Genomic DNA, 57,671 nt, shown 5'->3' with positions numbered 1-57,671 from the left:
TGTGGTCCTGGCCCAGACGCGTTTGCTGCAATTGACGGGCGAACAGATTGATAACACTAGTGGTACGTTGCCGCGTTATCAGCGTTTGCCTGCGGACCCGGCAGTACTGGAACAAAATGTCGGGCAGCATCCGGAAGTGATTGAAGCGGCACGCGAGGCCGATGTTGCCAAAGCGCGTTCAGCGCAATCCGCTGTGGCGGCGAAACCGAACGTCGGTGTTGAGGTTTTCTATGCTCATCGTGCGGATGATTACGATGATATGGCTGGTGTGATGTTTACCGTCGATTTACCCATGTTTAAATCGCAACGTCAGGATAAAGACCTGGCGGCAGATATGTCCCGAACCATGGAAGCTAACGACCAGTTGGCATTGTCAAATCGCGAACGTATAGCCCTGGTGCGCACACTGGTAGCGCAGTATCAGGCTGCCCAAACACTCTGGCTGCGCCAGCAAGATGAAATATTACCTCTGCAACGCCAGCGCCTCTCACTGGTTGAAGCACAATACCGTTCCGGGCAATCGACCCTCTCCGACTTACTCAATGCTCGCCGTACTCTGCTTGATACAGAACTGGCCGCGCATAGCGCAGAAAAAAATGTGGCTGAAACCTGGGCCGCCATTCGCTACCTGACGCCACAGGAAAATAACCAATAATGAACACCATAACGAGAATTTCATTGTTAGCGCTCACTATCGCGGCGTCACTTGGCGCCGGGTATTACGTGGGTAAACAAAGCGACTCCACCTCAACGACACAATCTGTTCAGCCTGAACGAAAAGTTCTTTATTGGTATGACCCGATGACACCGGGGCAGCGCTTTGATAAGCCGGGTAAATCGCCGTTTATGGATATGGATTTAGTCCCACGTTATGCCGATGAAACTACCGAAGATGGTGGTGTGACGGTGAGTGCTCGCCAACAACAAAATCTGGGAATCAAAACTGCGTTGGTTGAGAAGAAAGTGCTGGAATATCAATTTGATGCTTTTGCTACAGTGTCTACGGACGAACGCAGCGTGCAGATTATTCCGGCCAGTGCTAATGGCGTCGTTGAGAAGTTGTTTGTTAATGCGCCGCAGCAATTTGTGAAAGCGGGTGAACCACTTGCACAGCTGTGGATACCTGAATGGACGGCGGCACAGCAAGAGTATCTGGCGGTGCGTCGTTTGGGAGACAGCGCATTAAGTGCCGCCGCACGAGAACGTCTACAACTCCAGTTCATGCCAGCGGAAATTATTCGCCAGGTGGAGAAAACCGTGAAACCGCAAACGCGTGTGACGGTGCGTGCTAAACAAGATGGCTACATTAACAAGCTCGATACTCGCGAGGGCGCGCAGGTTGCGGCAACAGCGCCTTTGTTTGAAATTGCCAGCCTCGAATCTGTGTGGATTGTGATTGATTACCCGCAAACTCAGGCCCAGGTACTGCAAGTGGGGAGTGAGATTCAGGCAGCAAGTGATAGCTGGCCTGGTGAGGTTTTCCATGGGCGTGTGAGTGAGTTGTTACCCAATATGGAAACGACTACCCGAACGCTGAAAGCGCGCATCGTGTTGGATAACCCGCAAATGAAGCTCAAGCCTGGGATGTACCTTAATGTGAAACTGGCGAAGCAGCCTAATCTCCCGCCAGTGCTGGCTATTCCTGAAGAAGCGATGATTGAAACGGGGAGCAATAGCCGGGTATTAGTCGCGCAGGACAATGGCCATTTCAACCCGGTGAACGTAGTGGTTGGGACGGCGCAAAATGGCTGGGTTGAGATTAAACAAGGATTGAAAGAGGGCGATAAAGTTGTGACCTCCGGGCAGTTCCTGATTGATTCCGAAGCAAGCCTTCGTAGCGCATTGCCACAGGAGAACGCAGCCATTACTGCAACCCCTGAATATCAGGGCGAGGCGGTGGTGAAAGAGATTACTGATGATGCTGTTACCCTTTCGCACAAACCCATTGCTGCATTGAAATGGGGAGCGATGACTATGGATTTTGCACTGAAATCGGCCGCTGACGCGCAGGGTGTGAAGGTTGGGGATAGCGTGATGTTCAGTTTCACAATGGATGACGAACATGGCGCGGTGATCACTCATCTGATGCCGATGGCGGGGGTAATGAAATGATTGCCGCCGTTATTCGCTGGTCACTTAAAAATCGGCTGCTGGTGTTGCTTGCGGCGATCATGATGGCGGTGTGGGGAATTTGGTCGCTGCAACGCGCACCGTTGGATGCGCTGCCAGATCTCTCCGACGTACAGGTGATCATTCGTATCAATTACCCAGGCAAAGCGCCTCAAGTGGTTGAAGATCAGGTCACTTATCCGCTGACCACTACCATGCTTTCGGTACCAGGCGCGAAAACTGTGCGCGGTTTTTCGATGTTTGGTGACTCATATGTCTACATTTTGTTTGAAGATGGCACCGATCCGTACTGGGCGCGCTCGCGGGTTCTGGAGTATTTAAGCCAGGTTCAGTCACAGTTACCTCCTGAAGCCAAAGCCTCGTTAGGGCCGGATGCGACGGGAGTGGGTTGGGTTTATGAATATGCGCTGGTGGATAGAACTGGCAAACACAGCCTCGCAGATTTACGCGCCCTTCAAGACTGGACGCTTAAATTTGAGCTCAAAACTGTGCCGAATGTTTCTGAAGTGGCAAGCGTAGGCGGCATGGTTCGACAATACCAAATTGTTCTCGATCCGCAGCGTATGCGGGCGCTGAACATTACACACGAACAAGTTATTAGTGCGGTGCAAAGTGCTAACCAGGAAGGTGGCGGTTCGGTTATCGAAATGGGCGAAGCCGAATACATGGTGCGCACCGCAGGTTACCTGAAGAATCTGAATGATTTTAAACAGGTAGTGATCACCACGCGTGAAGGCGTGCCAGTGCTGTTGAGCGATGTAGCAACGTTGCGTATGGGGCCTGAAATTCGTCGTGGCGTGGCGGAATTTAATGGTGAAGGTGAGGTTGCGGGCGGCATTATTGTCATGCGCTATGGCAAGAATGCGCTGGACACAATTAATGGGGTAAAAGCGAAGCTACAGCAAATTCAGAAGAGTTTGCCTGTGGGTGTCGAAATCATTCCGGTGTATGACCGTTCTCATCTGATTGAAAATGCTATTGAAACGCTCTCTCACAAGTTGCTGGAAGAGTTTATCGTAGTGGCGATTATCTGTGCACTCTTCTTGTTCCATTTCCGTTCTGCACTTGTGGCGATGATAACCTTGCCATTGGGGATTCTGGGCGCGTTTATTGTCATGCACTACCAGGGAGTGAACGCCAACATTATGTCGTTGGGTGGAATAGCGATTGCTATTGGGGCAATGGTTGATGCTGCGATCGTAATGATTGAAAACATGCACAAAGTGCTGGAGCAGTGGCGGCACGACAATCCTGATAAGCAGCCTTCTGGTGCTGATTATTGGCGGATCTCTGAGCAAGCCGCGGTAGAAGTGGGGCCAGCATTATTCTGCAGTTTACTGATCATCACACTCTCCTTTATTCCGGTGTTTTCCCTTGAAGCACAAGAAGGGCGCATGTTCTCGCCGCTGGCGTTTACCAAAACCTACGCGATGGCTGTGGCTGCGGGGCTGGGCATCACGCTGGTACCCGTGCTTATGGGCTATTTCATTCGTGGAAAAATTCCTGATGAGAAGGCTAACCCAATCAACCGTTGGCTGATTGCCGCCTATGAACCACTATTGGATAAAGTGCTGGCGCGCCCGAAAACTACGCTGCTGGTGGCAGGGTTAGTATTACTGGCGACGTTATGGCCGTTGAGCCGACTTGGAAGTGAGTTTATGCCGCCGCTTGATGAAGGTGATTTGCTGTACATGCCATCAACGCTACCGGGTATTTCCGCACGTGAAGCAGGACGTTTACTGCAACAGACAGACCGCTTAATCAAAACCGTGCCTGAAGTGGCGACGGTATTTGGTAAAGCCGGGCGCGCAGATACTGCAACCGATCCTGCACCGCTGACCATGATCGAGACCACTATTCGTTTTAAACCGCGCGATCAATGGCGGCCAGGAATGACGATGGATAAGCTGGTTAGCGAACTCGATAACGTGGTGAAAGTTCCGGGTATTGCTAACGTTTGGGTGCCACCTATCCGTAACCGCCTGGATATGTTGGCGACAGGTATCAAAAGCCCGGTAGGCATTAAAGTCAATGGCAATAATATTGCTGCCATTGAGCAGGTGGCTGAGCAAATCGAACGAGTGGTGAAGCAAGTTCCCGGTGTTACATCAGCTCTTGCGGAACGACTCGGTGGCGGGCGCTATGTTGATATTAATATCGACAGGCTGAAAGCGGCGCGCTACGGGGTATCAGTCAAAGAGCTACAGTCATTGGTTGCAACGGTGATTGGTGGACAGAATATCGGTGAAACGATTGAAGGACGTGAACGCTATCCCATCAATATTCGCTACCCACGCGAAATACGTGACAACGTCCAGAAATTACAAAATTTGCCGGTAATTACCGCAAATGGCAGCCAGATTGCACTTTCTGAATTGGCTGACATCAGTATTACTGATGGCCCACCAATGTTGAAGAGTGAAAATGCCCGTTTATCTAATTGGGTTTATGTAGACTTACGCGGACGCGATTTAAAATCGGCAGTGGAAGATATGCAACGTGCTGTTTCCCAACAGGTGAAATTACCTGATGGTGTTTCATTATCCTGGTCTGGTCAATTTGAATATTTAGAACGCGCAAGCGCCAAATTAAAAATAGTCTTACCTTTCACCCTGATTATTATTTTTGTCTTGCTTTATGTAACATTCTCGCGTGTAAGTGATGCACTGTTAATAATGGGGACTTTACCATTCTCACTCATTGGCGGTGTCTGGTTACTCTATTTGCTGGGATATAATTTATCCGTTGCGGGGGCTGTGGGCTTTATTGCATTGGCAGGAGTAGCAGCTGAATTTGGCGTAATAATGGTGCTTTATTTAAATCAAGCGATTGCAAGGCATAAAATGCTAGATCCACAAGGAGGAAAACCCATGTTAATGCGTGCCCTTCATGAGGGCGCTGTGCTGCGTGTCAGGCCAAAAGTGATGACGGTAGCGACGATAATGGCGGGTTTGTTGCCGATTATGTGGGGTGATGGCACTGGATCAGAAGTGATGCGTCGTATAGCGGCCCCGATGATTGGCGGCATGATTACTGCCCCATTGCTATCGATGTTGGTCATCCCTGCAATGTATGTATTACTAAAAAAGCATAAATAATAGTTGGTTACCCCTATTGTTTTAGATTAAGGAAACAATAGGGGTTGATGGTTAAATAGGCGTTAATGGCTGTTTTTAGGAATTAGCCACAGACTTATTTAGCTTTTGTTAATATATAATTTGTTAGGCTGTATATTGAATTTTGATGTGGAAATCAATGTGACTCTAACAAATAAAATCATCTTTTCTTTTATTATTTTTGTATCACCATTAATGGTGTTGCCTGCTGCAATGGCGAGCCAAAATAGTGTATTAGGTGACGCCTGGAATACTTTGTCTGATAATGTTTCACAAACCTGGAATGAACCGCAACATTATGATTTGTATGTGCCTGCAATAACCTGGCATGCACGTTTTGCATACGATAAAGAAAAAACAGATCGCTATAACGAACGTCCCTGGGGTATTGGGTTTGGGCAAATACGTTGGGATGAAAGTGGCAACTGGCATGGTTTGTATCTGATGGCGTTCAAGGATTCCTTTAACAAATGGGAACCAATTGGTGGCTATGGATGGGAGAAGATCTGGCGTCCGTTGACGGATGATAACTTCCGTCTTGGTTTGGGCTATACGCTGGGGGCAACAGCGCGTGATAACTGGAACTATATTCCCATTCCTGTGATTTTACCTTTGGCATCCGTAGGTTATGGACCGGCAACGTTCCAGATGACTTATATTCCCGGAACGTACAACAACGGTAACGTTTACTTTGCCTGGTTACGCTTCCAATTCTGAAGGGCCGTAGCAGTCTGAAATGATTCAAATGGGTAGTCTGGAATCATACAAATGGCGTATTTGGGCTGACTGGTATTCAAAAATACGGACTGCCGCACAGTTTTTAAAAGAGGTAGTAATTTTTATCACTTTTTAGCAATTCTGGGCTGGACAAAATCCATCACAATTGGTGTACTGATGTCCGACACAGCATTTGTGTCGTTTTTCATGTAAAGGTAATTTAGATGTCTAAGATTAAAGGTAACGTTAAGTGGTTTAACGAGTCAAAAGGCTTTGGCTTCATTACTCCGGAAGATGGTAGCAAAGACGTGTTCGTACACTTCTCTGCAATCCAGAGCAATGGTTTCAAAACCTTGGCTGAAGGTCAGCGCGTTGAGTTTGAAATCACTAACGGTGCCAAAGGCCCATCTGCTGCAAACGTAATGCCTATCTAAGGCTTTACCAGCAGAATATAAAAACCCGCCAAGGCGGGTTTTTTTTGCTTTAAATTCAGGAAAAAAGATAAATTTTCACAAAGCACACCACAATAAGCGTGCTAATCAGCACCGCTGTCCATCCAGCAACACGTTCTTTCATCAGTTTGCCTCACCCTTATTTTTATCCAGAGTGGCAGACAAAAATTAAGCTAACCTTAACGTGGCTTGAATCAATGACTGTAGGCTAAAGAAACTAACCAAAATGCGATGGCCGTCATGGTGAGCGAACCTGCGAGATTAAGCAGCATATTCAATCCAGCCCAGGCCAGACGCCCATCCTGTAGTAAGAAAACAACTTCTGCCGAGAAAGTCGAAAACGTGGTAAGGCCTCCGCAAAAACCTGTGGTGATTAAAAGTTTCCAGACAGGGTCAAGGTGAGTCATTCTGGTAAACACAGCCAGCCCCAGTCCGATGATAAACGCGCCGACAAGGTTTGCTGTCAACGTCCCGACGGGAATCGCCGCATGTGCCGGGTTGAGCTTCATACTCAATAACCAGCGCACAACACTTCCCGTTCCTCCGCCAATAAACACGGCTAAAAGCATCTGCAACACGATAGTTTCCTGTTCGTTCTTATTTTTAAAGTGTTTGAGTGTAACGTCAGCACGGGAAGTTTCACACCCGGTATACTGAAATTATTCGCAGCCTTTTGAGAGATGACAATGAAAGTTGCAGTAGGGCAGTTTGCGGTGAGTAAAGTGTGGCAGGAAAACGTACAAACCTGTCTGGCGTTGATGGCGCAAGCGCGAGCTACAGGGGCTCAATTACTGGTATTACCCGAAGCAGTCCTGGCACGAGATGATAGCGACCCCGATTTATCAGTGAAATCAGCGCAAACCATGAACGATGAGTTTATCGATAGGCTTTGCGAGCAGAGTCGTAATGATAATCTGACAACCATACTGACATTGCATATCAAAACCACGGTGGGTCGTGCGGCAAATACTTTGCTGGCAATTCGTGGCGGCAAGGTGATAGCTCGTTATCAGAAACTTCATCTCTATGATGCGTTTAATGTACAAGAATCGCGCCTGGTTGATGCAGGTGATGTATTACCACCATTAATTGAGGTCGCGGGTTTTAAAGTGGGATTAATGACATGCTACGATCTGCGATTTCCAGAGATGGCTTTGAGTCTGGCTTTAGCGGGCGCTGATGTTTTAGTCTTACCTGCAGCGTGGTTACGTGGTCCAAATAAAGAGATGCATTGGTCAACGCTACTGGCTGCTCGTGCGCTTGATACCACATGTTATGTTGTGGCATCAGGTGAATGTGGTAATAAAAATATTGGTCATAGTCGAGTGGTGGATCCACTCGGTGTTGTCATTGCGGCGGCAAATCAGCGACCGGCTTTGATTTATGCTGAGTTGGAGGGCGAGTACTTAACTGAAGTAAGAGCGATGCTACCCGTCTTGAAAAACCGCCGGTTTGGCGTACCCAGGTTGTTATGATGGTTTTTAACTCGATCTTGATTCAACTTGTTACAGGTTTCTATTGTATCGCACGCGAAAATGACCGTTAATTGTCTCAGTGTATTGTTCGCCGTATCCACGGCACGCATGATTAAAGAAGGTTGTTATGGGTGAGATTAGTATTACAAAGTTGTTGGTGGTCGGTGCGCTGATTGTTTTGTTATTTGGCACCAAGAAGTTGCGCACCCTGGGTGGCGATCTGGGCGCGGCAATCAAGGGCTTCAAGAAAGCCATGAATGAAGATGAGACCAGCGCTAAGTCTGCCAGCAATACGGATACAACAGCTGACCGTATTACTCACAAAGACTGATCATAAAGCAGCTTTCGACCAGATATAAAAAAACCGGCATTGTTTTGGCCGGTTTTTTTATGCACGTAGCAAATTAAAGGTAACGATTTGTTACATCGTTATTTAACTTCCATACCTTTAGCTTGTAAGTCTGCATGGTATGAAGAGCGAACAAATGGGCCGCAAGCTGCATGGGTAAAGCCCATAGCCAGCGCTTCTGCTTTCATCTCTTCAAACTCGTCAGGGCTCACATAACGTTGCACTGGTAAGTGATGGCGGCTTGGCTGTAAATATTGGCCCAGCGTTAACATTGTGACACCGTGGCGACGTAGGTCACGCATTACTTCCACAATCTCTGCATTCGTTTCGCCTAAACCTACCATCAACCCTGATTTGGTTGGGATATCAGGATGCGCTTCTTTAAAACGCTCCAGCAGTTTCAGCGACCAGTTGTAGTCAGCACCAGGACGTACTTTGCGATAAATACGCGGCACGTTTTCCAGGTTATGGTTGAACACATCTGGCGGCGTTGCGGTGAGGATTTCTAGCGCTTTGTCCATTCGGCCACGGAAATCTGGCACTAATGTTTCGATTTTGATGGTCGGATTTTTTTCGCGAATTGCGCTTATGCAATCAGCAAAATGTTGAGCTCCACCGTCGCGCAGGTCATCACGGTCAACAGACGTGATAACGACATAACGTAATGCCATGTCAGCGATAGTTTGCGCTAGTTTGCCTGGCTCATTGGCGTCAGGTGCAACCGGGCGACCATGAGCCACATCGCAGAATGGGCAGCGGCGAGTGCAAATCGCACCCAGGATCATAAAGGTTGCTGTTCCGTGGTTGAAACATTCCGCCAGGTTAGGGCAGGAAGCTTCTTCACACACAGAGTGCAGACCATTTTTACGCATTGCCGCTTTGATACCCTGAATGCGGGTCGAATCAGATGGAAGTTTGATCTTCATCCATTCTGGTTTTCTTAACAGCTCCTGGCGCTCCGTCACCACGTTTTTAACCGGGATCAGAGCCATTTTATCGGCGTCGCGGTACTTGACGCCGCGTTCCATTACAATAGGTTTACTCATATCGTACGTGTTCCAGTTGCTGAAAAAAATCAGGCTAATCGAATGTTTTATTTATCAACTATTTTTTAATAGCGACCGAAGTATATCATCACTGAAAGGAATAAATTAGCCTGACAGAGCAGTAAATGGGGAAAGAATTGTAAATGAGTTGTTGGATTGTGCGCTTTGCAAGGTTAACAATTAGCAAATCGACCTCATAGTAACCGCCGGGAGGTCGATGTGACTACGCACCCAGGAATTCGTAAAGGATGCAGTTATCAGAACAATAAATATTAAGCAGGTATGTATTTAACTGGCGGATTATTCAGTAGCTCGATGAATTTATTGATGAGCAATGGTTGAACATCTTCAAGTGCCGTACCAGCGCGTAATGAACTGACCTGCGTCATCTCAAGACCTGCATATCCGCAAGGGTTGATTCGCAGAAAAGGGCTGAGATCCATATCAATATTCAATGCCAGCCCGTGGAATGAACAACCCTTACGTATACGTAAACCCAGCGAGCAAATCTTACGTCCATCAACATAGACACCTGGAGCATCCGCGCGTGGATAAGCTTCTATCTGTAATTCTGCAAGGGTATTGACCACGGTTTGCTCAAGAATGGTGACCAGTTCCCGAACGCCGAGCTTACGACGCTTAAGATTAAGCAACACGTACATCACTTGCTGGCCTGGTCCATGATAAGTGACCTGGCCGCCGCGGTCGCTTTGAATCACGGGAATATCACCAGGAACGAGCACGTGTTCCGCTTTACCTGCCTGGCCTTGCGTAAAGACACGCTCGTGTTCTACCAGCCAAATTTCATCGGCAGTCGTTTCATCACGGGTATCGGTAAAATCATGCATCGCCTGAGAAATGGGTTCGTAGGGTTGCAGGCCTAGTTGGCGAATTTGAATAGTATCTTGAGACAAAACATCGTCTCCGGCAGGTTAGAAAGATGAGGGAGTATATATCACTGGGACAAAAAGCAGTACCCGGCCTGTTGGCCGGGCAGGTTACAAATTACAGCACCATACGAACGATTTCGATCTTGCCAAGCTCTTCGTACAGGGTCTCAACTTGCTCAATGTGAGTCGCTTTGATAGTGACCGATACAGAATGGTAATTACCTTTGCTGCTCGGTTTAACCTGTGGGGTGTAGTCACCAGGTGCGTGGCGCTGCACCACCTCAATGACCAAATCAACCAGCTCGGGTTTCGCCAAACCCATCACTTTGTAAGTAAAGGGAGTCGGGAATTCGAGCAATTCTTTCAGATTGGTTTTCATGGTAGCTCCAGCGTTACGGCATTAAAAATGATAACTCCCGCCAACAGGGGCAGGAGTTGCTTTGATTCATAGTATATGGGGACGACTTCTATTCTTTCAAGTGTTCAATAATTAACCAAACCAATGGTGGAATGTCAGTTTGATGTAATCAATGATACGACTGAAGAAATTACCTTCTGGCATTTCCTGAAGAACAACCAGCGGGCGTTGCTCAATAGTTTTTCCATCGAGTTGGAAATTGATGGTACCAACAACCTGGTTTTTCTGCAGCGGTGCATGCAGTTCCGTGGTGTTAAGTACATAGCTCGCTTTCAGATCTTTCATGCGCCCACGAGGGATTGTCAGATAAACGTCTTTATCAACCCCGAGTGATGCACGATCGTTATCACCAAACCAGGCTGGTTCTGAGGCAAATTCTTTACCGGCTTTCAGTGGCGAGACAGTTTCAAAGAAACGGAAGCCCCAGGTCAGCAGTTTTTTGCTTTCGGTTTCACGGCCTTTGTACGTACGTCCACCAAGCACTGCAGAAATCAGACGCATCTGACCTTCAGTTGCAGAGGCCACCAGGTTGTAACCTGCAGCATCGGTATGACCTGTTTTGATGCCATCAACTTGCAGGCTGGTATCCCACAGCAAGCCGTTACGGTTTGTCTGGCGGATATTGTTGAAGGTGAACTCTTTCTCTTTGTAGATAGCGTATTCGTTCGGCACATCGCGAATCAACGCCTGGCCAATCAACGCCATATCACGCGCTGAGCTGAATTGGCCTTCGGCATCGAGACCGTGTACGGTCCCGAAATGGGTATTTTTCAGGCCCAGAGCGGAAACATAGCTATTCATCAGGCCAACAAATGCATCCTGGCTTCCGGCCACAAAATCGGCCATTGCAACACATGCATCGTTACCTGATTGCAGGTTAATACCGCGAATCAGTTGTGATACCGGCACCTGCATGCCTGGTTTCAGGAACATCAAAGATGAACCTTTAAATACCGGGTTGCCGGTCGCCCATGCATCCTGGCCAACAGTCACAATCGAGCTTTCGTTAAATTTACCGGCTTTCATCGCTTGACCGATGACGTAGCTGGTCATCATTTTGGTCAGGCTCGCAGGATCACGACGAGTATCAGCATTAGACTCAGCCAGTACTTTACCGGAGTTGTAATCGATCAGGATGTACGCTTCCGCATCAATCTGCGGGACGCCTGGGATCATGGTTTTAATGTTCAGGTCGTCAGCGTGTGCGACAGCCATCCCCGAAAGAGTGAGGGCCGTAGTGAGCGCCAGGCGTTTAACAAAACGAAAAGAAGGGGCTGTATTCATGATTAGAACAACGACATCCATGATGGGAATAAAAAAAGTGCCTTACTATAGCAAAAGCGATTTTTGCTGGCATCCGTCTTTGCGCATCAATTGTTAATGGAATTTACATTAATTGACGCACGACGAATGCCAGACACAACCACTTACATAGCGGGTGCGTTAGTGATGAAAGATTGTTGCTGGGCTTCGCTCATTAGACGTTGCTGCATAGCGGCCGCTTCGTTCCGAGTGCTAAATGGCCCAAGCTGTACACGGAACATAGCACCATTACTGGAAACCTTGCCCGGCACGCCAAATTGCTGGCTAAGTTTTTGCTGCCACTGAGTTGCACGAGTCTGATCGCTGACTGCTCCCACCTGAACGACATAACGCCCGGAAGCTGTAGCGACTGGAGCAGCTGTCTGCACGCTACCCTGAACCGAACCAGGTGCTGTAACTGGTGCATTTTGTTGCACAGGTGCTGCAGTTTGAACTGGTGTTGCTGCTACTGCAGGAGCCGCGGCAACTTCTGGCTGGTCATTTTCAATCACGCCGGGGGCCAGGGGAGTTGCAGCACCTAAGAAACCACTGCTATTAACCGGAGCTCCGGTAGTGTCTTCACTTTTCAGCGAGGAGTTGCTAATAGCGCGTACCTCACCTTGCGGAGCTTCCACTGGCATTCCAGAAGAGGCACTGCCCATTCCACCGCTTAAATCAGGACGAGGGGGGAGGATGTAGGTCTGTTTGGCAACAGTCGTACACACAGTACCAGGCCCGGACATGGAACCATCCTGGGCAACAATAATTGGATCGATACGTACTTTGGTGTTGTTTGAGTTGTTCAAACGGTCGGCTGCGGCGCGTGATAACGAAATGACACGATCATTACCATAAGGACCACGATCGTTAATACGCACGACAATCATGCGCCCATTTGCGAGGTTCGTGATACGCGCATAGCTTGGAATAGGAAGTGTTGGATGGGCAGCAGTCAGAGCAGTCGCATCAAATGGCTCGCCCGATGCAGTCAGGTTGCTACCGGGTTCCGCATCATAAATAGCGGCAAAACCTGCCTGGCTAAAGTTTGCCGGATTCTGCACGATTTTATAGCGTTTACCGTTATTTTCGTAATCCTGATTAGCCGAAGGACTCAACGGTTCAAAGCGCGGTTCCGCGCCGCTTATCTCAACCGTCGGGCCATTACACACCGCCGGTTGCGGTTGCTGGTTTACCTGTTGTTGATCACCATCATCAGACGAGCAGCCAGCCAGTATTGCAGCAACGACACAGATCCCAAGCCAACGCTTAACCATTACGCACCTCATCCACTTACACGCTTTTTGATAACATTTTTCTGTGGGTATGTATCGACATCACGATACCAAACCCGGCCATCAGAACGATCAGGGCCGAGCCCCCGTAGCTCACCAGCGGCAAAGGTACGCCGACCACCGGTAAGATACCACTAACCATACCAATGTTAACAAACACATATACGAATAAAATCAACATTAGCCCACCAGCCATTACTCGACCAAATGTGGTCTGAGCACGAGCGGCAATGATAAGACCGCGCATGATAAGCAATAGATAGAGCGCCAGTAATACCAGAACACCTACCAAGCCTAGCTCCTCGGCAAGTACTGCAAAGATAAAGTCAGTGTGGCGTTCGGGTAAAAATTCAAGTTGCGACTGTGTTCCGTGTAGCCAACCCTTGCCACGTAACCCGCCAGAACCAATAGCAATTTTAGACTGAATAATATGATAGCCCGCACCGAGAGGATCACTTTCCGGATCAAGCAGCATCATCACGCGTGCACGTTGGTAATCGTGCATCAGGAAGAACCATAGAATCGGAATGAAGGCGGCGACCAACAACACGGCAACACCGATAAGTTTCCAGCTCATACCGGATAAGAACAGCACGAACAGTCCTGATGCGGCAATGAGAATAGACGTTCCCAGATCGGGTTGAGCGGCAACCAGCAGCGTCGGCATGAAAATGAGTATCAGCGCGATGCCGGTATTCTTCAGTGTAGGTGGGCAGACATCGCGGTTAATAAAGCGCGCGACCATCAGCGGCACGGCAATTTTTGCGATTTCAGACGGCTGGAAACGCACAATACCGAGGTCAAGCCAGCGTTGTGCACCTTTGGATATCGCTCCAAATGCATCCACTGCCACCAATAATATTATGCAGACAATATACAGATAAGGAGCCCAGCCTTCGTACACGCGAGGCGGGATTTGCGCCATCACGATCATCACAACCAGTCCCATCAGGATCTGGCCAATTTTGCGCTCCATCATGTCCATGTCCTGACCACTGGCGCTCCAGATTACCAGCGCACTAAAGATAAGCAGCGCCAGAATGGTCACAATGAAGAGCGGGTCGATGTGGATTTTATCCCAGAACGACTTTTTATTTGGATTATCAGTCATGGTCATTGGTCCTCAGCCCCCGGTGGTGCGGGTACTTCAGTAGGCAGTACCGTATTGTTATCCCCAAGCATAATGTGGTCGAGGATCTGGCGCATGATGGTGCCTACAGCGGGGCCTGCGCCGCCGTTTTCCAGAATCATGGTGACGGAAACCTGTGGATTATCGTAAGGGGCGAACGCAGTCATCAATTTATGATCGCGTAAGCGTTCAGCGATTTTATGGGCGTTATAAGTTTCATTAGCTTTCAGGCCAAAGACCTGGGCCGTCCCTGATTTTGCCGCAATTTTATAAGGCGCATTGGCAAAATATTTATGAGCTGTACCGTTAGGGCGGTTGGCTACGCCATACATCCCGTCTTTAGCAATTTCCCAAAAACCAGAGTGGATATCGCCTACAGGAGGCTGTACCGGCTGCTGCCACGGAACTTGCTTACCATTCTCAACCGTGCTCATCAGGAAATGAGGAACGCGCACGATGCCATCGTTAATCAGGATCATCATTGCTTTGCTCATTTGAATCGGTGTCGCGGTCCAGTAGCCCTGGCCGATACCGACTGGAATAGTGTCACCCTGATACCACGGCTTTTTAAAGCGCTTCAATTTCCACTCACGGGTTGGCATGTTACCTGACCTCTCTTCCGAAAGATCGATACCGGTATAGTGCCCGTAGCCAAACTTACGCATCCACTCGCCCATACGGTCGATACCCATGTCGTAAGCGACCTGATAGAAATAGGTATCTGCGGATTCTTCAAGCGCTTTGGTCACGTTCAGGCGGCCGTGGCCCCATTTTTTCCAGTCACGATAACGCTTTTCAGAACCAGGTAACTGCCACCAGCCTGGGTCAAAGAGGGAAGTATTGCGGGTGATCACCCCGGCACTTAACGCGGACACTGCCATATACGGTTTCACCGTGGAAGCAGGAGGGTAAACCCCTTGCGTTGCACGGTTGATAAGCGGCGTGTTCGGGTCATTGAGCAAACCGGAATAGTCTTTGCTTGAGATGCCATCAACGAACAAGTTCGGGTTGTAACTTGGCATCGAAACAAGCGCCAGAATGCCGCCGGTGCGTGGGTCGGTGACCACAACTGCTGCGCGGCTTCCTGCTAATAAGGTTTCAATGTAATTCTGAAGCTTAAGGTCGATAGTCAGATAGATATCGTGCCCGGCTTGTGGTGGTACTTCCTTGAGCTGGCGAATCACACGGCCACGGTTGTTTACTTCAACTTCTTCATAACCGGTCTGGCCATGCAAGACATCTTCGTAATAACGTTCAATACCAAGCTTACCGATATCATGTGTTGAGGCGTAGTTTGCCAGCTTGCCGTCTTTATCAAGGCGTTCAACGTCTTTATCGTTAATTTTGGAAACGTAGCCAATGACATGTGTCAGTGCTGAGCCATACGGATAGTAACGGCGTTTATAGCCCTTAACCTCAACCCCCGGGAAGCGGTACTGATTGACGGCAAAACGTGCGACCTGAACTTCGGTGAGGTTGGTTTTGACCGGAATAGAGGTGAAGCGATGAGAGCGTGCTCGCTCTTTCTTAAAGTTGGCAATATCGTCATCAGTTAAATCTACGACTGAGCGTAACGCTTCAAGCGTTGCCTGCACGTCGTCCACTTTTTCCGGCATCATTTCCACCTGGTAAATGGTGCGGTTGAGTGCGAGTGGTGTGCCGTTGCGATCGTAGATAATGCCGCGGCTAGGCGGAATAGGGACCAGCTTTATGCGGTTTTCATTCGAGCGAGTCTGGTAGTCAGTGAAACGGACGATTTGTAAATTATAAAGGTTGGCAACAAGCACACCGCTTAGTGCCAAAATACCAAGAAACGCGACCAGCGCCCGGCGCACAAAAAGCGCAGACTCAGCTGTATAGTCACGAAAAGAATTCTGTAATTTCATCCGCAGCTTTGTTCTACCTGACGATATCTACTCACGGTGATAAGGGTGGTTGGTCGTAATGCTCCACGCACGGTAGAGACTTTCCGCTACCAGCACCCGAACTAAAGGATGCGGCATTGTCAGATTGGACAGTGACCAGCTTTGCTCTGCAGCAGCTTTGCATGCTGGAGCAAGTCCTTCCGGGCCGCCAATCAGCAAGCTGACATCTCTACCATCCTGTTTCCAGCGTTCAAGCTGCACGGCAAGGTGCGGCGTATCCCAAGGTTGCCCCGGGATATCCAGCGTGACAATTCGGTTGCCCTTGCCGGCCGCTGCCAACATCATTTCGCCTTCTTTTTCGAGAATGCGCTTGATATCGGCATTTTTGCTGCGTTTTCCCGCAGGAATTTCTACCAGTTCGAATGGCATATCCTTGGGAAAACGACGCAGGTACTCGGTAAAGCCGGTTTGCACCCAGTCAGGCATTTTGGTGCCAACTGCTACTAATTGCAGCTTCACTCATTAACCCCAGAGTTTTTCCAATTCGTAAAGCTGGCGGCTTTCTTCTTGCATCACATGGACGATAACTTCGCCAAGGTCAACAACAACCCAGTCGGTTGCGTTCACGCCTTTCACGCCTAATGCATCAAAACCGGCTTTGCGGGACTCTTCTACAACGTGCTCAGCGATAGACATAACGTGGCGGTTAGAAGTACCGGTACAGATAACCATGCAATCAGTGATGCTTGATTTACCCTGAACATCTATAGCAACGATATCCTGGCCTTTGAGGTCGTCAATTTTATCGACGATGAAATCTTGAAATTCTTTACCCTGCAAGTGTTCCCCCTGGGAAAAGTAGAGTGTGTTCGATTTAGCCCGCATGATACCCATAATGGGGCAGCTTTACTGACAATTCGGCAATGCGGCGCTCAAAGCGGGGTATCATCCCACCGAGTGACCTGGTTTGCATCGCCATTTTTGTAAAACTATTTTGGAAAGTCATGCTTGCGGGCAGGAAATTATGGCAGCGGAGCATAACAGTCTGAGGTGTAGTGTCAATGGTTGACGATACCACAGACGCTGGCAACTTATTGCACCGGTGGACAAATAGCGCGGTTATTGAGAGTTCTCAGAGTGGCAAACCCCTCACGAATCTCAATTAAACTCCATGCCCCTTGTTCAATCACAAAGTGCCACAATGACGAGGGTGGCATGTTGAGCAGGGTGGCGATAAGCAAACTCAATACTCCCTGATGGCTCACAATCAGAACATTATCTTCTTTTGGCAATGCGGATAGAGATGTGGAGAACTCGCTGACACGTTGGGAAAAAAGCTGGAAACCTTCACCATTGCGGGGAATAACGTTCTGCCAGTCATTGCACCATGCGGCGTAGTTCTCGCTATCCAGGCGTTGTAAATCACGGTGGTGGCGCATCTCCCAGTCACCAAAATTCATCTCATTGAGACGTGGTTCGGTAACTACGGGGGTTTTACGTTGCTGGAGAATCAATTGAGTGGTGTGTTGTGCTCGGCCCAACTCACTGCAAAGTACCTTCTCAAAATCAATATGGCATAGCATATCACCTACCGCTTTGGCCTGATTAATGCCTTCGGCAGTCAGTGGAGTTTCAGAAATGCCACTGTAAAGACCGTCTAAATTTGCCTGGGTTTGTCCATGGCGCACTAACCATAACTTCATCTCATCCTCGCGCAAACATTGGCTGGCACTGGCATAAGTGTATCATTGCGTCTCAAGTTCGAAGTCTGTTTTATTGGGGGATGTATGGCGTTCAGTAGCCAGCACGGCGGCAATATCATTGAAGCTGCAACTGTTATGGGGGTGGATGCAGGTTCACTTATCGATTTTAGTGCCAATATAAATCCATTGGGTATGCCCGATTCGTTGAAGCGCGCCATTACTGAAAACCTGGTTCTTGCTGAACGTTATCCTGACGTTGAGTATCGCGCGCTGCACCAGGCTTTGGCAGAACATCATCAAGTTCCCCTGGAGTGGGTATTGGCAGGTAATGGCGAAACGGAGCTGATATTTAATCTGGTGCAGCAACTCTTGCCACGTAAGGCGTTGTTATTGACGCCGGGTTTTGCCGAATATCGTCGCGCGCTAACGCGCATTAATTGCGAAATAATTGATTTCCATCTTAGTGAAGAACAAAGCTGGCAACCTGATGAATCACTACTGCAGGTATTAACGCCTGATTTGGATTGCTTGTTTTTATGTACACCAAATAACCCGACCGGTTTGATGCCTGATAAATCTTTGCTGTTGGCCATTGCGCAGCGTTGTCAGGAAAACCATATCGATTTAATTATTGATGAAGCCTTCCTCGATTTTTTACCCGATGAGCCAGGCCTGATTCCGCACTTAGCAAAGTTCTCTCGACTTTATGTGCTGCGCTCACTCACCAAATTTTTTGCTATTGCCGGTCTACGACTTGGCTATATGGTGAGTGCCGATACAGATGTGGTTGGACGTATTCGAACACAAAGAGAACCCTGGACTATTAATGCGTTTGCTGCCCTGGCAGGAGAGGTGATTCTCAATGACAGGGATTATATTGAGGCGAGTTATCGTTGGCTAAGCACCGAGCAACCTCGCTTGTTTAAAGGTCTTAGTAAACAGTCGGGAATTACAGTATGGCCCCCACGGGCGAACTATATTTTTCTACGTTGTGAAATTGAAGGGTTAGATCTGCAACGACGGTTGCTGGAAAAGAATATTTTAATTCGTCACTGTGCAAATTATCCGGGACTAGATTCGCGCTATTACCGAGTGGCGATTAAAAGCCCAGTCGACAACGACAAACTACTGGCTGCTATGCAGTGCATTCTTAGCAATACAGATGGTGCTGGCGAATAAACTCAGTTACTGCCGGGGGGAGCAGATCATCGCAAGGCAGATGTTGTTCTAATCGCCGGCGGATAGCCGTTGCCGAAATGTCGTACATCGGTGTTTGTGCGAGGTAAATTTTACCGGCTGGCTGGTTATGAAGCTCTTCTACCGAAGTGATTTGATGCGCATCAAGCCATTGTTGCTCTTCTGGTGTATTCATCGATAGAGAATATCCGGGACGTTGGCAAACCAGCAGGTGGCACAACGTCAGCAATGTTTCCCAACGGTACCAGCGTTGCAGGCTAAGCAATGAGTCCTGCCCCACAATAAACGCCAATGGTTGTTCAGCTCCAATCTCCGAGCGTAATTGTTCGAGAGTTTCAACGGTGTACGAGGGTGTTTCACGTTGCAGTTCGCGGTCATCCAGCTTAAATAGCGCATTCCCGGTAATGGCAAGTTCGACCATGGTTTTGCGTTGCTCGCTGTTCGCAAGTGGCTGCGCACGGTGGGGCGGAACGTTATTCGGCATGATAGTGACTTGGTGCAGCGCTACCTGCTTTGCCAGCGTTTCGACCGGTTTTAAATGCCCGTAATGGATGGGATCGAATGTCCCACCATACAGAGCAGTTAGCCTCGACGCAGTCTTATCCATCAATGAAAATTTCCGGTAGGGCTTTATGGCACAGCAACAAAGAAAGCCCTTCAAGCTCGGCCCAGACCGACTGGCCGTAATCTTTTTTCAGCGTCATTTCGATTTGGCTAAGCAAACGCACTGCCTGATAAAGCTGTTCGGCAGATAGGCGATTGAGTGCTTCAGTCACCAGAGCGCGACGATTTTGCCATACGCGTTGTTGATCAAATAACGTGCGCAGTGGTGTGTTAGCCGACTGGCGTTTGAGATTAACCAGTTGTAGCAGTTCGCGTTGGATAGTGCGCAGCAAAATCACAGGTTCACTGGCTTCCAACCGGAGCTGTTGCAGAATATGCAATGCGCGCTTACTTTTCCCTGCCAGAATCGCATCGACCCAATGGAATGGAGTGAAGTGTGCTGCATCGTTTACCGCTTGCTCAACCCGAGGCAAGGTCAGCGTACCATCAGGCCAAATTAGCGAAAGACGTTCCAGCGCTTGCGACAGTGCCAGCAGATTTCCTTCGTAGCAATAACACAGCAATTGGTTGGCAGCATCATCAAGTGTGAGATTCATCTGTTTAGCGCGTTGTGCAACCCAGCGAGGCAATTGAGCCTGTTCCGGGGTTTGACACGTCACCATAACGCAACGTTCGGCCAGTTTACTCAGCCACGCTGCATTTTCTTGAGCTTTGGTGAATTTGTTACCGCGTACCAGCAGAAGAATGTCGTCATGCAGCAGAGACACCAGAGTTTCTAGTTGTGCATTGATTGCAGCGTTTGCACCATTTTCTGGTAACAACAACAGAAGTGTCTGGCGACTGGCGAACAGGCTTAAAGCCTGGCAAATCGAGAACAGATCTTGCCAGTCGGTACTGACATCAATCTGAACGGTATGGTGTTCTTCGAAACCCTGGGCGCCAGCCATCTGGCGAATGGCATCCTGGCTTTCCTGGAGTAGTAGCGGATCGTTACCAAGTAGCAGATACGCCGCGCGCAGCCCTTCATTGAGCTGCGCGCGAAGTTGTTCAGGGTACAACCGAATCATTGGCTACCAGATGTGGCCGAAAGCGTGGTCGACGTGCGGCCTGCTGGCGTTGCTGGCGTAGAAGTTGAGCTAGTGCCTGTAACAGGCGTCTGCGCTGCTTCGGTTTCAGCGACATCAGCAACATGCACGGTCATCAGCTTACGAATAAGCTGTTGAGCTGCAGTGGTATACATCTCTTTGATCAATAAATCTTGCTCGGCATCTTTTTGCAGTGCAGCGAGTGGGTTATCAAAGAATGACTTATACACTCTGGCGTTAATCGGATAAATGTCATGACCCGGAATCAGCACTTGAGCTGAAACTGTCATAACCATTTGATACTCCGCTGTGCGACCATCCTGGAAGACAGATGCAGTATCTTTTCCGAGTGAGCTGCCTAGCAAGCGCAGAGACGGAATATCCTTGCGAACACCTGTTCCGGTATCGCTGACAATCGTAACGCCGTTAAGGCGCAACTGAGAGCGTACTTCACGCGCTAGTGGGCCGTTAGGATCACCAGAGTTGAAGATCAAGGTTTTCATTTGATCCGGAACCTGCGTGCTGCCACGCAGGTGAAAACCACACCCGGCGGTGACAAGCACCGCCAAAGTAACTAACAAGCTGATAAAGGGATGTCGCACGGTTCCTCCTGCGCTTAGCCCACAACCAAATTGAGCAGTTTACCCGGAACGTAAATCACTTTACGTACGGTCACACCCTCAAGATATTTCGCAACCAGATGTTCCTGACCTGCGCGTTCCTGCACCTGTTCTTGCGTTGCATCCGCTGGAACAGTGATTTTGCCGCGAACTTTACCGTTAACCTGCACAACAACCAGCAGCGAGTCTTCGACCATCGCTTTTTCATCTGCCTGTGGCCATGGTGCGTTATCGATATCGCCTTCACCACCCAGAGATTGCCACATATCGAAGCAAACATGCGGGGTGAAAGGATAAAGCATACGAACTACAGCAATCAGCGCTTCGTTCAGCAGAGCACGGTCTTGCTCGCCGTCCTGCGGTGCTTTCGCCAGTTTGTTCATCAATTCCATGATGGCAGCGATTGCGGTGTTAAAGGTCTGACGACGACCAATATCATCGGTCACTTTCGCGATAGTTTTATGAACATCACGGCGCAATGCTTTTTGATCTTCACTCAGTGCAGCAACATCTAATGCAGGTGCTGCGCCACGGCTGGTGTGCTCGTAAGCCAGTCTCCAGACACGTTTCAGGAAGCGGTTAGCCCCTTCAACGCCAGATTCCTGCCATTCCAGCGTCATATCCGCAGGAGATGCAAACATCATAAACAGGCGAACAGTATCTGCGCCGTAGCGTTCAACCATCACTTGTGGGTCGATGCCGTTGTTTTTCGACTTCGACATTTTGCTCATGCCAGCATAGACCAGTTCATGGCCTTGTGCGTCAGAGGCTTTGATAATACGGCCTTTCTCATCGCGCTCAACAATCGCATCCACCGGAGAAACCCAGTTACGCTCACCGTTAACGCCGGTGTAATAGAACGCGTCAGCCAGAACCATACCCTGACACAGCAGCTGTTTGGCAGGCTCGTTAGAGGTCACCATGCCTGCATCACGCATCAGTTTGTGGAAGAAGCGGAAGTAGAGCAGATGCATGATGGCGTGTTCAATACCACCGATGTAGATATCAACCGGCAGCCAGTAGTTAGCCGCTTTGGAATCCAGCATGCCTTTATCGTACTGCGGGCAGGTATAACGCGCGTAGTACCAGGATGACTCCATAAAGGTATCAAAGGTATCGGTTTCACGCAGCGCAGGTTTGCCATCAATAGTGGTTTTTGCCCACTCAGGATCGGCTTTGATTGGGCTGGTGATACCGTCCATTACCACATCTTCTGGCAAGATAACCGGCAGCTGATCGGCAGGCGTTGGCATAACGGTGCCGTCTTCCAGAGTCACCATTGGAATTGGTGCGCCCCAGTAACGCTGACGGGAAACACCCCAGTCGCGCAGACGATAGTTAACTTTACGTTCACCAACACCTTTGGCAGCCAGTTTGTCGGCAATAGCGTTAAAGCCGTTCTGGAAGTCCAGACCGTCGAATTCACCTGAATTGAACAGCACGCCTTTTTCGGTCATTGCTGAAGCCGTCAGTTCTGGTTCACTACCATCGGCATTCAGAATGACCGGTTTGATTTGCAGACCATATTTAGTCGCAAACTCCCAGTCGCGTTGGTCGTGGCCTGGAACGGCCATTACTGCACCGGTGCCGTATTCCATCAGTACGAAGTTTGCCACCCATACTGGAACAGATTCGCCAGTCAGTGGGTGAATAGCGTTAACGCCAGTCGCAACACCTTTTTTCTCCATGGTTGCCATTTCTGCTTCAGCAACTTTGGTGTTACGGCACTCTTCGACGAATTCAGCTAGCGCAGGGTTGTTCAACGCTGCTTGTTGCGCGATTGGGTGACCCGCTGCAACGGCCAGATAGGTCACACCCATAAAGGTGTCCGGGCGCGTGGTGTAAACAGTCAGCTTTTCAGCGCTGTTTTCCACATCGAAAGTAATTTCAACACCTTCAGAGCGGCCAATCCAGTTACGCTGCATGGTTTTGACCTGCTCAGGCCAATGGTCCAGCGTATCCAGGTCGTTTAATAACTCGTCAGCATAAGCGGTGATTTTGATAAACCACTGTGGAATCTCTTTACGCTCAACTTTGGAGTCACAACGCCAGCAGCAACCGTCGATAACCTGTTCGTTCGCAAGAACTGTCTGGTCATTCGGGCACCAGTTAACAGCGGAGGTTTTTTTATAAACCAGCCCTTTGTTATACAGCTGGGTAAAGAACTGCTGTTCCCAACGGTAGTATTCCGGGGTACAGGTCGCCAGCTCGCGGCTCCAGTCATAACCAAAGCCCAGCGTTTTGAGTTGGTTCTTCATATAGTTGATGTTGTCGTAAGTCCATGGCGCTGGGGCGGTGTTATTTTTTACCGCAGCCCCTTCAGCTGGCAGACCGAACGCATCCCAGCCGATTGGCTGCAGAACGTTTTTGCCAAGCATGCGCTGATAACGTGCGATAACGTCACCGATGGTGTAGTTACGAACGTGGCCCATGTGTAGTCGGCCAGAAGGATAGGGGAGCATCGAGAGGCAGTAGTACTTCTCTTTGCCTTCGTCTTCGGTTACTTCAAAAGTACGCTTCTCTTGCCAGTGAAGCTGTACGTTGGATTCTATCTCTTCCGGGCGATATTGCTCTTGCATGGCAGCCAATGGTCCTGTGATGAAAAACAGCTACAGGTTAGGTTTCAATCCTAACGTGTGATTTGATCCGCATAGCATAGCCGATAAGAGTGCGGCAAAACAGCCTTTCAAGGGTCGTGATCACCATTTCTCATTTGCAGTTATTTACGTTGCTTGTGGGCAAACTAACAAAGCGATAGCCGATTAAGGTCTACTATTATAGTCAGTTACATGACACTGAACGCATGAAACTCTTCAAGGAGGCAGGTAGACGATGAACAAGGTTGCTCAATTTTACCGTGAACTGGTGGCCTCACTCACCGAACGGTTACGTAATGGAGAGCGCGATATTGACGAACTGGTCGCCAGCGCGCGTAGACGCATGAACGAAACCGGGGAACTTACTCGTACCGAAGTCGATGAAGTGACACGTGCAGTCCGTCGTGATTTAGAAGAGTTTGCACGTAGCTACAATGAAAGCCAGGGGGAGTTTACCGACAGCGTTTTCATGCGCGTGATTAAAGAGAGTCTTTGGCAGGAACTGGCTGATATTACCGACAAAACGCAACTCGAGTGGCGTGAAGTTTTCCAGGATCTCAATCATCACGGCGTTTATCATAGTGGTGAAGTGGTGGGGCTTGGGAATCTTGTCTGTGAGAATTGTCATTTCCACCTGGCGATTTACACCCCAGATGTGCTGCCAGTTTGCCCAAAATGTGGGCATAACCAGTTTAGCCGTCGGCCGTTTGAACCTTAAAAAAATTGAGCCTTCATTTCTGAAGGCTCTTTAGATTTTTAGTGCTGGCAGTGTCGATTAATGCAGGATTTTCGCCAGGAAGTCTTTTGCGCGCTCGGACTGCGGGTTGTTGAAGAAATCCTCTTTATTCGAGTCTTCGACTATTTTCCCTTCATCCATAAAGATCACGCGGTTTGCCACTTTGCGGGCAAAGCCCATCTCGTGCGTTACCACCATCATGGTCATCCCTTCGTGTGCCAGCTCAACCATAACGTCCAGCACTTCGTTGATCATTTCCGGATCCAGAGCTGATGTCGGTTCATCGAACAGCATTGCCACTGGGTCCATACATAGCGCACGGGCAATTGCTACACGTTGCTGCTGGCCGCCGGAAAGCTGAGCGGGGAACTTATCCGCATGCGCCGTTAGCCCTACGCGCTCAAGCAGTTTCAGCCCCTTTTTACGCGACTCTTCTTTGTTGCGTTTGAGCACTTTTACTTGCGCAAGCGTCAGGTTTTCGATGATCGACAGGTGCGGGAAAAGCTCAAAGTGCTGGAAGACCATTCCGACATGCGAGCGCAATTCTGCAAGGTTAGTTTTCTTGCTGTTGACCTGGGTGCCGTTAACAACGATTTCGCCTTTTTGCACCGGCTCCAGGCCGTTTACAGTTTTGATAAGCGTTGATTTACCCGAACCAGACGGTCCGCAAACCACCACTACTTCGCCTTTTTTCACTTCGGTTGAGCAGTCGGTTAGCACCTGAAAGTGGCCATACCATTTAGAAACATTTTTCAGGGAGATCATTACACTGTCCTTTTCTTCAAGTAGCTGACCAAAAGCGAAGCGCTCAAACTGATTGCGAAATAAACGGCACCGGCAAACAGGATCATCTCAACCTGGGTTCCATCTCGCTCGCCAATAGTGGAAGCGGTGCGGAAGAAGTCAGCCAGGCTCAAGACATATACCAGGGATGTATCCTGGAACAATACGATGCCTTGCGTTAATAGCAGCGGCACCATGGCACGGAAAGCCTGCGGCAGAATAATTAACTTCATTGACTGCCAGTGCGTCATCCCCAGTGCAAGGGCTGCATTTGACTGCCCGCGGGAGATACTCTGGATACCGGCACGAATAATCTCGGAATAGTAGGCTGCTTCAAACATAGAAAACGCCACCATGGCAGAGATGAGGCGAATGTCAGTTTGTGGAGAAAGGCCCAGCACTTTTTGCAGAATTCCTGGCACAACCAGATAAAACCACAGCAGCACCATAACCAGCGGGATAGAGCGGAATACGTTGACGTAGGCGCTGGCAAACCAGGCAATAGGTTTAATCGGTGACAGACGCATCACCGCCAATAATGTCCCCCACACAATACCGAAGATAACCGCCGTAACGGTGATTTTCAGGGTGATGATCAACCCCTGCATCAGGTAAGGCATAGCGGGGAGAATAGAACTCCAGTCAAATTCGTACATTATTTGCCTCCCATATTGCCAGGCAGGCGAATTTTGCGTTCAACAACATACATCACCAGCATAATCACGGCGTTGATAAGCACGTATGCCAGAGTGATAGCGGTGAAAGATTCGTAGGCGTGGGCGGAGTAGTCCAGCAATTTACCTGCTTGGGCGGCCATATCGACCAGGCCGATGGTTGATGCAATAGCCGAGTTTTTCACCAGGTTCATCATTTCTGATGTCATTGGCGGCACGATAACGCGATAGGCGTTTGGCAGTAGCACATAGCGGTAGGCTTGCGGAAGTGTTAAACCCATCGCCAGGGCGGCATTTTTCTGCCCGCGTGGCAGGGACTGAATCGCGGCACGAACCTGCTCACACACACGAGCGGCGGTAAACAGGCCAAGGCAAATCATTGATGACAAGAAGAATTGTACATTCGGGTCAAGCTCAGATTTAAACCACATACCGAGATTTTCGGGCAGTAATTCCGGCACCACTAAATACCAGGTAAAGAACTGCACGATAAGCGGGACGTTACGGAACAATTCGACATACAGCGTGCCAAGGCTCGACAGCCATTTATTGGGAACGGTACGCAAGATGCCGAATAGAGAGCCGACGAGAAAAGCGATTATCCATGCACAGATGGATAGGGCGACGGTGACCTGGAAGCCATTCCAAATCCAGCCCAAATAGGTGGTGTTGCCGAACGGGGCGGGCTGTAGAAATATTCCCCAGTTCCAGTCTATAGACATAACATACTCCGAGAAAAAAGTGAGGGTAGCGAGCTGCGCTACCCTCGAAGATTGATGAGAAGCTTGTACCCCGGTTTCAGATCTATGCCTGAGATTTTCGGGGTACTTTCACGCCGGATGGGGAACGGCCATCCGACGCATAGTCTGTCCGAGCTTCAGTTCGTCAATCGAGAGGACTGGGTCATCCCGGCCCCTGTGGTTCTAATTAGTTCAGTGCTTTATCGTTTGGCGTTTTGAACAATGCTTTCATGTCGTCAGACAGGGCAAAGTTCATATTGATGTTTTTCGGTGGAATTGGATTCATAAACCATTTGTCGAACCACTTAGCCGCTTCACCAGAGGTTTGAGCCTGAGCGATAGTGTCATCCATCAGTTTTTTAAACTCGGTGTCGTCTTTACGCAGCATACAGCCATATGCTTCGTGGGATTGCGGTGTGCCGACGATTTCCCAGTTATCTTGTTTCTTGGCTTTGGCTCGTTCACCTGCAAGCAACGCATCATCCATCATAAAGGCAACGGCACGACCACTTTCCAGCGTACGGAAGGAGTCACCATGGTCTTTGGCGCTGATAATGCGCATATCCATTTTCTTCTCTTCATTGAGCTTGTTGAGCAGAACTTCAGAAGTGGTCCCTGAAGTGACAACAACAGCTTTGCCTTTCAGGTCTGCGAAGTCTTTAATCTCGCCACCTTTTTTCACCAGCAAACGGGTACCGACTACGAAGATGGTGTCGGAGAACGATGCTTGTTTCTGGCGTTCCAGGTTGTTGGTGGTTGAGCCACACTCAAAATCGAAGGTGCCGTTTTGCAGCAATGGAATACGGTTTTGTGAAGTAATCGGGATCAACTTAACGTGCAAGTCAGGTTTGTTGAGTTTTTTCTTCACGGCTTCAACGATAGCGTTGGAGTAATCCTGAGAATAACCCACGACTTTTTGCTGGTTATCATAGTAAGAGAAAGGAACAGAAGACTCACGGTGACCGACCACAATGACGCCGTTTGCGGCGATCTTATCAAGAGTACTTTGTTGAGCTGCAGGTTTAGCATCTTCGGCGTGTGCTATTCCAGCGCCTAAACCCATAACCAGCAAAGCTGAGGCTAGTTTACGTAATTGCATTACCAACTCCTTTATCTTAATGCCATGAGGCATTGATACCCGTTGTGAGTGTTTTACCTGTCATCCTTCGAGCTGCAGGGGCTGAATGCTGGCAGGTATATTTTTGTTGTTGTGTGTTACTGAATAAGCTTAATTCTTTGTCTTTTTGTTAACACTTAACCTAGCTTGATGTAAAGATTTTGCTACCCAGATGTTTATTTTTGCGAAGCGTGCCGCACCGTTTAGAGGCAAAAATCTTTCGTTGCACTGCTTTGGTGCTCGTTATGTCATCGTTTGGTGCAACTCAATGCTTCATGCTGCTCACAGGGTAGTGATTCAGCATTTTGTGTCTTTCTAGTGAGTAATATTTTGCAAAGGTTGTGCCAGAAATGAAAATGGCCAGCATGAGCTGGCCATTTTTCGATAATGCAGAATCAGGATTTGCGGCGTGTGCGCAGTGCCAAAAGAACAGAGACGAATCCAAAGATGAGTGTTGCAACCCAAAGTGGCCAGTCGCCAAAGCGAGCATAAGGTGTGATACCGCGCGTTGGCGTCACTTTTGCTTCCAGAACTTCGCGAGTAAATTGCGGGATCATTGCGTCGATATCACCGTTAGCATTAATCACGGCGGTAATACCGTTGTTCGTGCTGCGCAGAAGCGGACGACCCAGCTCCAACGAGCGCATACGCGCCATCTGGAAATGTTGCCATGGGCCAATCGACTTACCGAACCATGCATCATTTGAAATGGTCAGCAGGAAATCGGTATCAGGGCGGAAGTTATCACGCACCTGTTCGCCAAGGATAATTTCGTAGCAAATCGCAGGTGTCAGTTTAATACCATTGGATTCCAACTGCGGCTGTAAATATGGCCCGCGACTGAATGATGACATTGGCAAATCAAAGAATGGGGCCAGTGGGCGCAGAATCGATTCCAGCGGCACAAACTCGCCAAACGGCACCAGATGGTTTTTGTTGTAACGATCGGCGCTGTTATAGCTGTACTGGTTGCCTTCACCCAGTGTAATGATGGTGTTGTATGTGTCGTAGCGGTTCTGCTTATTCAAACGGGCGTCGACAATACCGGTAATCAATGAGCTGTGCTTAGACCGCAGCAGGTCGTCCATCATCGTCAGGAATTGCTGCTGATTAATCTCAAGATCAGGGATTGCTGATTCAGGCCAGATAATTAGCTGAGATTTCCCCATCTGCGGCTGTGTTTTATCGAGGTAGATCTTCAGCGTATTAAGCAGTTGGTTTTCATCCCATTTCAGAGATTGCGGGATATCTCCCTGAACCATTGCCACATCAATGGTGCGTTCAGGCTGCGGCTGATACCACTGAATGAAACGCAGTGGCCACGGCAGTAACAGCAATGCAGCGGCAATCACAGCAGGACGCCAGTTGCGTTCATGCAGTGCAAATACCAACAGGCCACTGATAATCATCAGCAGGAACGTCACGCTTTCGACGCCCAGAATCGGAGCGATACCTTTCAGCGGCCCATCAATCTGGCTATAACCAAATTGCAGCCACGGGAAGCCAGTTAATACCCAGCCACGCAGGAATTCGGTAAGTTGCCACAGCATGGGCGCGGCGATAGCCACACGCCACCATGTAGTTTTCGGGCAAAGCTTGCTGAGAAAACCACCAAACAAGCCGGTATACAACGACAAGTAAGCCGCAAGCAGTACCACCAGGAAGACATTAACCGGGCCTGGCATTCCGCCAAATTGCGCGATACTGACATAAACCCAGTTAATACCAGAGCCAAATAGCCCCAGCCCCCAGAAGAAACCAATCCACGCGCTTTGAATAGCGCGTCGATTAAGTGTCAGCCCCTGAAGCCCTGCCAGAGAAACAATCGCGGCAGGCCAAAAATCGTAAGGGGAGAAAGCCAGCGTTCCGCAGGCACCAAAAAGCAGCGCCAGCAGCAGACGCACGCGCTGGCGTTGAAGGAGTAGGGCTATAGACATCGTTGAATTATTCTTCCAGTTTCGGTTGCGGCGAGTCGTCCGGAATTCTGACATGAACCTGAATAACACGGCGACTATCTGCCATCGCGACTTTGAACTGATAACCATCAATTTCGATGGTTTCGCCACGTGCAGGTAAGTGGCCAAAGGCCTGCATCACCAATCCACCAATGGTATCCACTTCATCATCATTGAAGTGGGTGGCAAAGGTGTCGTTAAAATCTTCGATTGAGGCCAGAGCGCGAACCGTCCAGGTGTGACGGCTTAACTGACGGAAATCACCGTCTTCTTCATCGTCATACTCATCTTCAATTTCCCCAACAATGAGTTCGAGAATATCTTCAATGGTGACAAGTCCGGAGACACCGCCAAACTCATCAATCACTATCGCCATGTGGTAGCGCTGCTGACGAAACTCTTTGAGCATGCGGTCAACACGCTTACTTTCCGGCACAACAACTGCCTGACGTAACACTTTTTCCATGCTAAATGGCTCAGTATCGCTGCGCATAAACGGCAGCAGATCTTTAGCCATCAGAATCCCTTCGATATGATCTTTGTCTTCACTGATCACCGGGAAGCGGGAGTGTGCGGATTCGATGATGACATCGAGGCATTCGTCCAGCGTCTGGTTGTGTTTGAGCGTTACCATTTGAGAGCGAGGGATCATAATGTCGCGGACGCGTTGGTCGGCGATATCCATCACGCCTTCAAGCATGTCGCGAGTATCCTGATCGATCAGATCATTTTGCTCAGAATCACGGATGAGTGTCAGCAGATCGTCACGGTTTTTAGGCTCACCGTGGAATAGCTGGTTGAGAATCAGGGAAAAGAATCCCTTCTTACTGGCAGGTGTGTCACTGTTTTGGGAATTGTCGTCGCTCATGGCGTTAGGTTTTATTACCTCATGTTCGTTACTGATAAACAGGCAGCTTGATGGTGCGCTGCCTGTCTGTATATGCTTCGCAGAGTAACCCCCTACGGAGACTATTCTTTCTCGGCAATGTACGGATCAGCATACCCAAGAGCAAGCATTATCTCTGTTTCCAGGGATTCCATCTCTTCGGCTTCTTCGTCTTCAATGTGATCATAGCCAAGCAGATGCAGACTGCCGTGGATGACCATATGTGCCCAATGCGCATCCAGCGGTTTTTGCTGCTCTTTTGCTTCTTGTTCCACGACCTGACGGCAAATAATCAGGTCGCCCAACAGCGGCAGTTCAATGCCCGGAGGCGCTTCGAACGGGAATGACAGCACGTTAGTGGATTTATCTTTACCACGGTAGGTGAGATTCAGATCGTGGCTCTCAGCGTCATCCACCAGGCGAATTGTGACTTCTGACTCTTCCTGAAATTGTGGAATGACCGCATCAAGCCATGCCTGAAATTGTTCTTCCGTAGGCAGGCCGTTTGCATCTTCACACGCGACCTGTAAATCCAGTATAACCTGACTCATTTACTCTCCTGAGCGGCGGCATTAATTGCCATCGCTTCTCGCTTGCGCTCTGCTGCGAGTTCATCTTTACGAACCTGTTCCGCGTTTTCCCACGCTTCATAGGCATTCACAATGCGTGCTACAACCGGGTGGCGTACCACATCTTCGCTATTAAGGAAGTTAAAACTAATATCATCAACTTCTGCCAGTACGTCGATGGCGTGGCGCAGGCCGGACTTTGTGCTACGTGGCAGGTCAACCTGGGTGATGTCGCCGGTAATCACAGCTTTGGAATTAAAGCCAATACGCGTCAGGAACATCTTCATCTGTTCGATGGTGGTGTTCTGACTTTCATCCAGAATGATAAACGCATCGTTTAGCGTACGGCCGCGCATGTAAGCCAGCGGCGCGACTTCGATAACGTTACGCTCCATCAGCTTTTCAACGCGCTCAAAACCAAGCATTTCAAACAGTGCGTCGTATAACGGGCGCAAATAAGGATCAACTTTCTGGCTTAAATCGCCAGGCAGAAAGCCCAGCTTTTCACCGGCTTCAACGGCTGGGCGCGTAAGCAGGATACGACGGATATCCTGGCGTTCCAGCGCATCAACGGCTGCCGCAACAGCGAGGTAAGTTTTACCTGTACCTGCAGGGCCAACGCCAAAAGTAATGTCGTGGTCGAGAATATTGGCGATGTATTGTGCCTGGTTTGGTGTGCGCGGTTTGATGACGCCACGTTTGGTCTTAATGTTGACCGCTTTGCCGTACTCCGGAACGCTTTCAGCAGACTGTTCCAGCACGCGAATTTCTTTAATGGCGAGGTGGATTTGTTCAGGGGTTATATCCTGAATTTCGCCACGCATCGGTGCAGTATCGACATATAGATTGCGCAGAATATCTGCGGCAGCATTAACCAGAATCGGTCGACCTGTGAGTTTGAAGTCATAGTCACGACGGTTGATCTCGATGCCCAGCCGACGTTCAAGCTGCTTGATGTTGTCATCAAATGGGCCACACAGGCTTAGCAGACGCGCATTGTCTGCGGGTTCTAGCGTAATTTCACGTGTCTCGATATTCAAACTTATCCTCGCAGGGCCAGTAGAATGTATTGCTGCACTATTTATTGCAGTACTTATTGCAGTTCATAAAAAGTGCAGGCCATAAAAAAGATTATTTACGGCGACGGCTGATGGCGCAAGCCTGGTTTTTGATATTTGGGTGGCGGGTTCAGAATGCAACTGCAAATAATGAAAAACTCAGCGGAACACGGAGTTAGCGAACCGCTGAACTTTAAAGAGCGGCGTTAAGGCTGATAAATCCCTACGCCGATCTCATTCTCTTTACGTGTGCGTGCAATAACTGACTCAGGAGACTCGGCAATACGCAGCCCCATCTCATCTTCGGTGCGCACAACCTTACCGCGCAGCGAGTTGTTCGTCGCCACTTCAGTAATTTCGACATCAACAAATTTACCTACCATATCCGGCGTGCCTGCGAAGTTGACGCCACGGTTGTTTTCGGAACGTCCGGTCAGCTCCATGATATTTCTGCGTGATGTGCCTTCGACAAGGACACGCTGAATGGTGCCAACCATCTTACGGCTATATTCCATGGCCTGTTGGTTGATACGCTCTTGCAGAATATAGAGGCGCTGTAATTTCTCTGCTTCTGGCACGTCATCAACCATATCGGCGGCTGGTGTGCCCGGTCGAGAAGAAAAGACGAAGCTGTAGCTCACGTCAAAATTCACATCGCCAATGACTTTCATGGTTTGCTCGAAGTCCTGCTGGGTTTCGCCAGGGAAGCCAACAATGAAATCAGAACTAATTTGAATGTCAGGACGTACGGCACGCAGCTTGCGAATAATTGATTTGTATTCAAGAGCTGTATGGGTACGGCCCATCAGGTTTAGCACACGGTCGGATCCACACTGGATCGGCAAGTGCAGGAAACTCACCAGTTCAGGTGTGTCGCGATAAACCTCAATGATATCGTCAGTGAATTCAATTGGGTGGCTGGTAGTGAAACGAATACGATCAATACCGTCAATTGCTGCAACCAGGCGCAGTAGTTCAGCGAATGAACAGATACCGCCATCGAAAGAAGGCCCTCGGTAAGCATTCACGTTCTGGCCGAGCAGGTTAACTTCACGCACGCCTTGCGCTGCGAGCTGTGCGATTTCAAACAGCACATCATCACATGGACGGTTCACTTCCTCACCACGTGTATAAGGCACCACGCAGTAAGTACAATACTTGTTACAGCCTTCCATAATAGAAACGAATGCTGTCGGGCCATCGGCTTTTGGCTCTGGCAGCCGGTCAAACTTTTCGATTTCAGGGAAGCTGACATCGACGATTGGGCTGCGGTTACCGCGAACTTTGTTGATCATTTCAGGCAAGCGGTGCAGCGTCTGCGGCCCGAAAACAATATCAACATAGTGTGCACGGCTACGAATCAGTTTACCTTCCTGGGAAGCAACACAGCCACCAACACCGATAATGATGTCGGGATTTTTGCGCTTTAAGAGTTTCCAACGGCCAAGCAGATGGAACACTTTTTCCTGGGCTTTTTCACGGATAGAGCAGGTATTAAGCAGCAATACGTCTGCTTCTTTTGGGTTATCCGTAAGCGTATAGCCATGCGTGCTATTCAGCAGATCGGCCATCTTCGATGAATCGTATTCGTTCATCTGACAGCCCCAGGTTTTGATATGGAGTTTTTTTGTCATCGACTTGCCATTGCTCAGTTGAAGCCAGGAATTCAGGCCGCGTATTGTAATGCTTTGGCCTTGATGTGACCAGCTTGCTTAAAAATCCGGTAGAATCAGCATAGACAATTTAAGGACAAACTCATCATGTTGAATCAGTCAATTGATGTCGTGGTAGTTGGCGGGGGGATGGTCGGCGCGGCCGCCGCCCTTGGTCTTGCGCAAAATGGTTTTCAGGTGGCGGTAATTGAGCAGCAGGCACCTGCAGCATTTGATCCTGCAAGCCAGCCTGATGTACGTATTTCTGCGATCAGCAGTGCATCGGTCGGATTGCTGAAATCACTCGGCGTCTGGGATGCTATCCGGGCAATGCGTAGCCACGCGTATCGTCAGCTCGAAACTTGGGAGTGGGAAAGCGCCCACGTCAGCTTTAAAGCACAAGAGGTAGGGCTGCCAGAATTGGGCTACATGGTGGAAAACCAGGTTTTACAGCTCGCATTGTGGCAGGAGCTGGAGGCCCATTCGAACGTCACGTTGGTTTGCCCTGCACACATTGAACGTATGCACGGGCAGGCAGGGAATTGGACGCTACATTTTGCGGATGAGCAAACACTAACGGTTCCGATGGTGATTGGCGCAGATGGTGCAAATTCGCAAGTGCGCCGTTGGGCTGGAATTGGTATTCATGCCTGGCAGTATCGTCAGTCGTGCATGCTCATTACGGTAAAATGCGAACAAGCACCAGGTGATAGCACCTGGCAGCATTTTACGCCGAACGGACCCCACGCATTTTTGCCGCTATTTGATAACTGGGCTTCACTGGTCTGGTACGACTCCCCGGCACGCATCCGCCAGTTGCAAAATATGACAATGCCACAACTGCAAAAAGCGATTGAGGCGAGTTTCCCGGAGCGTTTAGGTAAAGTAACACCGGTTGCCAGTGGCGCATTCCCGCTGACTCGTCGCCATGCATTGCAATACACCCAGCAAGGGCTGGCATTAATTGGTGATGCAGCGCATACCATTCATCCGTTAGCCGGGCAGGGGGTGAATCTTGGTTATCGTGATGTGGAAGCTTTACTTGATGTGATGATTAAAGCGCGTAGCTACGGAGAGAACTGGGCAGATTCACGCGTGCTAAAACGCTACCAGACGCGTAGGCAGGCCGATAATTTCCTGATGCAAAGTGGAATGGATCTATTTTACGCAGGTTTCAGCAATACATTAGGGCCATTGCGAGTGATTCGAAACTTAGGGTTGATGGCGGCTGAACGTGGTGGGGTACTTAAACGCCAGGCGTTGAAGTATGCATTAGGATTATGAGTCGGTAAATTTCCTCTGGTCGGATTAGCGTAAGCGACATCCGACATTCATTTTACCAAAAGCAGAAAAGCAGAAAGCTCGCCGAAGCGAGCTTTTCATTTTTGGCTGGGGTACGAGGATTCGAACCTCGGAATGCTGGTATCAGAAACCAGAGCCTTACCGCTTGGCGATACCCCAAAAATATGGTGGCTACTACGGGAATCGAACCTGTGACCCCATCATTATGAGTGATGTGCTCTAACCAGCTGAGCTAAGTAGCCTAATTTTAAAACTATTTCTTCGACTGGCTGGGGTACCTGGATTCGAACCAGGGAATGCCGGTATCAAAAACCGGTGCCTTACCGCTTGGCGATACCCCAACTTTGGGTGCACAAAACTAACGTGCTATGTCGAAAACTGCTATGTCAAAAAAGTGGCTGGGGTACCTGGATTCGAACCAGGGAATGCCGGTATCAAAAACCGGTGCCTTACCGCTTGGCGATACCCCATCCGTGCAACGCTTTAAAATGGTGCGGGAGGCGAGACTTGAACTCGCACACCTTGCGGCGCCAGAACCTAAATCTGGTGCGTCTACCAATTTCGCCACTCCCGCGCTAAAAAAGAATAATGGTGGCTACTACGGGAATCGAACCTGTGACCCCATCATTATGAGTGATGTGCTCTAACCAGCTGAGCTAAGTAGCCTTCTTTTTTTCTGCGTAACCTTATCGGCGTTGCGGGGCGCATTATGCGTAGTTGGCCTTCTAGCGTCAACAAATTTTTTCCCGAAAAGTCGCTGAAATTGTCTGTTTGACTAGCTTACGAACAGCTTGATGCAATATTCGTCAATTATCGGTTATTTCGTGGTTTTATCTGATGAAAAACCCCGAATCAGGGGGGGAGATATTGTAGAAACAAAAACGGGCCCGTAGGCCCGTGTGTTTAATTTTGCTCGCTTATTTGTAAGCGGACTGGTGAACGCCTACTGCACGGCCTGATGGATCATTCATTGTTTTGAATGCTTCATCCCATTCGATGGCCTTAGCTGAAGAACAGGCAACAGATGGGCCACCTGGAACGCACTGCGCAGCGCTTGGCAGTGGGAATAACTCTTCAAAGATTTCACGATACAAATAAGCTTCTTTAGAGCCTGGTGTGTTGTACGGGAAACGATAGCTCGCGGTTTCCAGTTGTTGATCGGTTACCTGGCCTGCAGCAACTTCTTTCAACGTGTCAATCCAGCTGTAACCTACACCATCAGAGAATTGCTCTTTCTGACGCCATGCGACGCTTGCTGGCAGGTAAGATTCAAAACATTCACGCAGGATATGTTTTTCCATCTTGCCGTTGCCGCACATTTTGTCTTTCGGGTTGATGCGCATAGCCACATCAAGGAATTTCTTGTCCAGGAACGGTACGCGAGCTTCAACACCCCAGGCCGACATCGCTTTGTTAGCACGCGCACAGTCAAACATATGCAGTGCCTGGAGCTTGCGAACAGTCTCTTCGTGCAGCTCTTTATCGTTAGGTGCTTTATGGAAGTACAGGTAGCCGCCAAACACTTCGTCAGAACCTTCACCAGACAGCACCATTTTGATGCCCATGGCCTTGATTTTGCGCGACATCAAATACATTGGGGTCGATGCACGAATGGTCGTCACATCGTAAGTTTCAATGTGATAGATAACATCACGAATCGCATCCAGGCCTTCTTGCACTGTGAAATGGATTTCGTGGTGAACGGTGCCTAAGTGATTTGCCACTTCTTGTGCTGCTTTCAGATCAGGGGAACCCACTAAACCGACAGCAAAAGAGTGTAACTGCGGCCACCAGGCTTCAGAACGTTCTTCATCTTCTACGCGGCGAGCAGCAAATTTCTTGGTGATAGCCGAGATAACAGAGGAATCCAGACCACCAGACAGCAGCACGCCGTATGGAACGTCAGACATCAGGTGGCTTTTTACGGAATCTTCCAGTGCCTGACGAAGTTCGTTTTTATCAGTAACGTTATCTTTTACCGCATCGTATTCGAACCAGTCGCGCTGATAATAGCTGCGGATTTCACCATCTTTACTCCACAGGTAGCTGCCAGCCGGGAACTCTTTAATTGTGCGGCAAACAGGAACCAGCGCTTTCATTTCTGAAGCTACATACATGTTGCCGTGTTCATCATGACCCATATACAAAGGGATGATACCGATATGGTCACGACCAATCAGGTAGGCGTCTTGTTTTTCGTCATAGAGAATGAAGGCAAACATACCTTGCAGATCGTCGAGGAATTCTGGGCCTTTTTCCTGATAAAGCGCGAGGATAACCTCACAATCGGAACCGGTCTGGAATTCGTAACGGTCACCATATTCTGCACGCAGAGCCTGATGGTTGTAGATTTCACCGTTCACAGCCAGAGCGTGAGTTTTTTCTTTATTGTACAGCGGCTGTGCACCGGCATTAACGTCAACAATAGAGAGGCGTTCATGGGAAAGAATGGCTTTATCGTTAGCGTAAACACCAGACCAGTCTGGGCCACGGTGGCGCATCAGGCGAGATAACTCGAGTGCCTTCTTACGCAGTTCGACCGCATCGGTCTTGATATCCAGAACACCAAAAATTGAACACATAGAATTCTCTCCGTAATGCTTCTTTGAGCCATTAAATTGTTTTGTTGCATTGCATGACTATGAAAATGCGCAATCATTGACGTGAATGCAAGTCCTTTAGTCCTAGAGGGATAAATAGTTCAATGGTGATTGTTGATTACTGAAAAATGATGATGAAATAAGCAGAATAATTAACGGATCAGCAATTATTGGTGGAATTGTCAGGCGGGCATTTAGTGAAATAGAAAATGATTGTTGAATCGATAAAACGCCCGGCAATACCGGGCGAATCATGAATTAGATAATGTCTACTTCAGCCACAGAGGGATAAATCCACGAAGGGCGGAATGGCATGGCATCGATATCATTCAGTGTCGAAACACCTGACAGCACGAGAATTGTTTCTAAACCTGCCTGGAAACCGGCAAGAATATCGGTTCGTAGGTTATCGCCGACAATCACCGTGTGCTCAGAATGTGCCTGCATCTTGTTAAGCGCTGCGCGAATAATCCATGGGCTTGGTTTTCCAACACAGAATGGTTTGCGGCCCGAAATTTTCTCGATACCTGCGCAAAGCGCACCACAGGCTGGATAGTAACCACGGCCATGTGTATCAGGGTTAGTTGCGATAAAGCGCGCACCGTTTGCGACGAAGTAGGCGGCCTTGTGCATCATTTCCCAGTTATAAGAGCGGGTTTCACCGACGATGACAAAGTCAGGATTGATATCGGTGATAGTAAAGCCTGCTTTATACAGTTCATGAATCAACGCACCTTCACCGACAACGTACGCTTTTTTCCCTTCCTGACGGCGCAGGAAATCCGCGGTTGCCATCGCTGAGGTGTAAAAGACGCTATCAGGAACATCAATGCCTGCCGAAGCAAAACGGTTTGCCAGATCCTGGCCGGTTTGAGACGGGTAATTGGTCAACAGGACCAGCGGCATACCCTTTTCCATGATGCGCGCTAAGAATTCATTAGCGCCTGGTACGGCGACGTTGTCGTGCATCAGCACGCCGTCAATATCACAAATTACATTCTGAATGGTCATCGACTACTCGGGCTCACCTGAAAGGAAGGCGTAACTATAGCGTAAAAAGGCCAGTGTCTGGGCTACTAACTTTCCAGCAAACGTTGAAGCAGAACGCCATTTAGCATCGAGCGTTTTACCAAAGCAAAGGCACCAATGGCTGAACGGTCATCAAGTTTTGAGCGCACAACGGGCAGGTTCTTACGGAATGCTTTCAATACCTGAGTATTAATGCAGGCTTCGATAGCGGGAAGAAGCACTTTTTCAGCTTCAATGATTTCCCCGGCAATGACCACTTTTTGCGGGTTAAACAGGTTAATTGCGATGGAAATGGCTTTACCTAAGTGGCGACCTACATGTTCAATCACTTCGCAGGCCAGCGGATCGCCTTTGTTCGCAGCTTTACAAATCGCGGTAATATCGCAATCTTCAAGTGTCAGGCGGCTGTTATAACCTTGCTCAAGTAAATGGCGTACGCGGTGTTCAATCGCAGCATTGGCCGCAATAGTTTCCAGGCAACCAAAGTTTCCGCAGTGGCAGCGCTCGCCTAATGGATCAACCTGAATGTGGCCAATCTCACCAACGTTGCCGTTGCGACCAATAAAAATACGCCCGTTAGACAAAATACCGGCACCTGTCCCCCGATGCACACGCACCAAAATGGAGTCATCGCAGTCATGTGTTGCACCAAAATAGTGCTCTGCAAGCGCCAGGCTACGGATATCGTGGCCAACATAACAGGTCACTTTGAACTGTTTTTCCAGGCTATCGACTAACGACCAGTTATTGACCTGGATGTGAGGCATGTAACGAATCACACCGCTTTCAGGATCGACCAGACCCGGCAGGATTACCGAAATCGCAATCAACTCACGCATTTTACGTGTATTGAGCTCGATAAATTGGGCAATGGCATTTAGCAGGGCGTGCTCTAGCGTTTCCTGAGTTCGTTCAGGAAGAGAGTAGTGCTCTTCGGCGATCGGTTTAGCGCTGAGGTCAAATAACGTGATGGTTGCATCGTGGCGGCCAAGACGCACGCCAATAGCATGGAAATTGCGGGTTTCAGTGATAATTGAGATAGCGCGGCGGCCCCCGGTGGAAGCCTGTTGATCAACTTCTTTGATCAGTCCGCGCTCAATTAACTGGCGAGTAATTTTCGTGACGCTGGCAGGTGCTAGCTGGCTCTGTTCGGCAATCTGAATGCGAGAGATTGGCCCATGTTGGTCAATCAGGCGATATACCGCCGCGCTATTCAGTTGTTTTACCAGATCGACATTACCAATTTGAGCCTGTCCGCCAGTCGTCATGCCTTAATTACTCAGTTACGACCTCGTTACCATTAACAAAGGTCTTGGTTATTTTAAAATCGCGGGTAAAGGTCGTCAGGTTGGCGACTTTTCCTGCTTCAATAGTACCTAATTGCTGCTCAACACCCATTGCACGGGCAGGGTAAAGAGTGGCCATACGCAACACTTCGTCTAATGCGATGCCAGCATGCTCAACCAGGTTGCACACCCCTTCAATCATCGTCAGGGCTGAGCCGCTCAGCGTACCGTTCTCATCTACGCATAAACCGTCACGGTAGTATATTGTTTTTCCTGCGAAAATGAATTCATCGATATTTGCGCCAGCAGGAGCCGTTGCATCAGTCACCAGGCACAGCTTATCGCCTTTGACCTTTTTCGCAGTACGAATATTGGCATAGTCCACATGCAAACCATCGGCAATGATACCGCAGTAAACATCTGGTTCATCAAAAATTGCCCCAGCAAGACCCGGTTCGCGACCCGTAATATATGGCATTGCATTGAAAAGGTGGGTTGCAAAGGTGATGCCTGCACGAAAGCCGACTTTGGCTTCTTTTACAGTGGCATTGGAGTGCCCGGCTGAAACGATAATGCCGGAAGCAACCAGTTTGCTAATCACTTCTGGTGCGACCATCTCTGGAGCCAAAGTGACTTTAGTGATGACATCTGCGTTTTGGCACAGGAAATCAACCAGTTCTGCATCAGGTTTACGCACGAAGCTTGGATTGTGCGTTCCTTTTTTCACCATGTTTAACCATGGGCCTTCAAGGTGCAGACCGAGTGCCTGGTGCTGATACTTCGCCAGGTATTCGCGCATCACTTTCACGCCTTGCTTCATCAGCTCATCGCTGCTGGTGATAAGCGTCGGTAAGTAGCTGGTGCAGCCAGAACGCTCGTTGGCTTTCTGCATGATTTCCAGAGTTTCAACGGTAACCGCATCTGCGGAATCGTTGAACTGAACGCCGCCACAACCGTTAAGTTGCACATCAATAAAACCGGGGGCGATGATTGCACCACCCACATCGCGAGTCTCAATACCCGCAGGGAGATCTGAGCGCGGGCAAACGCGTTCAATCAGGCCGTTCGCGATAACAACCGCGTGATCATCAAGAATTTCATGGCCGGTATAAATCCGACCGTGAGTTAATGCAAACATAGTTACCCCCGGTTATACCCGTCATACTTCAAGCTGCAGCGACGTTGGCTGCAACTCGAATTATTTAAGGTATAAGTAAATATTTAAAGACCTTTGATGTTTTCTGCTTCGAGCTCATTGAAGTATTTGAGCGTCTTCACTTTGAGTTCCATGGTAGATGGCTCATCACACACAACCACTGCTTTAGGGTGAAGTTGCAGGCAGCTAATAGTCCACATGTGATTGACGTTGCCTTCGACAGCAGCTTGCAGAGCTTGCGCTTTCAGATGACCAATTACCAAAATCATCACTTCTTCAGCATCAAGCAGAGTGCCCACGCCCACAGTCAGTGCAAATTTTGGAACCTGAGTCACGTCGCCATCAAAGAAACGAGAGTTTGCAACACGGGTGTCATGAGTCAGCGTTTTGATACGAGTACGCGAAGCCAGAGAAGAAGCAGGTTCGTTGAACGCGATGTGACCATCGTTGCCCACGCCACCCATAAACAGGTGAATTTTACCGTATGAACGAATTTTTTCTTCATAACGACGGCACTCTGCGTCAACATCATCAGCATTGCCATTCAGCAGGTTGATATTTTCCGCTGGAATATCAACATGATCAAAGAAATTACGGTGCATAAACGTATGATAGCTTTCTGGATGCTCTTTTGGCAGGCCAACGTATTCATCCATATTGAAGGTGACGACGTTTTTAAAGCTAACCTGGCCCGCTTTATGCATCTCTACCAGCGCTTTGTACGCTTCAAGAGGAGTACCGCCGGTTGGCAGGCCCAGTACGAAAGGACGATCTGCTGTCGGGTTAAACGCATTGATACGCTTAACGATATGGCGTGCTGCCCATTTGCCAACTTGCGCTGGAGTAGCCAGGGGAATCAGTCTCATCATTCACCTCATAAGTTAATAGAAAATAGCTTTAGCCAGATTGATTGTCCGAACCCTCTAAGGGTAAACCAGTTTCGAACCGGTTATTACGGGATCAATCTGCCTTGATTTTTCGGATGATAAAATAAGTTTTAGTCGATAGCTAGCCGAAGGGGAGTGGAATAACAATATTTGGTGATTTTAATCACAAAAAAAGGGTGTTTAATTTGCGATACGAATTAATTTTTCACACACTCTGAAAGTTGGCGAATCTTCGTCATGCTTTCAAGGTTTGTTACACAATAATAAAACTGCTTTGAACGAGCCTTAACGGGGTCTCATAGGGGGAATTAACGTGAGTATTCTAGGTTATATGCAAAAGGTTGGCCGTGCGCTGATGGTGCCGGTAGCCACGCTACCAGCCGCAGCCATTTTAATGGGTGTTGGTTACTGGATTGACCCGGTTAGCTGGGGTGGTGATAGCGCATTAGCTGCGTTGTTCATCAAATCTGGTGCTGCAATCATTGACCACATGGGAGTGCTGTTTGCCATTGGTGTGGCTTACGGTATGTCCAAAGATAAAGATGGTGCTGCTGCACTAACCGGTTTTGTCGGTTTCCTGGTTTTGACGACTCTCTGTTCGCCAGCCGCTGTTTCCATGATCAAACACATTCCGTTGGATCAGGTTCCATTGGCGTTCACTAAAATTGAAAACCAATTTGTGGGCATCATGGTGGGTATTATCTCCGCAGAGTTGTACAACCGTTTCAGCAGCGTTGAGTTGCCGAAAGCGTTGTCCTTCTTCAGCGGTCGTCGCCTGGTTCCAATTCTTACCTCCTTTGTGATGATTGCAGTTGCCTTCATCATGATGTTCATCTGGCCAATCGTTTTCAGCGGCCTGGTGAACTTTGGTGAGCACATCCAGAAAATGGGTTCAATTGGCGCAGGTGTATATGCGTTCTTCAACCGTCTGCTGATTCCAGTTGGTCTGCACCATGCTCTGAACTCCGTGTTCTGGTTTGACGTTGCAGGTATTAACGATATTCCTAAATTCCTTGGCGGTGCTAAATCTATCGCTGAAGGTACTGGTATCGTTGGTATTACTGGCCGTTATCAGGCTGGCTTCTTCCCAATCATGATGTTTGGTCTTCCAGGTGCTGCATTGGCAATCTACCACTGCGCGCGTCCTGAAAATAAAGCCAAAGTATTGGGTATCATGATGGCGGGTGCGTTTGCTGCCTTCTTTACTGGTATCACCGAACCGTTGGAATTCTCCTTCATGTTCGTGGCTCCAGTTCTGTATCTGATTCACGCAGTGCTGACCGGTATCTCTGTATTTATCGCAGCAAGCATGCATTGGATTGCTGGTTTCGGCTTCAGTGCGGGTCTGGTGGATATGGTGCTTTCTTCCCGTAACCCACTGGCAACACATTGGTACATGCTGATTCCACAGGGCATCGTGTTCTTCGCTATTTACTACGTCGTGTTCCGTTTCACTATCACCAAATTCAATCTGTTGACTCCGGGTCGTGAACTGGCAGTTGCAGGGGATGAGACTGATGGTCAGGACGTCAATGTTAGCGCTAGCGCTTCTCAAGATGTGTCTGAGCTGGCTCGTCAGTACATCGCAGCGGTAGGGGGTTCTGCAAACCTGACTGGCATCGATGCATGTATCACTCGTCTGCGTCTGAACGTGAAAGACTCTTCATTGGTTAATGAAGCGTTGGCGAAACGTCTGGGTGCGACCGGTGTTATCCGTCTGAACAAAACAAGTGTGCAAATCATTGTCGGCTTTGTCGCTGAGAAAATTGCTAACTCCATGAAAACTGTCGGTGAAGTTGCTGCAGCTCCTGTGAGTGCGGCGGCTGCGGCACCTGTGGCTGCTGCAAAACCACAAGCAGTTCCAAATGCTGTAACCATTGCAGCTCTGGTTTCACCAGTAACAGGTGACGTGGTTGCGCTGGATCAGGTTCCTGATGAAGCCTTCGCCAGCAAAGCAGTTGGTGATGGTGTTGCTGTTAAGCCAACTGGAAAAACAGTTGTCGCGCCAGCTGCCGGTACTATCGTAAAAATCTTTAATACCAACCATGCGTTCTGTCTGGAAACCGAGAAAGGTGCTGAGATCGTTGTCCATATGGGCATTGATACTGTTGCATTGAACGGCCAGGGCTTTACTCGTCTGGTAGAAGAGGGTGCTGAAGTGGTCGCAGGCCAGCCGATTCTGGAAATGGATCTTGATTTCCTGAATGCGAACGCCCGCTCCATGATTAGTCCAGTAGTTTGTAGCAACATCGACGACTACAGCGGTCTGGTACTCCAGGCGCAAGGTTCTGTTGTTGCAGGGCAAACACCTCTGTACGAAATTAAAGGCAAATAATCGCTCCTGAGTCATAGATTGTGCCTTTAGCGGCTGGAGAGTTTTTTCTCCAGCCGCTTTTTTATACCCATCTGTCACTCCTCCCCGATATCCTTATTTATGCAACTAAAGGTTGTTTCCGACGCTTGCTTATAAGATCATGTGCGGATAACTAAAGTTTTTGCATAGAGGAACCCGCGATGAGTGAGGCAGAAGTCCGCCCAACTAACTTTATTCGCCAGATTATTGATGAAGATTTGGCCAATGGTAAGCACGACAGTATTTGCACCCGTTTTCCACCAGAGCCAAATGGTTATCTGCATATCGGTCATGCAAAATCCATCTGCCTGAACTTTGGTATCGCGCAAGATTATCAAGGGCAATGCAACCTGCGTTTCGATGACACCAATCCAGCAAAAGAAGACATCGAATTCGTAGATTCCATTAAGCACGACGTTGAATGGCTTGGTTTTCATTGGTCAGGCAACGTGCGTTACTCTTCCGACTATTTTGATCAGTTGTTTAACTATGCCGTTGAACTTATCAATAAAGGTCTGGCGTATGTTGATGAACTGACTCCAGAGCAGATCCGTGAATATCGCGGCTCATTGACCTCGCCTGGGAAAAACAGCCCATATCGCGACCGTACGGTTGAAGAGAACCTTGCGCTGTTCGAGAAGATGCGTAACGGCGAGTTTGCAGAAGGGACTGCGTGCCTGCGTGCGAAAATTGACATGGCATCACCGTTCATCGTAATGCGTGATCCGGTTATTTATCGTATTAAATTTGCCGAGCACCACCAGACCGGCAACAAGTGGTGCATCTACCCGATGTACGACTTCACCCACTGCATTTCCGATGCGTTAGAAGGCATTACGCACTCTCTGTGTACGCTGGAGTTCCAGGACAACCGTCGTCTGTACGATTGGGTGTTGGATAACATCACTATTCCTGCGCATCCGCGTCAGTACGAGTTTTCTCGCCTGAATCTTGAATACTCCATCATGTCTAAGCGCAAGCTGAACCTGCTGGTGACAGAGAAGGTTGTAGAAGGTTGGGATGACCCACGTATGCCGACTATTTCTGGTCTGCGTCGCCGTGGTTATACGGCCGCTTCAATTCGTGAGTTCTGTAAGCGTATTGGTGTGACTAAGCAAGACAATACCGTTGAAATGGCGTCTCTGGAATCTTGTATCCGTGATGACCTGAACGAGAACGCACCGCGCGCGATGGCTGTTCTCGATCCGGTGAAAGTGATCATCGAAAACTTCCCGCAAGGTGAAGTTGAAATGGTGACTATGCCTAATCATCCGAATAAGCCTGAAATGGGCAGCCGCCAGGTACCGTTTAGCCGTGAGATCTACATCGATCGTGCTGACTTCCGTGAAGAAGCCAACAAACAGTACAAGCGTCTGGTGCTGGGCAAAGAAGTGCGCCTGCGCAATGCATATGTGATTAAAGCCGATCGCGTTGAGAAAGATGAAGCAGGGAACATCACCGTGCTGCACTGCTCCTACGATCCGGACACATTAAGCAAAGACCCGGCTGATGGCCGCAAAGTGAAAGGCGTTATCCACTGGGTAAGCGCAGAGCATGCACTGCCGGTTGAAATTCGCCTTTACGACCGTCTGTTCAGCGTTGCCAACCCGGGCGCTGCGGAAGACTTCCTGGCGACGATTAACCCGGAATCTCTGGTGATCAAGCAAGGTTTCGTTGAGCCAAGTCTGCAAAATGCCGAAAAAGGCAAAGCGTACCAGTTCGAGCGCGAAGGTTATTTCTGCCTGGATAGCCGTTATGCAACTGCTGACAAACTGGTATTTAACCGTACCGTTGGCTTGCGTGATACCTGGGCGAAAATGGGCGAGTAGTTCCTTTTCCCTAAGTCAATATCTGACAAAAACGCCGCAAATTGCGGCGTTTTTTTTCGCTTTATAATCATTTGCTTAAAAATATCTTCACATTCGCGTTGCGAATTAATGTTATTTACACTTCTTACTGTCTACTTTTTATGGTCAACCTCGGAACATTAAAAACTCTTCTTTTTATAATGTGAGCGCTCTCATATAGAGCTTTGTATTTTATAAAACTTAATTATCAAGATAAAATCCTAGTGTCGTTGTTTGTTACAAATACTCATAAATTATGTGCTCTCTGTCATAATATCGGAATGAACTCTTACAAAGTCATTGATAATTCGCGTCGCGAAAAATAGTCTTAAGGGCAGCAGTAATGCGGGCAAATATTCATAACCGCTTTAGCCGTTAGGCATTTTTACTTTTTTTCGCCATAAGGCGTCTTTTAACGTCCGGCGATTATTGATACGTCAAAGAGGAATAATATATGCGTACGTTTAGTGGCAAACGTAGTGCACTGGCGCTTGCAATTGCAGGTGTCACGGCTCTTTCAGGACTGGTAGTCATCCCTCAGGCAAGTGCCGCAGGTTTTATTGATGACTCGACTCTGACCGGTGGTGTTTATTACTGGCAACGTGAGCGTGACCGTAAAGATGTTACGACTGACAAATATGAAACTAACCTTGCGCACTCTACCTGGAACGCCAACCTGGACTTCCAGTCTGGTTTCGCCGCTGACATGTTCGGTCTCGATATCGCGGCCTTTACTGCTATCGAAATGGCAGAAAACGGCGACAGCGGTCACCCGAACGAAATCGCATTTTCCTCTGTAAACAAAGCTTACGACGAAGATTATTCAGGTGATAAAAGCGGTATTAGCCTCTATAAAGCAGCAGCTAAATTTAAATACGGTCCAGTTTGGGCGCGTGGCGGTTACATTCAGCCAACCGGGCAAACCTTGCTCGCACCGCACTGGAGCTTCATGCCTGGTACTTATCAGGGTGCTGAAGCCGGTGCAAACTTTGACTACGGCGATTCTGGTGCGTTGAGCTTCTCCTACATGTGGACCAACGAGTACAAAGCTCCATGGCACCTGGAAATGGACAAGTTCTATCAGAACGACAAAAACACCAAAGTTGAATATTTACACTCTCTTGGCGCGAAGTATGACTTCAAAAATGATTTCATTCTCGAAGCGGCATTTGGGCAGGCTGAAGGCTACGTTGATCAGTACTTCACCAAAGCAAGCTACAAATTTGATATCGCCGGCAGCCCGTTAACAACCAGCTACCAGTTCTACGGCACGCGTGACAAAGTTTCTGATGGCAGCGTTAACGATCTGTACGACGGCACAGCATGGTTACAAGCTCTGACTCTCGGATACCGCGTGGGCCAGGTTGATTTGCGTCTTGAAGGAACTATTGTTAAAGCCGATGGCCAACAAGGTTACTTCCTGCAGCGTATGACCCCAACTTATGCATCTTCAAACGGTCGTCTTGATGTGTGGTGGGATAACCGCTCTGACTTCAACGCCAACGGTGAAAAAGCAGTATTTGCTGGCGCGATGTATGACCTGAGCAACTGGAATCTGGCAGGTTGGGCAGTGGGTGCTTCTTATGTGTACGCATGGGATGCAAAACCAAGCTCTAAACCAACCACTGACGGTTACTACGATGCTGATAATCGCCTGAAAGAATCTGCCTACAGCCTTGATGCATTGTATACCGTTCAGGATGGCCGTGCGAAAGGTACTCTGTTCAAACTGCACTTCACTCAGTATGACAACCATTCAGACATCCCAAGCTGGGGCGGTGGTTACGGCAACATCTTCCAGGATGAGCGCGACGTGAAATTCATCGTCATCGCACCGTTCACCATCTTCTGATTCGAATCCGGGCGTGAAAACGCCCGGTTTTTTTAAGGATATCAAGCATGAAAAAAATCATTCTGACTGTGGTGATGGCGTTAGGTTTGAGTGCATGTGCACAGCAACAACCTAAAACTGCTCCGGAAGATTCAAAGCTGAAACAAGCATATAGTGCCTGCATTAACACTGCAGAAGGTAACCCTGATAAAATCCAGGCCTGCCAAAGCGTGCTGAATGTACTGGGTCAGGAAAAAGAGCATCAAGAGTTTGCGAAGAAAGAAACCGTTCGCACACTGGATTACCAGAACTGCATTCAGGCAACACAAACGGGTAATGACCAGGCTGTTAAAGCTAAATGCGATAAAATCTGGCAGGAAATCCGCGCAAACAACAAATAGTTACCGTATTTGAGCAATAAAAAAACCGGTGAATTGTCTCACCGGTTTTTTTATAGGTGACATCCGGGTCAGGGATGTCAGGCTATGCAGATTACTTTTCGCTGATTTCGTGCGCGTTTTCGTCGGTACGGCAATCACCTTCAGCGCAATGACCGTACAGGTACAGGCTGTGGTTAGTCAGACGAATACCATGACGTGATGCGATTTCGCGCTGGCGGGCTTCGATTGAATCATCACTGAATTCAATAACTTTGCCGCAGTCCAGGCAAATCAGGTGGTCATGGTGATGCTGTTGCGTCAGTTCGAATACGGATTTGCCGCCTTCGAAGTTATGACGAGTCACAATGCCTGCATCATCAAACTGGTTTAATACACGATAAACTGTGGCGAGACCAATCTCTTCGCCCATATCAATCAGACGTTTATATAAGTCTTCCGCACTGACGTGATGGTTCACCGGCCCCTGCAACACTTCAAGGATTTTTAATCGCGGAAGCGTGACTTTCAGGCCGGCCTTCTTTAATGCGGTATTATTGTCAGTCATGCGGAAATTGTCCTGTTGCTTAACGATTCGCTCGGACTCAGGGTGAGCGTTAAGATGAATGCGTCTCATTATAGAACTGCCACTTCTAAATGGGAACCGCAAGTATTATGCATAATCAAGCTAAGAAATGGCGGTTGAGTCGCGATTTGATTGCCTTGTTAGCTATTTTGTCAGGAGTTCATTGTACAGGGACAAACTGGAAAGTTAAAAATTTGTAGCAATTATTTTAATCGGAAATAACTATCAATGCGGCGCAACCTAATAGTTGTGCCGCATCTGGAATCAGGCGTTGATGATATCAGCCAGGTTTAGTTCTTCAGAAACTTGTTTAACCCACTTCTGAACACGTTCAGCAGTAAGTTCAGGTTGACGGTCTTCGTCAATTGCCAGCCCAACAAAGTGGTCGTCGTCTGCAAGACCTTTAGACGCTTCGAAATGATAACCCGCCGTTGGCCAGTGACCGACGATAGCTGCACCACGCGGCTCAATGATGTCACGGATAGTACCTAATGCGTCACAGAAGTATTCTGCATAGTCTTCCTGGTCACCACAGCCGAACAGGGCAACCAGTTTGCCATTGAAATCAACTTCTTCCAGAGTTGGGAAGAAATCATCCCAGTCGCACTGCGCTTCGCCGTAGTACCACGTTGGAATGCCGAGAAGCAGAATGTCGAAGCCTTCCAGGTCTTCTTTGCTGCTCTTAGCAATGTCATGCACCTCAGCAACATCCTTACCGAGCTGTTTTTGAATCATTTTCGCGATATTTTCGGTGTTACCGGTGTCGCTGCCGAAAAAAATGCCTACGATTGCCATGAGTAAAATAACCTCTTGATACTTAATGGTATGGTGGCTGCTATTTAGCCACAGATAGGGCAATCATAGCAGAACACATCACAGTGCGGAAACTGCTATGACCCCGTAGTGCACAGTCTGCAAAATCTAACAGGGAAGCAGCATTAAAACTAACTGAGATGTTGCTTCAGTTGTTCGAGCAGCATCTCTTCAATCAATTCACTACGACTGATATTGCGCGCTTCAGCCAACTGATTGAGAGCATCTACCGCATCGTTATTGAGCTTTAGCTCCACTCGCTTCAGGCCGCGTACTTTATCGCGCTTGAGTTGGTTGCGTTTATTGATACGCAATTGCTCATCACGCGTTAGCGGATTGGTTTTTGGTCGCCCCGGGCGACGCTCGTCCGCGAACAGATCTAATGTAGTACGGTCCGTTTGTTCTTTTGCCATGATTAGACTACTGACAGGGAATTCAGGTGGCACGGAGCGGGGTGCTCTGGCGCATTTTAGCGCGCAATCATACATCAGCATGGCTTGCGCGCCAACGCGTTAGCCACATCTTGCGGCCAGTCGGTTTGTTTTTAATCAGTTTGTCGTTGTTGTGTCGATAAAACGATGGATTGCGCGCAAAACAGCATCAGGTTTTTCTGCGTGAACCCAGTGTCCGGCACCGGCAACCACATGAGCACGTGCCTGAGGAAACTGGGAAAGCAGTTGGCTACGATGTGATTCATCAACATAAGGAGATGCGCCGCCGCGAATAAATAGCGCCGGTTCGTTCCATGCGGGAATGTTTTCCCAGCCGACAATATGCTCATATTGCTCCCACAGCACCGGCACATTGAATTTCCATTCGCCATCGGCAAAGGATTTCAGTAAGAACTGAATGACACCTTCTTCATCAAGATGCTCGCGCATCACGGTCGCGGCCTGCTGGCGAGTTTTAACATCAGATGCGCTAACCGCATTAATCGCTGCGAAAATCTCATCATGGCGACGAACCTGATAATCCACTGGCGCGATATCAATCAGCACTAATTTATCAATACGTTCAGGGGCAATGGCAGTCAGTGCCATCGCCACTTTGCCGCCCATTGAATGGCCAATAATAATCGCTTTCTCAAAGCCAAATTCATCGAGCGTTTCGACCACATCCTGCGCCATTGCTGGGTAGTTCATCTCAGCGCTTCGTGGTGATAAACCGTGGTTGCGAAGATCGATTTGCAGCAACGTATGATCCTGCCCAAGGTCACGGGCCAGCACGCCCAGGTTATCAAGGCTACCAAAAAGACCGTGAATAAGGACGATGGGGGAATTACTAGTCGATTGTTGTGCAGTTTGCAGGCGAGCATTCAATTTCATGGCAAAGTTCTTTTTTTTTACTTCGTGTGGTTAGGGTATCATAACGGCATTCAGCCTTAGTGCCGCAAATTTCCAGTTTAGTCTGACTTTGTGGTGTGACAAAAGCCTGGCGCTACCCGAGGTTGGGATTTGTCCTTATAATCCCAATTACTTGCATTCAGAAAAGATATCGCACTGGATTAAGATGAAAACAATTGAAGTTGATGACGAGCTCTATCGCTATATTGCCAGCCACACGCAGCACATTGGTGAAAGCGCGTCCGATATTTTACGGCGCATGTTGAAATTTACCGCCGGCCAAACTCCAGCTACAACAGCAACTACCGGTCAGACGGCGGCAACGGCTGCTACACCTGCTCCGGAAGCCAAACCCGTAAATAAAGCACGCGATCGCGTTCGTGCGGTTCGTGAATTACTGCTGTCCGATGAATATGCGGAGCAAAAGAAAGCGGTTAACCGTTTTATGATGGTGCTTTCAACTCTTTATACACTTGATGCTCAAGCTTTTGGTGAAGCGACTGAATCGTTGCATGGTCGTACACGTGTCTATTTTGCAGGTAATGAACAGACGTTGCTGCAAAATGGAAACCAGACCAAGCCTAAGCATGTTCCAGGAACGCCATACTGGGTTATAACTAACACCAATACTGGTCGTAAATGCAGCATGATCGAACACATCATGCAATCAATGCAGTTCCCGGCGGAATTGATTGAAAAGGTTTGCGGCACAATTTAACACCTCGCGTCAGAAGGAAAGGCCAATGGCTAACCACCCTCGTGCAGGACAACCGGCACAACAGAGCGATTTGATTAACGTAGCCCAATTGACGGCCCAGTATTATGTACTGAAGCCTGAAGTGGGGAATAGCGAACACGCGGTGAAGTTCGGTACATCCGGTCACCGTGGTAGTGCGGCACGTCACAACTTCAACGAGCCTCACATTCTGGCAATTGCTCAGGCGATTGCAGAAGATCGTGCAAAAAATGGCATTACCGGGCCGTGCTACGTGGGTAAAGATACCCACGCGCTGTCTGAACCTGCGTTTATCTCCGTCCTGGAAGTGCTGGCTGCGAACGGTGTGGATGTCATTGTGCAGCAGGCGAACGGCTACACGCCAACGCCGGCCATTTCTCACGCCATTCTGACGCATAACAAAAATGGCGGTGCACAGGCAGACGGCATCGTTATTACCCCTTCGCACAACCCGCCTGATGACGGCGGTATCAAATACAATCCACCAAACGGTGGCCCGGCTGATACTAATGTCACAAAAGTTGTTGAAGATCGCGCTAATGCCTTGCTGGCTGCGGGTCTGAAAGACGTAAAACGCATTTCTCTTGATCAAGCTTGGGCAAGCGGCCACGTGCAAGAGCAAGATTTGGTGCAGCCGTTTATTGAAGGGCTGGTGGATATCGTTGATATGGCCGCCATCCAGAAAGCAGGCCTAAAACTGGGTGTTGATCCGCTCGGTGGCTCTGGCATCGAATACTGGCAGCGCATCGCGAAGCACTACAATCTTGATTTGACGATTGTTAACGATCATGTCGATCAAACTTTCCGCTTTATGCACCTTGATAAAGATGGCGCAATCCGTATGGATTGTTCATCCGAGTGTGCAATGGCTGGTTTGTTGGCACTGCGTGATAAATTCGACCTGGCATTTGCCAATGACCCGGATTACGACCGCCATGGTATCGTCACGCCTGCTGGCCTGATGAACCCAAATCATTATCTTGCTGTTGCGATTAACTATCTGTTCCAGCATCGCCCGCAGTGGGGCAAAGATGTGGCCGTGGGTAAAACACTGGTTTCTTCTGCGATGATTGACCGCGTTGTGAACGATTTGGGCCGTAAACTGGTAGAAGTACCGGTTGGTTTCAAATGGTTTGTCGATGGTTTGTTTGATGGAAGCTTCGGCTTTGGCGGCGAGGAAAGTGCTGGGGCTTCATTCTTGCGCTTTGACGGTACACCGTGGTCGACTGATAAAGACGGTATCATCATGTGCCTGCTGGCGGCAGAAATTACCGCAGTGACCGGTAAAAACCCGCAACAACATTATGATGAACTGGCTGCTCGCTTCGGCGCGCCAAGCTACAACCGTCTACAAGCCTCTGCTACCTCTGCGCAGAAAGCGGCACTTTCTAAACTTTCCCCGGAAATGGTTAGCGCAAGTACTCTGGCGGGAGATCCTATCACCGCACGCTTAACGGCAGCTCCAGGTAATGGCGCATCAATCGGCGGCCTGAAAGTGATGACCGAAAACGGTTGGTTTGCAGCCCGTCCTTCCGGTACGGAAGATGCGTACAAAATTTACTGTGAAAGTTTCTTAGGTGCGGAACATCGCCTGCAAATTGAGAAAGAAGCGGTAGAAATTGTCAGCGAAGTGCTGAAAAACGCGAAGTAATTCGTAGAATTGAAAAAGGTGCCGCAAGGCGCCTTTTTTGTTTGCCGAAGCTACAACATAAACCGATACCCAATCCCCGTTTCGGTCAGCAAATGCGTCGGGCGTGCCGGGTCGTTTTCCAGCTTCTGGCGTAAATGGCCCATATAAATCCGCAAATAATGGCTGTGCTCCACAGCGTTTGGTCCCCAGACCTGGTTTAACAACTGACGCTGAGTCAGAACTTTTCCATGGTTATTGATAAGGGTGGCAAGCAGGCGAAATTCGATCGGTGTGAGATGGATTTCCGTGCCTTCTCGGGTAATGCGGCGGTTCGCGAGATCAACGCTGATATTTGAAAACTGATAAACCGGATCGGGCTGCGCAAGGCTTGCATGGCGACGTAAGACGACTCGCAGTCTCGCTTGCAGCTCACCAATACCAAACGGTTTGCTGAGATAGTCATCGGCGCCGGCATCCAGGGCATCAATCTTCACTTGTTCGTCGCTTCGAGCTGAAAGCACCACAATCGGCGTCTGGCTCCATTGGCGAAAATCGCGGATAAAATCAATACCGTCACCATCGGGCAAACCGAGATCGAGAATGACTAAATCGGGTTTGCGCGTGGCGGCTTCCAGCAAACCGCGTTGCAATGTCTCTGCTTCATGTACGCGCAGCGATTCGGCTTCCAGCGCGGTGCGCAGAAAACGACGGATCTCTTTTTCATCTTCAATAATCAGAACTGATATCACATAACCTCGTTCATTTCAGCCAGCTCAGGTTGTGGGGGCAGAGGTAAAATAACATGGAAACTGGCTCCGCCTTCTGGTCGGTTGGCTGCAACAATTTTCCCATCGTGAACTTCGACAATCGCCCGGCAAATTGCCAGACCCAATCCGACACCAGGGATGGCTGACTCTTTGTTGCCCCGGGAAAATTTATCAAAAATCTTCTGCTCTTGCCCAGCCGGAATGCCAGGGCCACTATCCCAGACTTCAAGATCGAGTTTATCAGCCAATGCTTGCGCGCGGATGCCTATGTTTGCCTGGAAGCCTGCGTATTTCGCCGCATTTTCCAGCAAGTTTATCAGCACACGTTCAAACAGTGGGCCATCGACATGAATCAGCATCAGTGGATCAGGTAAATCCAGCGCTATATGCCGTCCGCCCAAACCCGGTTCCAGCATTTTCAGTGCGCTGCCCACCACTTCTTCGAGCGTTAACCACTCTTTGCGCAGATTAAACCCGCCGGACTGAATACGCGCCATATCCAGTAAGTTGTTCACCAGGCGCGTGGTGTTAAGGACGTGCTGGCGAATATCGTTGGCTTGTGGAGCGTGTTTCGAACCTTCAGAGGCCAGATCTAACGTCAGAATTTCTGCCTGACCAAACAGCACCGTCAGTGGCGTGCGCAAGTCGTGTGAAAGTGCTGCGAGTAACGAATTGCGTACTTGCTCGCGTTCGCTGGAAAGCCTGGCTTGCTCTTCACTTGCTGTCAGCAATAAGCGATCCAGTGCGGTAGCCGCAAGTAGCGTAAAAGTTTCCAGCAGACGTTGTTGCTCGGGGATCATCAACTGGCGCAAATTACTGGGTTCAACAATTAACAACCCGAGCGTTCTTTGCGACGTTTTTAGCGGCAGAATTTGATACGGCACACCGGGCAGCGTATCTGTCCCGGCACCGGCCGGCTGGCCTTTATCAAAGCTCCAGCGCGCAATCGCTTCGTCCCAGTTTTGTGGTTCGCCCCTTGCATTCACCCGCTCTAATTCGCCATTTTCGTTGGGCAGCAACAACTGTGCGCGGGCGTTGAAACTGTTATTGATAAACAGCTCGCTGGTGGCTGCAATAGCTTGCGGAGTGCGTTCTGCTGCGAGAGCTTTCGACATCTCATAAAGATGACGAGTGCGCTGTTCGCGATAACGGGCAATTCGCGCCTGGTAGCGCACACCCGCGGTGAGATTACCGATAACGAGGCCGACCGTTAACATCACGGCGAATGTTAGCAGGTACTGAATATCAGAAACCGCCAGCGTGCCATGTGGAGCAATAAAAAAGAGATCAAAACTAAGAACGCTAATCACAGTTGCCAGCACCGAAGGCCAGCGCCCGTAGAATAATGCGACGATAACGACACCCAGCAAATAGAGCATTACCAGGTTGGCGGCATCGAAGTTCATCAGCCACTGATTGGCAATAAACGTTGTGATGGCACACAGAGCAATCGCTACCCCGCAGCCGCGCAACTGCACGCGCCATTTGTCCGCAAAGCTGCGCGTGTCATGGGCAGATGGCGAAGCTGACGTGGGTTTATCGTCGAGGGCGACGATCACTAAATCGAGATCCGGGGCACGGCGGGCTAAACGGTCGGCAAAGGATTCCCGGCTCCAGAAGCGGCGTGTGGTGCGTCTGCCGATAATAATCTTGCCGAGATTGTGCTCGCGCGCGTAACGCAAAATCGCTTTATCTTCTGCCGGATCGGCAAGTGTGGTGGTCTCTGCTCCCAACTCTTGAGCGAGGCGAAGCGAAGCTAAAATAGCGCGACGTTGATGTTCAGGTAAACGGTGAAGCTGTGGTGTTTCGACATACACAGCATGCCAGATGCTACCTAGTTTTGCTGCCAGGCGTGCGGCGGTACGAACCAGCTTCTCATTGCCAGAACTGTGGCCGATACACAACAAAATGGCATCACGCGTGTGCCAGACTTTCTCTTCTCCCTGATTATCGCGCCATGCCCGCATTTGGTCGTCAACGCGATCGGCGGTGCGGCGCAGCGCCAGTTCGCGCAGTGCAATCAAATTCCCTTTACGGAAGAAGTGTTCAATGGCGCGCTCGGCCTGGCCTGCGATATAAACTTTGCCTTCATGCAGGCGCTGGCGTAAATCATCGGGTGGCAAGTCGACCAGTACAATCTCATCTGCGGCATCAAAAATAGGGTCTGGTACTGTTTCTCGTACCTGAATACCCGTCACGCCACCGACAATATCGTTGAGGCTTTCAAGATGCTGCACATTGACGGTGGTGAACACATCAATACCGGCGTCGAGCAACTCTTCTACATCCTGCCAACGCTTAGGGTGACGAGAGCCAGGCGCATTGCTGTGCGCCAGTTCGTCCATCAAAATCAGCGCCGGGTTACGCGCCAGGGCTGCGTCGAGGTCGAACTCATGAACCCAGCGTCCACGATGGTGTGTGCGCCTGGCGGGCAGCAGATCCAGCCCGTCAAGCAATGCAGCCGTCTCTTTACGCCCGTGAGTTTCCACCACGCCAATCAGAATACTGAGCCCTTGTGCTCGCAGGCGCTGAGCTTCCTGGAGCATGGCATAGGTTTTCCCCACGCCCGCGCAGGCGCCGAAAAAGATTTTCAGCTTCCCACGAGTAGGGCGATTGACCTGCTCCAGCAACTTATCTGGATTGGGGCGCAGTGGTTCCTCTGTCATAACAAATAATCCCTGGCATTTTTGGTAGATGACGCTGCGCTTATCTACTCTACAAAACCATTTCTGGCCGGGTAGGTCGGATAAGCGCAGCGTCATCCGACAGTTTTTTTATGGAGCCTGAAGTGCATCCAGCGCCTGATTAACCAGCAACACATTGACGACCGGTTTGCCTATAAAACTCACCAGCGGTTGCGTGGTGCTTTCGGCTATCAGCCGTTGGATTTGTTCAACCGGCAGATTGCGAGCCGCCGCTATACGCGGGATTTGCCAATCCGCTGCCTGTGGCGAAATCTGCCCGTCCAGGCCGCTGGCAGAGGCGGTAACCAGTTCGACAGGAACGGCAGG

General features: G+C 49.1%; 52 protein-coding genes and 6 tRNA genes (2 of these 58 cut by a window edge). 16 read left to right on the top strand and 42 right to left on the bottom strand.

The features are described 5' to 3' along the window. From IX31_RS07425 to cspE, 5 genes are all read left to right on the top strand, one after another. A protein-coding gene (locus IX31_RS07425; protein WP_034456729.1) for a TolC family protein crosses the window boundary here: on the top strand, positions 1–655 show its 3' portion. Its footprint begins 602 nt before the window's first position; 655 of the gene's 1,257 nt are visible here — the last part of the coding sequence; its start codon lies off the left edge, out of view; the stop codon is at positions 653–655. Beyond that, entirely contained in the window at positions 655–2,112 is a 1,458-nt protein-coding gene (locus tag IX31_RS07420; protein ID WP_034456728.1) for an efflux RND transporter periplasmic adaptor subunit, read from the top strand. The genes IX31_RS07425 and IX31_RS07420 overlap by 1 nt, the downstream gene beginning before the upstream one ends. Further along, the gene (locus tag IX31_RS07415; RefSeq protein ID WP_034456727.1) at positions 2,109–5,228 is read left to right on the top strand and encodes an efflux RND transporter permease subunit; all 3,120 of its coding nucleotides are present in this window, start codon (positions 2,109–2,111) and stop codon (positions 5,226–5,228) included. Before IX31_RS07420 ends, IX31_RS07415 begins: the two co-directional genes overlap by 4 nt. 177 nt (positions 5,229–5,405) lie before the next feature. After that, positions 5,406–5,963 carry a lipid IV(A) palmitoyltransferase PagP gene (pagP, locus tag IX31_RS07410; RefSeq protein ID WP_277813398.1) on the top strand — a complete coding sequence of 186 codons (558 nt, stop codon included), beginning with the start codon at positions 5,406–5,408 and terminating at the stop codon, positions 5,961–5,963. A 224-nt stretch (positions 5,964–6,187) separates the two neighbouring features. Then, the gene (gene cspE / locus IX31_RS07405; protein WP_004100146.1) at positions 6,188–6,397 is read left to right on the top strand and encodes a transcription antiterminator/RNA stability regulator CspE; all 210 of its coding nucleotides are present in this window, start codon (positions 6,188–6,190) and stop codon (positions 6,395–6,397) included. A gap of 212 nt (positions 6,398–6,609) precedes the next feature. Here cspE and crcB read toward each other — a convergent pair whose 3' ends face one another. Next, positions 6,610–6,993 (bottom strand): fluoride efflux transporter CrcB, encoded by a 384-nt coding sequence (crcB, locus tag IX31_RS07400; RefSeq protein WP_034456725.1) that lies wholly within the window; start codon positions 6,991–6,993, stop codon positions 6,610–6,612. 108 nt (positions 6,994–7,101) lie between these two features. Between crcB and IX31_RS07395 the strand changes: the two genes are divergently transcribed. Together IX31_RS07395 and tatE are read left to right on the top strand one after the other, a co-directional pair. Then, positions 7,102–7,890, top strand: coding sequence for a deaminated glutathione amidase (locus IX31_RS07395; protein WP_034456724.1), 789 nt, complete (start codon positions 7,102–7,104; stop codon positions 7,888–7,890). Positions 7,891–8,017: 127 nt separating this feature from the next. After that, positions 8,018–8,221, top strand: a complete 204-nt coding sequence (tatE, locus tag IX31_RS07390; RefSeq protein WP_034456723.1) for a twin-arginine translocase subunit TatE — start codon at positions 8,018–8,020, stop codon at positions 8,219–8,221. Positions 8,222–8,319: 98 nt separating this feature from the next. Here tatE and lipA read toward each other — a convergent pair whose 3' ends face one another. The 10 genes from lipA to IX31_RS07340 form a co-directional block, all read right to left on the bottom strand. Then, entirely contained in the window at positions 8,320–9,285 is a 966-nt protein-coding gene (gene lipA / locus IX31_RS07385; protein ID WP_034456722.1) for a lipoyl synthase, read from the bottom strand. A gap of 272 nt (positions 9,286–9,557) precedes the next feature. Then, positions 9,558–10,199, bottom strand: a complete 642-nt coding sequence (lipB, locus tag IX31_RS07380; RefSeq protein ID WP_034456721.1) for a lipoyl(octanoyl) transferase LipB — start codon at positions 10,197–10,199, stop codon at positions 9,558–9,560. 91 nt (positions 10,200–10,290) lie between these two features. Beyond that, positions 10,291–10,554 carry a DUF493 family protein YbeD gene (gene ybeD, locus IX31_RS07375; protein ID WP_034456720.1) on the bottom strand — a complete coding sequence of 88 codons (264 nt, stop codon included), beginning with the start codon at positions 10,552–10,554 and terminating at the stop codon, positions 10,291–10,293. Positions 10,555–10,665: 111 nt separating this feature from the next. Next, entirely contained in the window at positions 10,666–11,877 is a 1,212-nt protein-coding gene (dacA, locus tag IX31_RS07370) for a D-alanyl-D-alanine carboxypeptidase DacA (RefSeq protein WP_034457229.1), read from the bottom strand. A gap of 143 nt (positions 11,878–12,020) precedes the next feature. Then, a complete protein-coding gene (rlpA, locus tag IX31_RS07365) occupies positions 12,021–13,169 on the bottom strand; it encodes an endolytic peptidoglycan transglycosylase RlpA (RefSeq protein WP_034456719.1) in 1,149 nt (382 codons plus the stop codon). A 16-nt stretch (positions 13,170–13,185) separates the two neighbouring features. Further along, positions 13,186–14,298 carry a peptidoglycan glycosyltransferase MrdB gene (mrdB, locus tag IX31_RS07360; protein ID WP_034456718.1) on the bottom strand — a complete coding sequence of 371 codons (1,113 nt, stop codon included), beginning with the start codon at positions 14,296–14,298 and terminating at the stop codon, positions 13,186–13,188. Positions 14,299–14,300: 2 nt separating this feature from the next. After that, on the bottom strand, positions 14,301–16,202 hold the full coding sequence (gene mrdA / locus IX31_RS07355; protein WP_034456716.1) for a peptidoglycan DD-transpeptidase MrdA: 1,902 nt from the start codon (positions 16,200–16,202) through the stop codon (positions 14,301–14,303). A gap of 27 nt (positions 16,203–16,229) precedes the next feature. Next, entirely contained in the window at positions 16,230–16,700 is a 471-nt protein-coding gene (gene rlmH / locus IX31_RS07350; RefSeq protein WP_034456714.1) for a 23S rRNA (pseudouridine(1915)-N(3))-methyltransferase RlmH, read from the bottom strand. 3 nt (positions 16,701–16,703) lie between these two features. Then, positions 16,704–17,021, bottom strand: coding sequence for a ribosome silencing factor (rsfS, locus tag IX31_RS07345; protein WP_034456713.1), 318 nt, complete (start codon positions 17,019–17,021; stop codon positions 16,704–16,706). A 251-nt stretch (positions 17,022–17,272) separates the two neighbouring features. Then, on the bottom strand, positions 17,273–17,884 hold the full coding sequence (locus IX31_RS07340) for an adenosylcobalamin/alpha-ribazole phosphatase (protein ID WP_034456712.1): 612 nt from the start codon (positions 17,882–17,884) through the stop codon (positions 17,273–17,275). A gap of 84 nt (positions 17,885–17,968) precedes the next feature. On the opposite strand from IX31_RS07340, the gene cobD reads away from it, so the two are divergent. Beyond that, positions 17,969–19,063: a threonine-phosphate decarboxylase CobD gene (cobD, locus tag IX31_RS07335; RefSeq protein ID WP_034456710.1), complete on the top strand. Its 1,095-nt coding sequence runs from the start codon at positions 17,969–17,971 to the stop codon at positions 19,061–19,063. Here the strand turns inward: cobD and nadD are convergent. From nadD to leuS, 4 genes are read right to left on the bottom strand one after another with little or no spacing between them, the layout of a single operon-like run. After that, on the bottom strand, positions 19,035–19,688 hold the full coding sequence (gene nadD / locus IX31_RS07330) for a nicotinate-nucleotide adenylyltransferase (RefSeq protein WP_081908632.1): 654 nt from the start codon (positions 19,686–19,688) through the stop codon (positions 19,035–19,037). The genes cobD and nadD overlap by 29 nt on opposite strands. Beyond that, positions 19,681–20,712, bottom strand: a complete 1,032-nt coding sequence (holA, locus tag IX31_RS07325) for a DNA polymerase III subunit delta (protein ID WP_034456707.1) — start codon at positions 20,710–20,712, stop codon at positions 19,681–19,683. Before holA ends, nadD begins: the two co-directional genes overlap by 8 nt. After that, a complete protein-coding gene (gene lptE, locus IX31_RS07320; RefSeq protein WP_034456705.1) occupies positions 20,709–21,332 on the bottom strand; it encodes an LPS assembly lipoprotein LptE in 624 nt (207 codons plus the stop codon). Before lptE ends, holA begins: the two co-directional genes overlap by 4 nt. A 14-nt stretch (positions 21,333–21,346) precedes the next feature. Then, entirely contained in the window at positions 21,347–23,929 is a 2,583-nt protein-coding gene (leuS, locus tag IX31_RS07315; protein WP_034456703.1) for a leucine--tRNA ligase, read from the bottom strand. A gap of 253 nt (positions 23,930–24,182) precedes the next feature. Between leuS and IX31_RS07310 the strand changes: the two genes are divergently transcribed. Beyond that, positions 24,183–24,665: a zinc ribbon-containing protein gene (locus IX31_RS07310; RefSeq protein WP_034456702.1), complete on the top strand. Its 483-nt coding sequence runs from the start codon at positions 24,183–24,185 to the stop codon at positions 24,663–24,665. Positions 24,666–24,722: 57 nt separating this feature from the next. On the opposite strand, the gene IX31_RS07305 is transcribed toward IX31_RS07310, so the two are convergent. The 9 genes from IX31_RS07305 to miaB form a co-directional block, all read right to left on the bottom strand. Next, complete coding sequence (locus tag IX31_RS07305) at positions 24,723–25,448, bottom strand: amino acid ABC transporter ATP-binding protein (protein WP_034456700.1); 726 nt, start codon at positions 25,446–25,448, stop codon at positions 24,723–24,725. Then, positions 25,448–26,122: a glutamate/aspartate ABC transporter permease GltK gene (gene gltK, locus IX31_RS07300; protein WP_034456699.1), complete on the bottom strand. Its 675-nt coding sequence runs from the start codon at positions 26,120–26,122 to the stop codon at positions 25,448–25,450. Before gltK ends, IX31_RS07305 begins: the two co-directional genes overlap by 1 nt. Continuing rightward, entirely contained in the window at positions 26,122–26,862 is a 741-nt protein-coding gene (locus IX31_RS07295) for an amino acid ABC transporter permease (RefSeq protein ID WP_034456698.1), read from the bottom strand. Before IX31_RS07295 ends, gltK begins: the two co-directional genes overlap by 1 nt. A gap of 205 nt (positions 26,863–27,067) precedes the next feature. Further along, entirely contained in the window at positions 27,068–27,979 is a 912-nt protein-coding gene (locus tag IX31_RS07290) for an amino acid ABC transporter substrate-binding protein (RefSeq protein WP_034456697.1), read from the bottom strand. A gap of 413 nt (positions 27,980–28,392) precedes the next feature. Then, entirely contained in the window at positions 28,393–29,934 is a 1,542-nt protein-coding gene (lnt, locus tag IX31_RS07285; protein WP_034456696.1) for an apolipoprotein N-acyltransferase, read from the bottom strand. A 7-nt stretch (positions 29,935–29,941) separates the two neighbouring features. After that, a complete protein-coding gene (corC, locus tag IX31_RS07280) occupies positions 29,942–30,820 on the bottom strand; it encodes a CNNM family magnesium/cobalt transport protein CorC (RefSeq protein ID WP_034456695.1) in 879 nt (292 codons plus the stop codon). 101 nt (positions 30,821–30,921) lie between these two features. Next, positions 30,922–31,389, bottom strand: a complete 468-nt coding sequence (gene ybeY / locus IX31_RS07275) for an rRNA maturation RNase YbeY (protein ID WP_034456694.1) — start codon at positions 31,387–31,389, stop codon at positions 30,922–30,924. Next, positions 31,386–32,447 carry a PhoH family protein gene (locus IX31_RS07270; protein WP_034456693.1) on the bottom strand — a complete coding sequence of 354 codons (1,062 nt, stop codon included), beginning with the start codon at positions 32,445–32,447 and terminating at the stop codon, positions 31,386–31,388. Before IX31_RS07270 ends, ybeY begins: the two co-directional genes overlap by 4 nt. A gap of 224 nt (positions 32,448–32,671) precedes the next feature. Further along, on the bottom strand, positions 32,672–34,099 hold the full coding sequence (miaB, locus tag IX31_RS07265) for a tRNA (N6-isopentenyl adenosine(37)-C2)-methylthiotransferase MiaB (RefSeq protein ID WP_034456692.1): 1,428 nt from the start codon (positions 34,097–34,099) through the stop codon (positions 32,672–32,674). 126 nt (positions 34,100–34,225) lie between these two features. Here miaB and ubiF point away from each other — a divergent pair, with 126 nt between their 5' ends. After that, positions 34,226–35,401, top strand: coding sequence for a 3-demethoxyubiquinol 3-hydroxylase (ubiF, locus tag IX31_RS07260; protein ID WP_034456691.1), 1,176 nt, complete (start codon positions 34,226–34,228; stop codon positions 35,399–35,401). Between the two features lie 102 nt (positions 35,402–35,503). Here the strand turns inward: ubiF and IX31_RS07255 are convergent. The 11 genes from IX31_RS07255 to nagB all read right to left on the bottom strand — a co-directional run bounded on the left by IX31_RS07255 (position 35,504) and on the right by nagB (position 42,356). Then, positions 35,504–35,578, bottom strand: a tRNA-Gln gene (locus tag IX31_RS07255). Positions 35,579–35,584: 6 nt separating this feature from the next. Beyond that, a tRNA-Met gene (locus tag IX31_RS07250) sits at positions 35,585–35,661 on the bottom strand. 24 nt (positions 35,662–35,685) lie between these two features. After that, positions 35,686–35,760: transfer RNA gene (locus IX31_RS07245), tRNA-Gln, on the bottom strand. Positions 35,761–35,814: 54 nt separating this feature from the next. After that, positions 35,815–35,889, bottom strand: a tRNA-Gln gene (locus IX31_RS07240). A gap of 19 nt (positions 35,890–35,908) precedes the next feature. Beyond that, positions 35,909–35,993: transfer RNA gene (locus tag IX31_RS07235), tRNA-Leu, on the bottom strand. A 15-nt stretch (positions 35,994–36,008) separates the two neighbouring features. Continuing rightward, positions 36,009–36,085 (bottom strand) — tRNA-Met (locus IX31_RS07230). A gap of 251 nt (positions 36,086–36,336) precedes the next feature. Then, positions 36,337–38,001, bottom strand: coding sequence for an asparagine synthase B (asnB, locus tag IX31_RS07225; RefSeq protein ID WP_034456690.1), 1,665 nt, complete (start codon positions 37,999–38,001; stop codon positions 36,337–36,339). A gap of 276 nt (positions 38,002–38,277) precedes the next feature. Then, complete coding sequence (locus tag IX31_RS07220) at positions 38,278–39,030, bottom strand: HAD-IIA family hydrolase (RefSeq protein WP_034456689.1); 753 nt, start codon at positions 39,028–39,030, stop codon at positions 38,278–38,280. 65 nt (positions 39,031–39,095) lie between these two features. Further along, positions 39,096–40,316 carry a DNA-binding transcriptional regulator NagC gene (nagC, locus tag IX31_RS07215; protein WP_034456688.1) on the bottom strand — a complete coding sequence of 407 codons (1,221 nt, stop codon included), beginning with the start codon at positions 40,314–40,316 and terminating at the stop codon, positions 39,096–39,098. 7 nt (positions 40,317–40,323) lie between these two features. Beyond that, positions 40,324–41,472, bottom strand: a complete 1,149-nt coding sequence (gene nagA, locus IX31_RS07210; RefSeq protein WP_034456686.1) for an N-acetylglucosamine-6-phosphate deacetylase — start codon at positions 41,470–41,472, stop codon at positions 40,324–40,326. Between the two features lie 83 nt (positions 41,473–41,555). Next, positions 41,556–42,356, bottom strand: a complete 801-nt coding sequence (nagB, locus tag IX31_RS07205) for a glucosamine-6-phosphate deaminase (RefSeq protein ID WP_034456684.1) — start codon at positions 42,354–42,356, stop codon at positions 41,556–41,558. Between the two features lie 334 nt (positions 42,357–42,690). Here nagB and nagE point away from each other — a divergent pair, with 334 nt between their 5' ends. The 4 genes from nagE (at position 42,691) to chiQ (ending at position 48,809) form a co-directional block, all read left to right on the top strand. Further along, positions 42,691–44,712: an N-acetylglucosamine-specific PTS transporter subunit IIBC gene (nagE, locus tag IX31_RS07200; RefSeq protein WP_034456682.1), complete on the top strand. Its 2,022-nt coding sequence runs from the start codon at positions 42,691–42,693 to the stop codon at positions 44,710–44,712. Positions 44,713–44,891: 179 nt separating this feature from the next. Then, on the top strand, positions 44,892–46,559 hold the full coding sequence (gene glnS / locus IX31_RS07195) for a glutamine--tRNA ligase (RefSeq protein WP_034456681.1): 1,668 nt from the start codon (positions 44,892–44,894) through the stop codon (positions 46,557–46,559). A 472-nt stretch (positions 46,560–47,031) separates the two neighbouring features. Then, positions 47,032–48,429 (top strand): chitoporin ChiP, encoded by a 1,398-nt coding sequence (gene chiP / locus IX31_RS07190; protein WP_034456679.1) that lies wholly within the window; start codon positions 47,032–47,034, stop codon positions 48,427–48,429. A 47-nt stretch (positions 48,430–48,476) separates the two neighbouring features. Beyond that, a complete protein-coding gene (gene chiQ, locus IX31_RS07185) occupies positions 48,477–48,809 on the top strand; it encodes a ChiQ/YbfN family lipoprotein (RefSeq protein WP_034456678.1) in 333 nt (110 codons plus the stop codon). A 91-nt stretch (positions 48,810–48,900) separates the two neighbouring features. On the opposite strand, the gene fur is transcribed toward chiQ, so the two are convergent. From fur to ybfF, 4 genes are all read right to left on the bottom strand, one after another. Beyond that, on the bottom strand, positions 48,901–49,353 hold the full coding sequence (gene fur, locus IX31_RS07180; protein ID WP_034456677.1) for a ferric iron uptake transcriptional regulator: 453 nt from the start codon (positions 49,351–49,353) through the stop codon (positions 48,901–48,903). A 282-nt stretch (positions 49,354–49,635) separates the two neighbouring features. Beyond that, a complete protein-coding gene (gene fldA / locus IX31_RS07175) occupies positions 49,636–50,166 on the bottom strand; it encodes a flavodoxin FldA (protein WP_034456675.1) in 531 nt (176 codons plus the stop codon). Between the two features lie 149 nt (positions 50,167–50,315). Further along, positions 50,316–50,597 (bottom strand): LexA regulated protein, encoded by a 282-nt coding sequence (gene ybfE / locus IX31_RS07170; protein WP_034456674.1) that lies wholly within the window; start codon positions 50,595–50,597, stop codon positions 50,316–50,318. A gap of 135 nt (positions 50,598–50,732) precedes the next feature. After that, complete coding sequence (ybfF, locus tag IX31_RS07165; RefSeq protein ID WP_034456673.1) at positions 50,733–51,509, bottom strand: esterase; 777 nt, start codon at positions 51,507–51,509, stop codon at positions 50,733–50,735. A gap of 184 nt (positions 51,510–51,693) precedes the next feature. Here ybfF and seqA point away from each other — a divergent pair, with 184 nt between their 5' ends. Together seqA and pgm are read left to right on the top strand one after the other, a co-directional pair. Continuing rightward, entirely contained in the window at positions 51,694–52,245 is a 552-nt protein-coding gene (gene seqA, locus IX31_RS07160) for a replication initiation negative regulator SeqA (RefSeq protein ID WP_034456672.1), read from the top strand. A gap of 25 nt (positions 52,246–52,270) precedes the next feature. Then, complete coding sequence (pgm, locus tag IX31_RS07155; protein ID WP_034456671.1) at positions 52,271–53,914, top strand: phosphoglucomutase (alpha-D-glucose-1,6-bisphosphate-dependent); 1,644 nt, start codon at positions 52,271–52,273, stop codon at positions 53,912–53,914. Between the two features lie 50 nt (positions 53,915–53,964). Here the strand turns inward: pgm and kdpE are convergent, their stop codons facing one another. The 3 genes from kdpE to kdpC all read right to left on the bottom strand — a co-directional run. Then, positions 53,965–54,642, bottom strand: coding sequence for a two-component system response regulator KdpE (gene kdpE / locus IX31_RS07150; RefSeq protein WP_034456670.1), 678 nt, complete (start codon positions 54,640–54,642; stop codon positions 53,965–53,967). Further along, positions 54,639–57,326 (bottom strand): two-component system sensor histidine kinase KdpD, encoded by a 2,688-nt coding sequence (gene kdpD / locus IX31_RS07145; protein ID WP_034456669.1) that lies wholly within the window; start codon positions 57,324–57,326, stop codon positions 54,639–54,641. Before kdpD ends, kdpE begins: the two co-directional genes overlap by 4 nt. 108 nt (positions 57,327–57,434) lie before the next feature. Next, positions 57,435–57,671, bottom strand: partial view of a potassium-transporting ATPase subunit KdpC gene (kdpC, locus tag IX31_RS07140; protein WP_034456668.1) — the final stretch only. 339 nt of this gene lie beyond the right edge of the window; 237 of the gene's 576 nt are visible here — the last part of the coding sequence; its start codon lies off the right edge, out of view; the stop codon is at positions 57,435–57,437.

This window comes from Buttiauxella noackiae, assembly GCF_000737905.1.
Classification (GTDB): domain Bacteria; phylum Pseudomonadota; class Gammaproteobacteria; order Enterobacterales; family Enterobacteriaceae; genus Buttiauxella; species Buttiauxella noackiae.
This window is presented reverse-complemented; position numbering and strand designations above follow the sequence as displayed.

What these genes read in the sequence shown, in the direction of transcription:
- tatE (WP_034456723.1), top strand. Translation starts at nt 8,018, where the DNA reads ATGGGTGAGATTAGTATTACAAAGTTGTTGGTGGTCGGTGCGCTGATT.
- corC (WP_034456695.1), bottom strand. Translation starts at nt 30,820, where the DNA reads ATGAGCGACGACAATTCCCAAAACAGTGACACACCTGCCAGTAAGAAG.
- IX31_RS07310 (WP_034456702.1), top strand. Translation starts at nt 24,183, where the DNA reads ATGAACAAGGTTGCTCAATTTTACCGTGAACTGGTGGCCTCACTCACC.
- lipA (WP_034456722.1), bottom strand. Translation starts at nt 9,285, where the DNA reads ATGAGTAAACCTATTGTAATGGAACGCGGCGTCAAGTACCGCGACGCC.
- fur (WP_034456677.1), bottom strand. Translation starts at nt 49,353, where the DNA reads ATGACTGACAATAATACCGCATTAAAGAAGGCCGGCCTGAAAGTCACG.
- IX31_RS07305 (WP_034456700.1), bottom strand. Translation starts at nt 25,448, where the DNA reads ATGATCTCCCTGAAAAATGTTTCTAAATGGTATGGCCACTTTCAGGTG.
- nagC (WP_034456688.1), bottom strand. Translation starts at nt 40,316, where the DNA reads ATGACGACTGGCGGACAGGCTCAAATTGGTAATGTCGATCTGGTAAAA.
- seqA (WP_034456672.1), top strand. Translation starts at nt 51,694, where the DNA reads ATGAAAACAATTGAAGTTGATGACGAGCTCTATCGCTATATTGCCAGC.
- IX31_RS07290 (WP_034456697.1), bottom strand. Translation starts at nt 27,979, where the DNA reads ATGCAATTACGTAAACTAGCCTCAGCTTTGCTGGTTATGGGTTTAGGC.
- mrdB (WP_034456718.1), bottom strand. Translation starts at nt 14,298, where the DNA reads ATGACTGATAATCCAAATAAAAAGTCGTTCTGGGATAAAATCCACATC.
- ybfF (WP_034456673.1), bottom strand. Translation starts at nt 51,509, where the DNA reads ATGAAATTGAATGCTCGCCTGCAAACTGCACAACAATCGACTAGTAAT.
- nagB (WP_034456684.1), bottom strand. Translation starts at nt 42,356, where the DNA reads ATGAGACTGATTCCCCTGGCTACTCCAGCGCAAGTTGGCAAATGGGCA.
- fldA (WP_034456675.1), bottom strand. Translation starts at nt 50,166, where the DNA reads ATGGCAATCGTAGGCATTTTTTTCGGCAGCGACACCGGTAACACCGAA.
- IX31_RS07415 (WP_034456727.1), top strand. Translation starts at nt 2,109, where the DNA reads ATGATTGCCGCCGTTATTCGCTGGTCACTTAAAAATCGGCTGCTGGTG.
- kdpD (WP_034456669.1), bottom strand. Translation starts at nt 57,326, where the DNA reads ATGACAGAGGAACCACTGCGCCCCAATCCAGATAAGTTGCTGGAGCAG.
- dacA (WP_034457229.1), bottom strand. Translation starts at nt 11,877, where the DNA reads ATGAATACAGCCCCTTCTTTTCGTTTTGTTAAACGCCTGGCGCTCACT.
- ubiF (WP_034456691.1), top strand. Translation starts at nt 34,226, where the DNA reads ATGTTGAATCAGTCAATTGATGTCGTGGTAGTTGGCGGGGGGATGGTC.
- cspE (WP_004100146.1), top strand. Translation starts at nt 6,188, where the DNA reads ATGTCTAAGATTAAAGGTAACGTTAAGTGGTTTAACGAGTCAAAAGGC.
- IX31_RS07295 (WP_034456698.1), bottom strand. Translation starts at nt 26,862, where the DNA reads ATGTCTATAGACTGGAACTGGGGAATATTTCTACAGCCCGCCCCGTTC.
- miaB (WP_034456692.1), bottom strand. Translation starts at nt 34,099, where the DNA reads ATGACAAAAAAACTCCATATCAAAACCTGGGGCTGTCAGATGAACGAA.
- pgm (WP_034456671.1), top strand. Translation starts at nt 52,271, where the DNA reads ATGGCTAACCACCCTCGTGCAGGACAACCGGCACAACAGAGCGATTTG.
- cobD (WP_034456710.1), top strand. Translation starts at nt 17,969, where the DNA reads ATGGCGTTCAGTAGCCAGCACGGCGGCAATATCATTGAAGCTGCAACT.
- asnB (WP_034456690.1), bottom strand. Translation starts at nt 38,001, where the DNA reads ATGTGTTCAATTTTTGGTGTTCTGGATATCAAGACCGATGCGGTCGAA.
- holA (WP_034456707.1), bottom strand. Translation starts at nt 20,712, where the DNA reads ATGATTCGGTTGTACCCTGAACAACTTCGCGCGCAGCTCAATGAAGGG.
- nadD (WP_081908632.1), bottom strand. Translation starts at nt 19,688, where the DNA reads ATGGATAAGACTGCGTCGAGGCTAACTGCTCTGTATGGTGGGACATTC.
- chiP (WP_034456679.1), top strand. Translation starts at nt 47,032, where the DNA reads ATGCGTACGTTTAGTGGCAAACGTAGTGCACTGGCGCTTGCAATTGCA.
- IX31_RS07395 (WP_034456724.1), top strand. Translation starts at nt 7,102, where the DNA reads ATGAAAGTTGCAGTAGGGCAGTTTGCGGTGAGTAAAGTGTGGCAGGAA.
- ybeY (WP_034456694.1), bottom strand. Translation starts at nt 31,389, where the DNA reads ATGAGTCAGGTTATACTGGATTTACAGGTCGCGTGTGAAGATGCAAAC.
- nagA (WP_034456686.1), bottom strand. Translation starts at nt 41,472, where the DNA reads ATGTTTGCATTAACTCACGGTCGGATTTATACCGGCCATGAAATTCTT.
- mrdA (WP_034456716.1), bottom strand. Translation starts at nt 16,202, where the DNA reads ATGAAATTACAGAATTCTTTTCGTGACTATACAGCTGAGTCTGCGCTT.
- ybfE (WP_034456674.1), bottom strand. Translation starts at nt 50,597, where the DNA reads ATGGCAAAAGAACAAACGGACCGTACTACATTAGATCTGTTCGCGGAC.
- leuS (WP_034456703.1), bottom strand. Translation starts at nt 23,929, where the DNA reads ATGCAAGAGCAATATCGCCCGGAAGAGATAGAATCCAACGTACAGCTT.
- glnS (WP_034456681.1), top strand. Translation starts at nt 44,892, where the DNA reads ATGAGTGAGGCAGAAGTCCGCCCAACTAACTTTATTCGCCAGATTATT.
- ybeD (WP_034456720.1), bottom strand. Translation starts at nt 10,554, where the DNA reads ATGAAAACCAATCTGAAAGAATTGCTCGAATTCCCGACTCCCTTTACT.
- rlpA (WP_034456719.1), bottom strand. Translation starts at nt 13,169, where the DNA reads ATGGTTAAGCGTTGGCTTGGGATCTGTGTCGTTGCTGCAATACTGGCT.
- IX31_RS07420 (WP_034456728.1), top strand. Translation starts at nt 655, where the DNA reads ATGAACACCATAACGAGAATTTCATTGTTAGCGCTCACTATCGCGGCG.
- lnt (WP_034456696.1), bottom strand. Translation starts at nt 29,934, where the DNA reads ATGTCTATAGCCCTACTCCTTCAACGCCAGCGCGTGCGTCTGCTGCTG.
- gltK (WP_034456699.1), bottom strand. Translation starts at nt 26,122, where the DNA reads ATGTACGAATTTGACTGGAGTTCTATTCTCCCCGCTATGCCTTACCTG.
- IX31_RS07340 (WP_034456712.1), bottom strand. Translation starts at nt 17,884, where the DNA reads ATGAAGTTATGGTTAGTGCGCCATGGACAAACCCAGGCAAATTTAGAC.
- IX31_RS07220 (WP_034456689.1), bottom strand. Translation starts at nt 39,030, where the DNA reads ATGACCATTCAGAATGTAATTTGTGATATTGACGGCGTGCTGATGCAC.
- chiQ (WP_034456678.1), top strand. Translation starts at nt 48,477, where the DNA reads ATGAAAAAAATCATTCTGACTGTGGTGATGGCGTTAGGTTTGAGTGCA.